Annotated in this window: 47 protein-coding genes and 1 pseudogene (1 of these 48 running past the window's edge); 16 read left to right on the top strand and 32 right to left on the bottom strand. The window is 62.7% G+C overall.

Going from position 1 to position 57,671, the window contains the following annotated elements; all coding sequences use genetic code 11:
* From lepB to QN397_RS17695, 16 genes and pseudogenes are all read right to left on the bottom strand, one after another.
* On the bottom strand, positions 1-295 hold the start of the coding sequence (gene lepB / locus QN397_RS17770; RefSeq protein ID WP_323501542.1) for a signal peptidase I. The gene continues 677 nt to the left of window position 1, outside the view; only the first 295 of its 972 coding nucleotides appear in the window; it begins with the start codon at positions 293-295; its stop codon lies beyond the left edge, outside the window.
* Between the two features lie 5 nt (positions 296-300).
* Positions 301-2,112 (bottom strand): translation elongation factor 4, encoded by a 1,812-nt coding sequence (lepA, locus tag QN397_RS17765; protein ID WP_187052723.1) that lies wholly within the window; start codon positions 2,110-2,112, stop codon positions 301-303.
* Between the two features lie 532 nt (positions 2,113-2,644).
* Positions 2,645-4,174, bottom strand: coding sequence for a DegQ family serine endoprotease (locus QN397_RS17760; RefSeq protein WP_323501544.1), 1,530 nt, complete (start codon positions 4,172-4,174; stop codon positions 2,645-2,647).
* A 121-nt stretch (positions 4,175-4,295) separates the two neighbouring features.
* A complete protein-coding gene (locus QN397_RS17755; protein ID WP_323496673.1) occupies positions 4,296-5,366 on the bottom strand; it encodes a MucB/RseB C-terminal domain-containing protein in 1,071 nt (356 codons plus the stop codon).
* Between the two features lie 21 nt (positions 5,367-5,387).
* Positions 5,388-5,699: a hypothetical protein gene (locus QN397_RS17750; RefSeq protein ID WP_323496717.1), complete on the bottom strand. Its 312-nt coding sequence runs from the start codon at positions 5,697-5,699 to the stop codon at positions 5,388-5,390.
* A 177-nt stretch (positions 5,700-5,876) separates the two neighbouring features.
* Positions 5,877-6,104: pseudogene (locus tag QN397_RS17745) on the bottom strand (sigma-E factor negative regulatory protein); the annotation flags it as partial.
* Positions 6,105-6,117: 13 nt separating this feature from the next.
* The gene (gene rpoE, locus QN397_RS17740; protein ID WP_323496674.1) at positions 6,118-6,810 is read right to left on the bottom strand and encodes an RNA polymerase sigma factor RpoE; all 693 of its coding nucleotides are present in this window, start codon (positions 6,808-6,810) and stop codon (positions 6,118-6,120) included.
* Complete coding sequence (locus tag QN397_RS17735; RefSeq protein WP_323496675.1) at positions 6,807-7,292, bottom strand: hypothetical protein; 486 nt, start codon at positions 7,290-7,292, stop codon at positions 6,807-6,809. Before QN397_RS17735 ends, rpoE begins: the two co-directional genes overlap by 4 nt.
* 13 nt (positions 7,293-7,305) lie before the next feature.
* Entirely contained in the window at positions 7,306-8,550 is a 1,245-nt protein-coding gene (gene fabF, locus QN397_RS17730; RefSeq protein ID WP_323496676.1) for a beta-ketoacyl-ACP synthase II, read from the bottom strand.
* Positions 8,551-8,608: 58 nt separating this feature from the next.
* Positions 8,609-8,848, bottom strand: a complete 240-nt coding sequence (gene acpP / locus QN397_RS17725; protein WP_187052728.1) for an acyl carrier protein — start codon at positions 8,846-8,848, stop codon at positions 8,609-8,611.
* 99 nt (positions 8,849-8,947) lie between these two features.
* On the bottom strand, positions 8,948-9,691 hold the full coding sequence (fabG, locus tag QN397_RS17720) for a 3-oxoacyl-ACP reductase FabG (RefSeq protein WP_323496677.1): 744 nt from the start codon (positions 9,689-9,691) through the stop codon (positions 8,948-8,950).
* A gap of 39 nt (positions 9,692-9,730) precedes the next feature.
* Positions 9,731-10,684, bottom strand: a complete 954-nt coding sequence (gene fabD, locus QN397_RS17715) for an ACP S-malonyltransferase (protein ID WP_323496678.1) — start codon at positions 10,682-10,684, stop codon at positions 9,731-9,733.
* 31 nt (positions 10,685-10,715) lie between these two features.
* Complete coding sequence (locus QN397_RS17710; protein WP_323496715.1) at positions 10,716-11,693, bottom strand: beta-ketoacyl-ACP synthase III; 978 nt, start codon at positions 11,691-11,693, stop codon at positions 10,716-10,718.
* Positions 11,693-12,745, bottom strand: a complete 1,053-nt coding sequence (gene plsX / locus QN397_RS17705) for a phosphate acyltransferase PlsX (RefSeq protein ID WP_323496679.1) — start codon at positions 12,743-12,745, stop codon at positions 11,693-11,695. The genes QN397_RS17710 and plsX overlap by 1 nt, the downstream gene beginning before the upstream one ends.
* A gap of 97 nt (positions 12,746-12,842) precedes the next feature.
* A complete protein-coding gene (gene rpmF, locus QN397_RS17700; protein WP_007830466.1) occupies positions 12,843-13,025 on the bottom strand; it encodes a 50S ribosomal protein L32 in 183 nt (60 codons plus the stop codon).
* 121 nt (positions 13,026-13,146) lie between these two features.
* Entirely contained in the window at positions 13,147-13,695 is a 549-nt protein-coding gene (locus tag QN397_RS17695; protein ID WP_323496681.1) for a YceD family protein, read from the bottom strand.
* A gap of 36 nt (positions 13,696-13,731) precedes the next feature.
* Here QN397_RS17695 and QN397_RS17690 point away from each other — a divergent pair, with 36 nt between their 5' ends.
* From QN397_RS17690 to QN397_RS17680, 3 genes are read left to right on the top strand one after another with little or no spacing between them, the layout of a single operon-like run.
* Positions 13,732-14,313, top strand: a complete 582-nt coding sequence (locus tag QN397_RS17690) for a Maf family nucleotide pyrophosphatase (RefSeq protein ID WP_323496682.1) — start codon at positions 13,732-13,734, stop codon at positions 14,311-14,313.
* Positions 14,310-15,068, top strand: a complete 759-nt coding sequence (locus tag QN397_RS17685; RefSeq protein ID WP_323496683.1) for an SAM-dependent methyltransferase — start codon at positions 14,310-14,312, stop codon at positions 15,066-15,068. Before QN397_RS17690 ends, QN397_RS17685 begins: the two co-directional genes overlap by 4 nt.
* 2 nt (positions 15,069-15,070) lie before the next feature.
* Positions 15,071-16,240, top strand: a complete 1,170-nt coding sequence (locus QN397_RS17680; RefSeq protein WP_323496684.1) for an MFS transporter — start codon at positions 15,071-15,073, stop codon at positions 16,238-16,240.
* 45 nt (positions 16,241-16,285) lie between these two features.
* Here QN397_RS17680 and QN397_RS17675 read toward each other — a convergent pair whose 3' ends face one another.
* Genes QN397_RS17675 through QN397_RS17660 form a run of 4 tightly spaced genes read right to left on the bottom strand, consistent with a single transcriptional unit; the run spans position 16,286 to position 19,460 of the window.
* Complete coding sequence (locus QN397_RS17675) at positions 16,286-17,329, bottom strand: S49 family peptidase (RefSeq protein ID WP_323496685.1); 1,044 nt, start codon at positions 17,327-17,329, stop codon at positions 16,286-16,288.
* 12 nt (positions 17,330-17,341) lie between these two features.
* A complete protein-coding gene (locus QN397_RS17670) occupies positions 17,342-17,707 on the bottom strand; it encodes a Rieske (2Fe-2S) protein (protein ID WP_323496686.1) in 366 nt (121 codons plus the stop codon).
* Positions 17,704-18,390 (bottom strand): HAD-IA family hydrolase, encoded by a 687-nt coding sequence (locus tag QN397_RS17665; protein WP_323496687.1) that lies wholly within the window; start codon positions 18,388-18,390, stop codon positions 17,704-17,706. The genes QN397_RS17670 and QN397_RS17665 overlap by 4 nt, the downstream gene beginning before the upstream one ends.
* Positions 18,387-19,460, bottom strand: a complete 1,074-nt coding sequence (locus QN397_RS17660) for an RluA family pseudouridine synthase (protein WP_416352168.1) — start codon at positions 19,458-19,460, stop codon at positions 18,387-18,389. The genes QN397_RS17665 and QN397_RS17660 overlap by 4 nt, the downstream gene beginning before the upstream one ends.
* A 553-nt stretch (positions 19,461-20,013) precedes the next feature.
* On the opposite strand from QN397_RS17660, the gene QN397_RS17655 reads away from it, so the two are divergent.
* From QN397_RS17655 to QN397_RS17610, 10 genes are all read left to right on the top strand, one after another.
* Positions 20,014-23,121 carry an Rne/Rng family ribonuclease gene (locus QN397_RS17655; RefSeq protein ID WP_323501541.1) on the top strand — a complete coding sequence of 1,036 codons (3,108 nt, stop codon included), beginning with the start codon at positions 20,014-20,016 and terminating at the stop codon, positions 23,119-23,121.
* A 536-nt stretch (positions 23,122-23,657) separates the two neighbouring features.
* Positions 23,658-24,380, top strand: coding sequence for a sugar transferase (locus tag QN397_RS17650; RefSeq protein ID WP_187052740.1), 723 nt, complete (start codon positions 23,658-23,660; stop codon positions 24,378-24,380).
* Complete coding sequence (locus QN397_RS17645) at positions 24,377-25,819, top strand: mannose-1-phosphate guanylyltransferase/mannose-6-phosphate isomerase (RefSeq protein WP_323496690.1); 1,443 nt, start codon at positions 24,377-24,379, stop codon at positions 25,817-25,819. Before QN397_RS17650 ends, QN397_RS17645 begins: the two co-directional genes overlap by 4 nt.
* 20 nt (positions 25,820-25,839) lie before the next feature.
* Positions 25,840-26,826, top strand: coding sequence for a GDP-L-fucose synthase (fcl, locus tag QN397_RS17640; protein ID WP_187052742.1), 987 nt, complete (start codon positions 25,840-25,842; stop codon positions 26,824-26,826).
* On the top strand, positions 26,823-27,947 hold the full coding sequence (gene gmd, locus QN397_RS17635; protein WP_323496691.1) for a GDP-mannose 4,6-dehydratase: 1,125 nt from the start codon (positions 26,823-26,825) through the stop codon (positions 27,945-27,947). Before fcl ends, gmd begins: the two co-directional genes overlap by 4 nt.
* A gap of 10 nt (positions 27,948-27,957) precedes the next feature.
* Positions 27,958-29,469, top strand: a complete 1,512-nt coding sequence (locus tag QN397_RS17630; RefSeq protein WP_323496692.1) for an oligosaccharide flippase family protein — start codon at positions 27,958-27,960, stop codon at positions 29,467-29,469.
* Complete coding sequence (locus QN397_RS17625) at positions 29,466-30,740, top strand: hypothetical protein (protein ID WP_323496693.1); 1,275 nt, start codon at positions 29,466-29,468, stop codon at positions 30,738-30,740. Before QN397_RS17630 ends, QN397_RS17625 begins: the two co-directional genes overlap by 4 nt.
* Complete coding sequence (locus QN397_RS17620) at positions 30,737-31,960, top strand: glycosyltransferase (RefSeq protein ID WP_323496694.1); 1,224 nt, start codon at positions 30,737-30,739, stop codon at positions 31,958-31,960. Before QN397_RS17625 ends, QN397_RS17620 begins: the two co-directional genes overlap by 4 nt.
* A gap of 1 nt (position 31,961) precedes the next feature.
* Positions 31,962-32,912 carry a glycosyltransferase family 2 protein gene (locus QN397_RS17615; RefSeq protein WP_323496695.1) on the top strand — a complete coding sequence of 317 codons (951 nt, stop codon included), beginning with the start codon at positions 31,962-31,964 and terminating at the stop codon, positions 32,910-32,912.
* On the top strand, positions 32,909-34,132 hold the full coding sequence (locus tag QN397_RS17610) for a glycosyltransferase WbuB (RefSeq protein WP_323496696.1): 1,224 nt from the start codon (positions 32,909-32,911) through the stop codon (positions 34,130-34,132). The genes QN397_RS17615 and QN397_RS17610 overlap by 4 nt, the downstream gene beginning before the upstream one ends.
* A gap of 88 nt (positions 34,133-34,220) precedes the next feature.
* Here QN397_RS17610 and QN397_RS17605 read toward each other — a convergent pair whose 3' ends face one another.
* The 7 genes from QN397_RS17605 to hemC form a co-directional block, all read right to left on the bottom strand.
* Positions 34,221-36,485, bottom strand: a complete 2,265-nt coding sequence (locus QN397_RS17605) for a polysaccharide biosynthesis tyrosine autokinase (protein ID WP_323496697.1) — start codon at positions 36,483-36,485, stop codon at positions 34,221-34,223.
* Positions 36,482-36,922, bottom strand: coding sequence for a low molecular weight protein-tyrosine-phosphatase (locus QN397_RS17600; protein ID WP_323496698.1), 441 nt, complete (start codon positions 36,920-36,922; stop codon positions 36,482-36,484). Before QN397_RS17600 ends, QN397_RS17605 begins: the two co-directional genes overlap by 4 nt.
* Positions 36,923-36,950: 28 nt before the next feature.
* Entirely contained in the window at positions 36,951-38,117 is a 1,167-nt protein-coding gene (locus tag QN397_RS17595) for a polysaccharide biosynthesis/export family protein (RefSeq protein ID WP_323501540.1), read from the bottom strand.
* A 229-nt stretch (positions 38,118-38,346) separates the two neighbouring features.
* Entirely contained in the window at positions 38,347-39,630 is a 1,284-nt protein-coding gene (locus QN397_RS17590) for a heme biosynthesis protein HemY (protein WP_323496699.1), read from the bottom strand.
* Between the two features lie 7 nt (positions 39,631-39,637).
* Positions 39,638-40,741 (bottom strand): uroporphyrinogen-III C-methyltransferase, encoded by a 1,104-nt coding sequence (locus QN397_RS17585; protein WP_323496700.1) that lies wholly within the window; start codon positions 40,739-40,741, stop codon positions 39,638-39,640.
* Positions 40,738-41,508, bottom strand: coding sequence for a uroporphyrinogen-III synthase (locus QN397_RS17580; RefSeq protein WP_323496701.1), 771 nt, complete (start codon positions 41,506-41,508; stop codon positions 40,738-40,740). Before QN397_RS17580 ends, QN397_RS17585 begins: the two co-directional genes overlap by 4 nt.
* Before the next feature lie 12 nt (positions 41,509-41,520).
* Entirely contained in the window at positions 41,521-42,426 is a 906-nt protein-coding gene (hemC, locus tag QN397_RS17575) for a hydroxymethylbilane synthase (RefSeq protein ID WP_323496702.1), read from the bottom strand.
* Between the two features lie 41 nt (positions 42,427-42,467).
* Between hemC and ppc the strand changes: the two genes are divergently transcribed.
* The 3 genes from ppc to QN397_RS17560 are packed head-to-tail and all read left to right on the top strand — an operon-like array spanning position 42,468 to position 54,083.
* Positions 42,468-45,419: a phosphoenolpyruvate carboxylase gene (ppc, locus tag QN397_RS17570; protein WP_416352169.1), complete on the top strand. Its 2,952-nt coding sequence runs from the start codon at positions 42,468-42,470 to the stop codon at positions 45,417-45,419.
* Positions 45,420-45,466: 47 nt separating this feature from the next.
* The gene (locus tag QN397_RS17565) at positions 45,467-45,799 is read left to right on the top strand and encodes a hypothetical protein (protein WP_323501539.1); all 333 of its coding nucleotides are present in this window, start codon (positions 45,467-45,469) and stop codon (positions 45,797-45,799) included.
* A 7-nt stretch (positions 45,800-45,806) separates the two neighbouring features.
* Positions 45,807-54,083, top strand: a complete 8,277-nt coding sequence (locus QN397_RS17560; protein ID WP_323496704.1) for a GH36-type glycosyl hydrolase domain-containing protein — start codon at positions 45,807-45,809, stop codon at positions 54,081-54,083.
* A gap of 226 nt (positions 54,084-54,309) precedes the next feature.
* On the opposite strand, the gene QN397_RS17555 is transcribed toward QN397_RS17560, so the two are convergent.
* The 5 genes from QN397_RS17555 to QN397_RS17535 form a co-directional block, all read right to left on the bottom strand.
* Positions 54,310-54,657: a hypothetical protein gene (locus QN397_RS17555; protein WP_323496705.1), complete on the bottom strand. Its 348-nt coding sequence runs from the start codon at positions 54,655-54,657 to the stop codon at positions 54,310-54,312.
* The gene (locus QN397_RS17550; protein WP_323501538.1) at positions 54,654-54,932 is read right to left on the bottom strand and encodes a GIY-YIG nuclease family protein; all 279 of its coding nucleotides are present in this window, start codon (positions 54,930-54,932) and stop codon (positions 54,654-54,656) included. Before QN397_RS17550 ends, QN397_RS17555 begins: the two co-directional genes overlap by 4 nt.
* A gap of 13 nt (positions 54,933-54,945) precedes the next feature.
* Positions 54,946-56,349 carry an MATE family efflux transporter gene (locus QN397_RS17545; RefSeq protein WP_323496707.1) on the bottom strand — a complete coding sequence of 468 codons (1,404 nt, stop codon included), beginning with the start codon at positions 56,347-56,349 and terminating at the stop codon, positions 54,946-54,948.
* Between the two features lie 91 nt (positions 56,350-56,440).
* The gene (locus QN397_RS17540) at positions 56,441-57,001 is read right to left on the bottom strand and encodes a DUF2239 family protein (protein WP_323496708.1); all 561 of its coding nucleotides are present in this window, start codon (positions 56,999-57,001) and stop codon (positions 56,441-56,443) included.
* Positions 57,002-57,245: 244 nt separating this feature from the next.
* On the bottom strand, positions 57,246-57,671 hold a 426-nt coding region (locus QN397_RS17535; RefSeq protein ID WP_323496709.1), incomplete at its 5' end, for an ATP-binding protein.

The raw sequence follows: 57,671 nt of genomic DNA, 5'->3' as shown, positions 1-57,671 counted from the left end.
CGAGCCACCACGGCTGCATGAGCAGCCGCTCGCGCGCCTTTACATCGACCGTGTCGACTTGCGTGATGCCCTTGCCGGCCAGGCGGGCGTTGCGCTCGGCCAATGACGAGTCGATGGCTTCGGCCGCACGTCGACGCTTGGGCAGGAAGTAAAAACGCTCAGCCAACCAGTAGAGACCAGTGACAACGGTTGCTAGGAACAGCAACAACGCGAAGTTGCCTTCGACGGCGCCGGAGTACCAAGCGCCGATGTAGCCTGCAAAGGCCGCGAGGATCAGGGAAGTGAGGAGTGCCATGGTGGTTAGTCTTCGACTTGCAGGATCGCCAGGAAAGCCTCTTGCGGGACCTCGACGGAACCGATCTGCTTCATTCGTTTTTTGCCCGCTTTCTGCTTCTCGAGCAGCTTCTTCTTGCGGGAAATATCACCGCCGTAGCACTTGGCCAGCACGTTCTTGCGGAGCGCTTTGATTGTCTCACGCGCAATGATGGTGACCCCGATGGCAGCCTGGATCGCGACGTCGAACATCTGGCGCGAAATGATCTCTCGCATCTTCGAAACCACCGCTCGGCCACGGTACTGCGACTGGCTGCGATGCACGATGATCGACAACGCATCGACCCGCTCGCCGTTCAACAGGATGTCGACCTTGACGACGTCCGACGCGCGGTATTCCTTGAACTCGTAGTCCATTGAGGCATAGCCGCGACTCACCGATTTCAGTTTGTCGAAGAAGTCGAGCACGATTTCGCCGAGCGGCATTTCGTACGTCAGCATGACCTGCCGACCGTGATACGCCATGTTCATCTGCACGCCGCGCTTCTGGTTGGCGAGCGTCATAACGGCGCCCACATATTCCTGCGGCATATAGAGATGCACCGTAACGATCGGCTCGCGAATTTCCGACATGCGGCCGACGTCGGGCATCTTTGAGGGGTTCTCGACCATGATGACTTCGCCGTCGTTGCGCACCACCTGATAGACCACGCTGGGTGCGGTCGTGATCATGTCCTGGTCGAACTCGCGCTCAAGGCGTTCCTGCACTATCTCCATATGCAGCAAGCCGAGAAAGCCGCAACGAAATCCGAAGCCAAGCGCCTGGCTCACTTCGGGCTCGTAGCGCAGCGACGAATCATTGAGCTTCAATTTTTCGAGCGCGTCGCGCAGCGATTCGTACTCGCTCGCTTCCGTCGGATACAAGCCTGCAAAAACCTGCGGCTGGATTTCCTTGAAGCCCGGCAACGCTTCCGTCGCCGTTGCCGCTGCGCCGCCCGTGCCGGTCTTGATGAGCGTGACAGTGTCTCCGACCTTCGCAGCCTGCAACTCCTTGATGCCAGCAATGATGAAACCGACCTCGCCTGCTTCGAGCGATGGCCGCGCTTCGGTTGCTGGCGTGAACACGCCAAGGCTGTCGGCGTTGTAGCTGGCGCCCGATGCCATCATCTTGATGCGCTCGCCCTTGACCAATCGACCATCGACGACGCGCACCAACATCACGACGCCGACGTAGGCGTCGAACCAACTGTCGACGATCATCGCGCGCAGCGGGCCATCGGGGTTGCCGCGCGGTGCGGGCATCCTCTTCACGACGGCTTCAAGAATTTCATCGATGCCCATGCCGGTTTTGGCAGAGCAAGGAATCGCATCGGTCGCATCGATGCCGATCACGTCTTCGATCTCGGTTCTCGCGTTGTCGGGGTCCGCGTTCGGCAAGTCCATCTTGTTGAGCACGGGCACGACGTCGACGCCGAGGTCGAGCGCGGTATAGCAATTGGCAACGGTCTGAGCTTCGACACCTTGCGATGCGTCGACGACGAGCAGCGCACCTTCGCATGCCGACAACGAACGACTCACTTCATATGAGAAGTCCACATGGCCCGGCGTATCGATCAAATTGAGGTTGTAGACCTGTCCATCTAGCGCCTTGTAATGCAACGCAGCGGTCTGCGCCTTGATGGTTATCCCACGCTCTTTCTCGATGTCCATCGAGTCCAATACCTGCGCCTGCATCTCGCGCTCCGCGAGACCGCCGCAACGTTGAATCAGCCGGTCTGCGAGTGTCGATTTGCCATGGTCGATGTGAGCAATGATCGAAAAATTTCTGATGTGATTCATCAACGGGGACGCTTAAGTACTTGAATTGGCTCGCGCGCAGAAGGCGACAGGCAAGAAAAAAGGGCGCGTCTTCCGGAGACGCGCCCTGAACCAACAAGCAATGGCAACTGCAGTAGTTGGAACTTCATTGTAGGCAAAAAGGAGAGCACGCACATCCAGGAACCCGGTCCGAATAGGTCGTTGCAGGTCAGCAACATGAAAGTTATAAACAGCTTATCAACAATAACTGTGGATCACTCACTGAACAACTTGTGGGCGATCTGTGGACCGCCGGTGGACTGTTCCGTGGAATACCGCATCGTGGAGACGACATGGCTGCTTATGCATCAAGTGGCGTCTACCGAGGTTCCATTCTACCGAAACCGGTTCTTAGCCCTAACTAAAAGTTAGTGATTGCAAACAAACAGGCAGCTGTTTCGATTGAAAAATTTTTGTTACCGACTCTGTTTTCGTTTCAACGGCGCCTCGAAAATGCCGAAAACCCGACTGCCGAGCGGGGCCAATACGTCCCGGCGATGAACATGGGTGCAGATCAGCGCGCCGGCCGAATCAAGGCGTATTGAGCCCATTCGCCGCGGCGCACCAACACCGTGACTGCTTTGCTCTTGTCGGCCTTGCCAATGGCATTCTCGAATTCATGCACATTGCCGACCTCGGCATTTCCGACGGCAAGGATGACATCGCCCTCCTTGAGACCAGCACGCGCTGCGCCCTCGGTCGCCGTGTCGATCTTCACGCCGCCCTTGAGCTTGAGCTCCTTCTTCTGGGCGTCTCCGAGTTCGCTCACTGCGAGTCCAAGCGACTTTGCAGCCGCCGAAGTCGGTGCGACCTTGGGCGCTGGCTCTTCTTTGTCCGACACGCGTTTTGCAGGCTTGTCAGGCTCAATTTCGGCGATTGTCACCGTCAGGTCTTTGGCGCTGCCGCGGCGGAACACCGTCAGCGTGCTCTTGGTGCCGGGCTTGGTGTTGCCCACCAACCGCGGCAAATCACTCGGCTTGTCGATCGCCTTGCCGTCGAACTTGGTGATGATGTCACCCGGTTCGACGCCGGCCTTCTCTCCCGGCGAGCCCGCTTCGACGCTGCGCACCAGTGCGCCTTGCGCTTTGCCCAGCCCGATCGATTCGGCAACATCCTTGCTGACCTGATCGATCTGCACGCCGATGCGCCCGCGGGACACGCGACCCGAGGTCCTGAGCGCGTCGCTCACGCGAATCGCCTCGTCAATGGGGATCGCAAAAGAGATGCCCATGAAACCACCAGAACGCGAATAGATCTGGCTGTTGATGCCCACGACTTCACCGCGCATGTTGATGAGCGGTCCACCCGAGTTGCCAGGGTTGATCGCCACGTCGGTCTGGATGAACGGCAGGTACTCACCGGTGTCGCGCTGCTTGGCGCTGACGATGCCAGCCGTGACCGTGTTCTCGAGACCGAACGGCGAACCGATGGCCATCACCCATTCGCCGACCCGGAGCTTGGAGATATCGCCGACCTTCACCGCCGGTAGGCCGGTCGCTTCGATCTTGACCACCGCCACGTCGGAGCGTTTGTCAGCGCCGATGAGCTTCGCTTTGAACTCGCGCTTGTCGGGCAAGGTGACCATGACCTCAGACGCATCTTCGACCACATGCGCGTTGGTCATCACATAGCCGTCTGCCGTCAAGATGAAGCCCGAGCCCACACCACGTGGTCGCTCTTCTTCAGGGACCGGCTGCTGCGGCCGATTAGGCTTGGGTGCGCCACGCGGCGTGCCCGGTGTGGCACCCGGAGCACCGGGCGCGCCGGGCGCGCCGGGAGGAGGCTGCCCGAAGAAGCGGCGAAAGAACTCCTGCATCTCTTCGTCCATCTCGCCATTACCAGCGCGCTGTGCGACTTTTTCGATCGTCCGGATGTTGACAACTGAAGGCCCGACCTGGTCGACGAGATCGGTGAAATCCGGCAGCGTGCGCGTTTGCGCCTGGACTGACGTGACCGGTAAAAGCGATGCAGTCGCAGCAGCAACCATCAAGGCGCAAACGAACAGGGAGGCGCGAAGTTTTTTGCCCTCGGCATAGAACATCATCATCGAATTTCTTTCAATAGAGGGCAGCGGAACGGTGCTGTGAAATGAACGCTACCAGTTTGGTTCAGCACGGTCGAGTGAGGGGAGATCGAAGAACTCCATGCGGCCGCGCTGATGGCGCTCAACGCGTCCGCACAAGACTCTGAGCAAAGGTATCGAGCGTCTGCGGCGGCACTTCGCCGACCACTGTCAGCCACCAATCTCCGCCCTTGTCGACCAGACGACGGGTCATCGTGTAGGTAGCGCCGAGCATCAATACAACTTCCTGCGGCTGACGCTGCGCGTCGTACGGCTCGATAAAGAGCGAGACCGAAGCAAGACCGTCGGAGAACGTCCACTGCACGGTGCGCTCGCGCGCGCCGGCGCCACCCATGACCCGTCGGTAGCAGCTGGTCGGTTTGAAGCCTGCCACGGGCGTTTTAAGCGCCCAGCCTTCGGCCATCGGCGTGGTGCGCTCGAGTTCGGACTTCTCGACGCGGTAGCCCGCAGTGCTCTGCATCATTTGCGAAAGCGCATGCACCTTGACCGGCGCGTCGAGCTGCAATTCAGAAAAAGCCGACTGCTCCACGACTTTGCCATCGCCGTCGACAGTCTGCAATTTGACGACGAGGCCGGACCGGTGTTCACTCCAGATCCGATAGCCGAAGCGAAGGCTGTCGCGCGGTACCAGACTGATGACGTCGGTGTCGAAACCTGCGACCCGATCGTGTCCCAGCACGCGCACGCCGTAAAAGTCGGCGATGGAAGAATCGGGCGCGCCGAGCAGATTGGGAAACAGCTCCAGGCTCTCGCGCTTTTCGCTCTTCACGACTTTGGTGTCGGGAAGAAAGGTCATTATGTGGTCGTTGCGCCGGAACGTGGACCGCGCGGGCCCGGTCAGTGCCTCAACGCGCTCCAACTGCAGGTCGCCTTCGCACGCGTGCCAGATGCGCGCGCTCGAAAGATTGCCCGCTGAAGCCGACACCACGAATGTGCCCACGTAACTCCGCTCGCGTGATGCCGTGTGCAGGCGTTGCAGCCATTCGACGACACCGAAGCTCGCAAGGTTCGGCGCCTCACCGACAGGTGCTCGGGTCATCGGCTTTTTCGCAGCCGGGTCGCTGCGCAGTTGCGCCACCGCGAACTGCGTCACGCACAGGGCAACGAACACGACTGCGAGCCTGCGCGCAGGAATCGGCATCGAAAGATTCATCGGTTCGATCGACTGCCGATGTCAGCGCGAAGGCGCTTCGAAAGTCGCGTTGCGCAGGAAGCCCGAAGGCATTTGCGATGCGCCGCCGGCCTGGCGATGCGCCTCGAGCAGTTCGTCCAGTCGCGGGTCGCGCAGCATCACCTGAGGATTGCCGTTGCCGACCATCACGCGGGTTGCAGAGAGGGCGGTCAGGCTTGGCGACGGCACAGGTGTCGTGCTGGCCGACGATGTGATGGCCATATTGGCAACCGCCACGACAGGAGCGGTTTGGCCTGGCTGTGGCTGCTGTTGTTGCTGTTGTGCAAGCTGTGGACCGGCTGGCGCGGTGTTCATCGCTACCCAACTCCATCCGATCGCAGCGGCGGCGGCAATCGAAGCCGCACCTGCCACCAATTTCCAGCGGAACACTGGCTCGTTGGCAGCCTCGATCCGATTTGGTAGCTGCGTTTGAATTTGCGGCGGCATAGGCTGCGCAAGCCACACCTGCGCGGGCGCTGCCAGGACAATCGGGTCCTGGGACACCCGCTGCCGGAAACGGGCAAGAAACATCGTGCTGTCGCTGCATGGCGCATGCGTTCCGGCCCGCAGCACGTCACCCACGAGGTGGTAGCTCTGCCAAGTTGCGCGCAAATCTTCTTCCTCGGCGGCTCGGGCGACGACGGCGACAAATTCTTCGCCTTGCAACTGACCATCGGCAAGGGCGGAAATTTGTTCGAGGACTGTTTTTGACTGGTTCATTTCATTCACCTGCTTACCAACGCTTGCCGGACTGGTTGTCCAGCATCGGTTTAACCCGGGCCGATATGGCCTCCCGCGCGCGAAAAATCCGCGACCGCACCGTGCCGATCGGGCAATTCATGACCTCGGCAATCTCTTCGTAGCTCATGCCCTCGATCTCGCGCAGCGTGACCGCTTGGCGCAATTCGGCCGGCAGTGCTTCCATCGCGGCCTCGACGGCGCGGGCGATTTCGGCGGCCGCCAGCACGGTTTCGGGGGTCTCGTCGCTGATTGGTTCGTTTCCGGGCCGGTAAGTTTCATCGTCGTCGTCGGAACCAGGACGCAATGCACTTTCGGAGATGGTCGGATCGCGCTTCATGTCGACCAGAGCCTTCTTGGCGGTGTTGACAGCGATCCGGTAGAGCCAGGTGTAGAACTGCGCATCCCCCCGAAACTGGTGCAGTGCGCGATACGCCCGAATGAATGTTTCCTGGGCAATATCTTCGACCAGGTCGACGTCGCGAACCATGCGGCCGATCAGCCGTTCGATGCGTCGTTGGTACTTGATGACCAGCAGTTCGAAGGCCTTTTGGTCGCCGGCTACCGTCCGCTGGACGAGTTGAAAGTCGACTTCGCCGGGTTTGGGCGCGGCGGCCACGTCCTCTGCGCCATCGGTCGCAGCACCCACATGAGGAACGGGCGCGACGGGGGGAGGCGTTTCGCTCATGGCGCTGCAACCACCGTGCCGGCGGGGTCGACGGCGGTAGCGGGAGTTTTAATGGGTGCGCCGGACAACGCACGCGAGTAAACCGCGCGGCGCAGATCTTGCCAACGCTCAGGCCGGCCCCGGCGTTCAAGCCACAGCCAGCGCACGCGTCGAGTCGGCTCATCGAGTCGCACCAACAACAAGGATTGCAGATCCAGCACAACCACGATTCGCGCCACTTTGCGCGATGCCAATCCAGAAAGAGACCAGTCCTGCCCGTCGAAAACGAGATCGATGGGCTGCACCGGGCCCAACGTCCGTCGCGCAGCCGTCGCAGTCAAGACCACGCTCGCAAGAATCAGCACATGCCGCCAACCGACATGTTCGAACTGAAAAAGCGCAGCGCCCGCGCAGCAAGCGCCAGCAACCCATAGCACCGTCAGGAGCCGCGTCGCGCTGCGCGAACGCCCCACCGGGTAGCTCACCGACGGGGCGCTGTGCATGGGAGAGCGGCGCTCAAGCGCGCTTGAACACCAGCGTGCCGTTGGTGCCGCCGAAGCCAAAGTTGTTTTTGACAGCCACGTCGATCTTCAGGTCGCGCGCTTCGTTGGCACAGTAGTCCAGGTCGCACTCCGGGTCCTGGTTGAAGATGTTGATGGTCGGTGGGCTCTTTTGATGGTGGAGCGCGAGCACCGTGAAGACCGATTCGATGCCTCCGGCGCCGCCCAACAGATGGCCGGTCATCGACTTGGTCGAATTCACGACCAACTTTTTCGCATGCGCGCCGAAAGCATTCTTGATGGCGTTGGTCTCATTCACGTCGCCGATTTGCGTCGAGGTGCCGTGCGCATTCAGATACTGCACTTCATCGGCGTTCACGCCCGCGTTGGTCAGGGCCATGGCCATCGAACGGCGCGGTCCGTCCACGCTCGGCGCGGTCATGTGATAGGCGTCCGCACTCATGCCGAAGCCAGAAATCTCAGCATAGATCTTGGCGCCGCGCGCCTTGGCGTGCTCGTATTCTTCGAGCACCACCACGCCGGCGCCCTCGCCCAATACGAAGCCGTCTCGGTCTTTATCCCAGGGGCGCGATGCCGTCTTCGGATCTTCGTTGCGCGTCGACAGTGCGCGCGCGGCCGCAAAGCCTCCAATGCCAAGTGGCGACACGGTCGCTTCGGAGCCGCCGGCCACCATCACATCGGCGTCGCCGTACTCGATCATTCGAGCCGACAGACCAATGGCATGAAGACCCGTGGTGCAGGCCGTGACGACCGCAATATTCGGGCCCTGAAAGCCGTACTTGATCGACACGTGACCTGAGATCATGTTGATGATCGACGCCGGCACGAAGAAAGGTGAAACGCGGCGGGGGCCACGGTTGACCAGTTCAGCGTGCGTGGCTTCGATCATCGGCAAACCGCCGATGCCCGAACCAATGTTGCAGCCGATGCGGGTGGCTTCTTCGGGCTCCAGCGCATCGCCGGTTTTGAGGCCGCTGTCTTGTACTGCCTGCATGGCTGCCGCCATGCCTAGGTGAATGAAGCGGTCCATATGACGCGCTTCTTTCTCCGAGATGTACTTCGTGATGTCGAAGCCCTTCACTTCGCCGGCAAACTTGCAGGCAAAGGGACTGGCGTCGAAGGATGTGATGGTGTCGATGCCCGAATTGCCGGCCAACAAGTTGGTCCAGGATTCGGCCACCGTGTTTCCGACAGGAGCGATGCAACCGAGTCCGGTCACGACGACGCGGCGTTTGGTCATGCCGGCAACCTTTCTGGGAGCGTCGGGCCGGGAACATGCCCTCGGCCCAACCGGCCGTTCAGGCCTTTTGATTCTTGGATGCGTAGTCGACGGCGTTTTGAACCGTCGTGATTTTTTCTGCGTCTTCGTCAGGGATCTCGATGCCGAATTCGTCTTCGAGTGCCATCACGAGTTCGACCGTGTCGAGCGAGTCAGCACCGAGGTCGGCCACGAAAGACTTTTCGTTGGTGACCTGGGACTCTTCCACGCCGAGTTGTTCGGCAATGATTTTTTTGACACGTGCTTCGATATCGCTCATTTGATTCCCTCTGGGGGTTGTAAGTAATCGGTGGATTTTAGCCGGGCGGATTGTGGCATTTGCCGCACCGCCCTCGCGGGAAAAGATTGCGCCGGACAACTACATGTGCATGCCGCCGTTGACGTGCAGTTCTTGCCCCGTCACGTAGGCTGCCTGGGGTGAAGCAAGGTAGGCGACCGCATGCGCGATGTCTGAAGGCTTGCCCAAGTGTCCCAACGGAATTTGGGACAGCAGCGCTTGCTGCTGCGCCGGCGGCAAACCGGCAGTCATGTCGGTCTCGATGAAGCCGGGTGCAACGCAATTGACTGTGATGTTACGGCTGCCGAGTTCGCGCGCCAATGCGCGCGTCATGCCTGCCACACCCGCTTTGGCGGCCGCGTAGTTGGCTTGGCCCGCGTTACCCGACGCGCCCACCACACTGGTGATGCTGATGATGCGGCCGTAGCGCTGCTTCATCATCGGACGGATGACAGCGCGGGACACGCGAAACACTGCTTTTAGGTTGGTGTCGAGGACGGCATCCCAGTCATCGTCTTTCATGCGTATCGCGAGGTTGTCCCGCGTCACGCCGGCGTTGTTCACCAGGACGTGGATCGCGCCAAAGGCCGTCACGATCTCTTCGATCAGTGCTTCGACGGCCGGGGCATCGTTGACGTCGAGCGAGCGACCACGTCCATCGAAGGCCGCCAGCGTCGAGCTGATTTTGGCCGCGCCGTCGTCGGTGGTTGCGGTGCCGATAACCTTCAGGCCGCGCTGCGCGAGTTCAAGCGCGATGGCGGCACCGAGACCACGCGACGCGCCGGTGACCAGGGCGACCTGTCCTTCGAATTTTGGAGTGCTCATATAAACGGGAGTGCTGCAGGCTGTCTGCTGTCGGGCCGGTCAGCCGGCGAGCGAGTGTTTGGTTTCGGCGAGCGTCGCTGGGTCGTATACGGACCCCGCTATCAACTCGGGAGCGATGCGCTTTGCCATTGCCGCCAGTACCCGGCCCGGCCCGCACTCGATAATGGCGCCGGCGCCGCGTGCTTTCAAGGCCAACACAGTTTCGACCCAGCGAACCGGACCGGCCGCTTGCCGCACCAGCGCGTCGCGAATGCGATCGGCATCGGTTTCAACATTCACATCGATGTTGTTGAGCACAGGCATCTGCGGCGCCGAAAAAGCGACCGTCGCAAGTTTGGCGCGGAGGGCTTCAGCCGCCGGCTTCATCAGACTGGAATGAAAAGGCGCCGACACCGGCAACAGCAGTGCGCGCTTGGCCCCGTTCGCCTTGAGCAGTTCGCACGCCTTGTCGACCGCGGCTTTGCTGCCGGCGATCACCGTCTGCATCGGATCATTGAAATTCACGGCTTCGACGATTTCGAGGCTGCGCGCACCGAAGGTCGCAGTCGCTTCAGCGCAACCTGCGATGACTTTGGCACTTTCCATGCCCAGCACTGCGGCCATTGCGCCGGTGCCGACGGGGACCGCCTTCTGCATCGCTTCGGCGCGAAAACGAACCAACGGCGCGGCCTGCGCCAACGTCAACACGCCGGCGGCCACCAACGCGGAATATTCGCCAAGCGAATGGCCCGCCACTGCGTCAGGCATCGCGCCGCCCTCTGCCCGCCAAGCACGCCATGCGGCCACACCCGCAACCAGCATCACGGGCTGGGTGTTGGTGGTGAGCGCGAGCGCTTCTTTCGGACCGTTCTTGATCAACGCTCCGATGTCTTCGTCCAAGGCATCGGAGGCTTCACGAACAGTTTCGCCGATCGCAGGATGGTCGCCCCAACCGTCGAGCATGGCCACGGCTTGAGAGCCTTGCCCTGGAAAAACAAAAGCGAAAGATGTCATATTTTTATGTCTCCGACGAAGCCGCTGCGCGCTACAAACTCAGTAGCACCGCGCCCCAAGTGAAACCGCCGCCGACGCCTTCTAGCATGACGGTGTCGTTCTTCTTAACTTTGCCGGAGCGCACGGCTTCATCAAGCGCCAGCGGAATAGAAGCGGCCGACGTATTGCCATGCTCGTGCACGGTGACGATGAGTTTCTCAAGTGGCAACTTCAGCTTCTTGGCCGTGCCTTCCATGATCCGGATGTTGGCCTGATGCGGAATCAGCCAATCGATATCGGCTTCTGTCTTACCCGCTTTAGCAAGTGTGGCTCGCGCCGCATCTTCCAGCACGCGCACGGCCAATTTGAAGACAGCCTGGCCATCCATGTGCAGTAGCGGTGTTCCAAGCACCTTGCCGCCAGAAACGTGTCCCGGGACGCACAGAATGCCGACATGCTTGCCGTCGGCATGAAGATCGCTCGCAAGAATGCCGGGCTGGTCGCTGGCCTCGAGGACGACAGCACCGGCACCGTCGCCGAACAGGACGCAGGTCGTCCGATCATTGAAGTCGAGGATGCGGGAGAACACCTCGGCGCCGATGACCAGCGCGCACCTCGCGGTTCCGGTCTTGATCAGGGCGTCGGCCACTGTGAGCGCATAAACGAATCCACTGCAAACCGCTTGAACATCGAAGACCGGGCAACCCGCGATGCCCAGTTTGTGCTGAAGGATCGCGGCGGACGAAGGGAACACCATGTCCGGCGTCGATGTCGCCACGATGATCAGGTCGATGTCGCTGGCCTTGCGACCGGCCGATTCCAGCGCGTGTTTTGCAGCCTCGAGCGCGAGGTCACTGGCACCGATATGTGGCTCTGCAAAATGACGGGCATGGATGCCCGTGCGATCGATGATCCACTGGTCGGAAGTCTCAATACCCCGCAGCGCCAGATCGGCTGCGAGTTCGTCGTTGGTCACCCGGCGCGGTGGCAAAAAGCTGCCAGTACCGGTGATGCGTGAAAAAGGAATCATCAAGCGTGAAGTGCCGCAGGTGCGACCTTCGCCGTCGAATCATGCCGAGCAAGCAGAGGCGCGGCATGGGCGATGCGGGTTCGCACGCGATCTAGCAAGTTGTTGCGAGCGGCATCATAAGCGCGATCCAAAGCGTGCCCGAAGGCCACTGCATCCGCAGAACCATGGCTCTTGAACACCAAGCCACGCAAGCCCAACAGCGCAGCGCCGTTGTACCTACGGTGATCCAAGCGACTTTTAAATGCTTTTAGAACCGGATACGCAACGACGGCCGCGGCTTTGGTGAAGATGTTGCGCGAGAACTCTATTCGAATGAACTCACCAATCATCGACGCTACGCCTTCGCTCGCCTTCAACGCGACGTTGCCAACAAAACCGTCGCACACCACGATGTCGGTCGTTCCCTTGAATATATCGTTGCCTTCGACGTTGCCGTAGAAGTTCAAATCCTGCGAATTAGCAGCCGTTCGAAGCAATTGACTGGCTTTTTTTATCGTGTCGCTTCCTTTTATCGCTTCTTCACCGACGTTTAAGAGTCCCACCGTCGGGGATTCGTTGCCGGTAAGCGCCGACACGAGCGCGGAGCCGAGCACCGCGAACTGGAGCAGGTCCTCTGCATCGCAATCGATATTGGCACCCAGATCAAGCACGGTGGTGGCACCACCTTTGATGTTCGGCAACTGCGGCGCAATGGCAGGCCGGTCGATGCCATCCATTGTCTTAAGCAAATAGCGGGCGATTGCCATCAAAGCACCCGTGTTACCTGCCGAGATTGCGGCTTGCGCGGATCCATCCTTCACTTGTTGGATGGCGACCCGCATAGACGAGTCCTTCTTGCGCCGCAAGGCGACTTCGATCGGGTCGTCCATTGCCACCACTTCGCTTGCTTGGATAAGCGTCGCCCGCGGGTGTGAGAAACCGGTCAATGCAGCCGGTGCGCCCACCATCAGCAGAGCGGCTCCGGTATGCCGATCGAGAAAGGCACGACAAGCTGCAAGCGTGACGCTGGGACCGTGGTCGCCGCCCATGCAATCCACGGCAAGCGTGATCACAGGCGACACAACGGATGAGGCAGAAGACGTAGCCATCAAAACAAAGGCCCGACGCTACGGAAAAAGTAGCATCGGGCCTTGGCCTTGGCGTGCGAAATCAGGCTTCGGACTTGTTCTTGAGCACCTGACGGCCACGGTAGAAACCGTTGGGGCTGATGTGGTGGCGCAAGTGCGTTTCGCCCGTGGTCGGCTCGACGGCGATGCCGGGAACCACGAGTGCGTTGTGCGAACGATGCATGCCGCGCTTTGAGGGCGACTTTTTGTTTTGCTGGACGGCCATGATGGCTCCTGGGCTGATAAGGGGGTGAGTGGATGCGCTTCAGGGCTGCAGGCCCCGAGACCGAAAGTGGCGCACGCGAAGCCCATGATTATAGCCCAGGCATTGAGGTTTCGCCAGTCGGCTACTCGCCCTTGCGTGGTCGCAAGGCGCCGAGCACGGCAAACGGATTGGGCTTTGCGGCCTCGGACTCATCGAAATCCGCGTCGACCACAGACAGTTTGACGGGCACAGGACAAACGTCGTGCACCGGGGTAATAGGGATTTCCATCAGCAACTCGTCTTCGACAAGCTCCTGCACGTTGAAATCGCGGCTGGTCACGAGGAGGTCTTCTTCGGAGCCATCGTCCTCGGCTTCAGCGGTGGCCTCGTCCGCCACGAAGCGGAACCAGCGGTCGACCTCCAGTTCGGTGTCGACCGGCGTCAAGCATCGCTGGCAAACCAGTGGCACGGCGGAGCTGGCGACGAGATGAAGCCAAGACGCCGTACCGCCGGTCGCGCCGGGGCGCTGTGCGCCGTGCGCTTCCCATCGGACAACAATGTCGTCGGCCGGGTCGGCAAGTTCGGACACTAGGCGCGGGTATGTTGCAATCAGGTCGACTGCCGCGAGCGTGCCTTCTTCAGCAGCAAAGCCAGCCACATCCAGCCGCGTGGGGGCGAATTCTCTGTTCATTAGCGCCAGTCTAGCGCTCCCGCACAATCGCGGTTCATGCAACGCACTCTCATTCTGGCTTCCACATCCCGATACCGTCGCGAACTGCTCGACCGCCTGCGACTGCCCTTCGAAGTTCACGCACCCGATGTTGACGAAACGCCACATTCGCAAGAGACGCCAAGAGCGCTTGCCGAGCGCCTCGCGCTTGAAAAGGCGAACGCCGTCGCCACCCGATTTCCCGAAGCCATAGTGATCGGTTCCGATCAGGTCGCCGACCTTGCCGGCGAAGCGCTAGGCAAGCCCGGCGACCATGCGCGCGCCACGGTCCAACTGCGGCGCATGCGCGGCCAGACACTGATATTCCAGACAGCAGTGGCGGTCGTGTGCCACGCCACCGGCTTCGCTCAGCGCGATATCGCTCCGGTGCGCGTCGTCTTTCGCGAACTCGACGACGACGCCATCGAAAACTATTTGCAGGCAGAACAACCGTACGACTGCGCCGGCAGCGCCAAAAGCGAGGGCCTAGGTATCGCGTTGCTCGACGCCATCGACAGCGACGACCCGACGGCTCTCGTCGGCCTGCCGTTGATTCGGACCTGCCGCATGTTGCGCGCCGCCGGGATCGAACTGCTTTGACGCCCGGCAAGCTCTATCTGGTCCCGGCGCCGCTCGACTTCGGTTGCGACGTCCAAGCGCCGCTGCAGGACGCGCTTCCGCTCGGCACGCTGCAGACGGCTGCGGGCATTACCCACTGGATCTGCGAAAACGCGAAATCTGCGCGGGCTTACCTGAAACGCATCGACACCGTGGCACCACTGGCTGCACCGTTGCAGGCGCAGCAGATCCAAGAACTACCACGGGAAGTTCACAAGAAGGGCGACCACGCCGGCCAATTCGATGCCAAGCCGCTATTGAAAGCTGCACTGGAGGGGCATGACATCGGTCTGCTCAGCGAAGCCGGCATGCCCGCTGTGGCCGACCCCGGCTCGTCGGTCACACGCGCTGCGCACGAGTTGGGGATTACCGTCGTGCCGCTGACAGGCCCGGTATCGCTGTTGCTGGCGCTCGCAGCCAGCGGGTTGAACGGCCAGAACTTTGCCTTCGTCGGCTACCTCCCGCAGGATGCAGATGCCCGCAACCAACGCATTCGCGAGCTCGAAACGCTGGCGTTGCGCACTGGGCAAACGCAGCTCTTCATCGAGACACCGTATCGCAACACTGCGATGCTCCAGGCGTTGACGCAAACGCTGCAGCACAACACACGGCTCTCAGTGGCCCGCGGCTTGACCTTGCCGACGGCGAGCGTTCGAAGCGACACGGTTAAAGCCTGGCGCGCCAAGACGATCGCCGTGGATGAACGTTTACCCGCGGTCTTTGCGATCGGACGCTAGCGTTGGGTGCTGCATCAACCATCGTTCGGGCAGTCGAAGGCGTCACCGCCATCACCCGTTGGGCGATCCGCTCGCAGTTCTTTTTCTCCGGGTTCATCTTCGCGACTTGGGGCGTCCATGTGCCGACCGTAAAGGCGCACTACGCCATCGACGAGGCGCAGTTGGGCTTTGCCATGCTCGCCGCCGGTTTCGGCGCGCTGGCCGGCTTGTCGCAGGCAGGCCGCCTGATCGGCCGGTACGGCGGGGGGATCGTTGGCGCGCTGTGCGGATGCGTCTATGCGCTGCTGCTGGCCGGCCTGCTCTCGATGCCCGGCTACGCGTCGCTGCTGCTGTTGCTGGCCGGCTTCGGCCTCGTGACGAGCGTGTTCGATGTGGCAATCAACACCGAAGCCGCGCAACTCGAATTGCGCAGCGGCAAGACATTGATGAGCGGCATGCACGGCATGTTCAGTCTCGGCGGCATGGCAGGCGCCGTCAGCGGCAGCGCAGTGCTCGCTGCGGGTTTGTCGCCTCGCTGGCACCTGATCTTGGTAGCGGCCGTGATGGCGCTCGGCATCGGTTTGTCCGCAGCTTGGATGTCTCCGAAGGCGCCCGCGACGAGCGCGCCGCCTGAGTCGGGCTCTCGGCTGCCGCACGGCGCACTCATGATCCTGGGTGTGCTGGCCGCGCTCGGATTGATTGCCGAAGGCGCCATATACGACTGGAGCGTGCTCTATCTGCAGCAGGAGCTCGGCAGCCCGCAGCAGCAGGCGGCGCTCGCGTATGCGAGCTTTTCGGGAGCGATGGCGGCGGCGCGTTTTGCTGGAGATGCCATGCGCGCTCGTTTTGCGCCGGCCGTTCTGCTGCGCTGGAGTGCGCTGCTGGCAGCGGCATCGATGTCCGTCGTATTGATCACCGAGATGCCGTGGCTCGCTCTGGTCGGTTTTGCTGGCGTAGGCGTGGGCTTTGCCAACGTCGTGCCGATCCTGTTTTCCGCTTCGGCACGCGTGCCTGGCGTCGAACCTGCGCGCGGCATCGCAGTCGTATCGGCTGCAGCCTATCTGGGATTCATGGCCGGGCCACCGGTGATCGGCCTGCTTGCCCGACTCGGCTCCCTCACTGCGGCTTTGTATGTCGTCGTCGTGTTCGCCGTGGCGCTGGCGGCTTCAGCCCGCTACGCCGACGGCCGCTGAATTTGCCAGCGACCGAACTTGGCCTGACGCGGCTTTCAGCGCAACTTATCGCAGAGCAGGCACTGTGTGCAGCGCACGAATCGAGGCATCGCCCATCGCAGCGCCGAATTTCTTGGCGAGCTTCTCGGCCACGTTGTCGCGGCGCGTGTAGTCGATGACTTCTTCGGCCTTCACGATTTCGCGCGCCACGTAATCGACATTGCCCAGCTGGTCGGCCAGGCCAAGATCGATGGCTTGCTGACCGCTCCAGAACAAGCCACTGAACAGGCCCGGCGTGTTCAGCTTGAGCCGATCACCGCGGCCGGTCTTCACCACGTTGATGAACTGATCGTGGATCTGGTCGATAAGTTGTTGCGCATGCGCGCGTTGCGCGTCGTTGACCGGGCTGAACGGATCGAGAAAGCCCTTGTTTTCGCCGGAAATGATCAAACGTCGCTCGACACCGAACTTCTCCATGGTGCCGGTGAAACCAAAACCGTCCATCAACACGCCGATGCTGCCGACGATACTTGCCTTGTCGACGAAGATCTTGTCGGTTGCCGCAGCGATGTAGTACGCAGCCGAGGCACAAGTTTCTTCAACTACGGCGTACACAGGCTTGTTGTACTTGGCCTTCAGCCGCTTGATCTCGTCGCTGATGATGCCGGCCTGCACCGGGCTACCGCCGGGCGAGTTGATCAGCAGCACCACCGCCTTCGCTCCATCGTCCTCAAACGCGGTCTTCATCGCAGCGACCACGAATTCGGCGCTCGCATCGGCGCCGTTGGCGATCTCGCCCTTGATCTCTACGACTGCCGTGTGCGACGTGGTCTTGGCGGTCGTCGGCGTGGCGCGCGACACTCCGAACCACACCAGGAAGATGAAAAAGAGCAACCAGCTCAGCCGCACGAACGTCTTCCAGCGGCGCGTCGCCTTTTGCTCTTTCAACGATGCGAAGGCAAGCTTCTCGAGTGTCGCGCGCTCCCAACCGATCGTCTGTGTCGGATCACCTCTGCCTGTGTTCTTCGGAGCGCTGTGGGGAGGTGGAACGGGCGCTGCGGGATCAAAAGGCTCAAAACCTTCAGGTTCCGTGCGGTTCGGGTCGGTCATGTGGAAAACGGCTTAAAAGGCCAGAGGTTGGAGGTTCCAATCAGTATGCCAGTGCACCACGCCGCCACTCTCGCCGAGGGTGATCTTGACGAGGCCACCGCGGCACGGTCCACCGGCGCATTCCCCAGTGTGCGGCGCATAAACGGCACCATGCGTTGCGCACATCAGCCACTGACCGCTGTCGTCGAAAAATCGGTTGGGCTGGAAGTCCATTTCCATCGCGACATGGCTGCACCGATTCAAGTAGGCATGCGGCACACCATCAAAGCGGACCGCGAAGCCACGGCAGGTCTCGCCGGCATAGACGACATCGAACGGCACGGCACGGTCGCCTTCCACGAGGTCGGACGAGTTGCACAAGGGAATCGCCTGGGTCATGCGTTGGCTGCAAGCCACCCCTGCAGGTCCGCAACCGAATGCGCAGTGTGGAGAGGCTTGAACGCATCGAACGCCGCCGGTTCATGGGCGCCATAACTCACGCCGACGCTGGGACAGCCCGCGTTGATCGCCAACTGAAGGTCGTGCGTCGTGTCACCGATCATCAAGGTGCGCTCAGGCGCAACGTCGAGTTCTTCCATGAGTTCGAGCAACATGCGGGGATGCGGCTTGCCCGCAGTCTCGTCGGCCGTGCGCGAGGCGTCGAAGCGATCGCGCAGCGCTACCGTTGCCAGCGCATCGTTCAATCCGCGACGCGACTTGCCGGTGGCGACCGCGAGCTTGTGGCCGCGCGTGCGCAGCGCGTCGATCATCTCCAGCACGCCATCGAAGAGCACCAGATCGTCCTGGTGCTGCAGATAGTGATATCGGTAGCGGGCACCCAATTCGACGTACTTTTCTTTCGGAACGTCGGGAGCGGCGCGCGCCAGCGCTTCCGCAAGCCCCAGGCCGATGACCCAGGCCGCGTCGTCCTCGCTCGGCTTGGCGCCGCCGACGTCGATCACCGCCGCCTGGATGCAGCGCGCGATGAGACGCGTGGAGTCGTAGAGCGTGCCGTCCCAATCGAAGGCGATCAGGTCGAAGCGGAGGGGTCTGGAGGCGCGCGAATTGATGGAATCGGTCATGCGTGGGATGTCGGGGGCGGATGTTGAGCGAGTGCGTCGAGTGCCGATGGCGGCATCAGCGCGTGAAGTTCGGGGGGAAGATCGGTCTGCAGTGAAACGCGCTCGCCGCTTGCCGGATGTGTGAACTGAAGACGCCAGGCATGCAGAAACATTCGCTTCAGCCCGAGTTTCGCCAAAGCGCGCTGTCGGTCGGATTCGCCGTACTTGTCGTCGCCCGTGATCGCATGGCCAGCCGAAGCCAGATGAACCCTGATCTGATGGGTGCGTCCGGTCTTGATGGTCACGGCGAGCAGCGACACCGGTGCCGCATCTCCAGGCAACGTGAGCCGCGCGAGCACTCGCACCAGCGTAACGGCGCGCATTGCATCCGGGTGGTCCTTGGCAACCACCCGCACGCGGCGCTCTCCAGCCTCCGGCGCGCCGTCTTTGCCGGGCAGCAGGTATTTGGCGAGTGGCGAGTCCAGCACCTTCTTATTCGCAGGCCAGGCTCCTTCGACGAGCGCCAGATAGGTCTTGCCAGTTTCACGTTCGCGAAATTGTTCTTGCAACGCGGTCAGCGCGCTCCGCTTTTTGGCGACCAGCAGAATTCCGGACGTATCGCGATCCAACCGATGCACGAGTTCCAGAAACTTCGCCGTCGGACGCGCGCTGCGCAATTGTTCGATGACGCCAAAGCTAACGCCGCTGCCGCCATGCACCGCCACGCCGGCAGGCTTGTCGATCCCGAGCAAGGCGTCGTCTTCCAGCAGCACCGGAAACTGCCTTCCCGGTGCGGGCCTGGCTGCGTTTTCTTCCACGTGTGCAGAAATGCGCACCGGCGGTAGCCGCAGCACATCGCGGAATGCGATCCGGGTCTCGGCTTGCGCCCTGCCCTTGTTGATACGCACTTCGCCGGAGCGGATGATCCGGTAGACGTGGGTCTTGGGCACGCCCTTCAAATGGCGGAACAGAAAGTTGTCGAGTCGCTGCCCGGCCGACTCTTCATCGACTGTCAAAAATTTGACAACCGAATCCGGCGAGCCCGTTTCAGTGGCCTCGGAGGCCGGCTTCACGCCTATAATGTTTTTCACCAGCGCGGTCATGTAAGTGCTTGATTAGACAGAAGTTTAGAGCACCCAAACCCGCGTTGTGAGGTCGATGCCGCTTTGGTGTTGAGTTCGCAAGCCAAGCGCAACGGCGCACGGCGGCGGGCAAAACATCCAAGTCAAGCCGACGCCCACGAAACACCGATACGGAATACCCAGCAAATAGCCTTCCAGCTTTTTGCGGATCGAAGCGAGTCCCTTGTGTTGATGCTGCTGATTCAGATCTGCCTGCGCTGCCCCACCTGGCTAATGCCCGGTTGGCCAGTGGCCTCGGGCATTGAATCGCCTGCAGCGCGCGCCACCCTTGCGCACCCCGCCGTCGAACCGATGGCAAGTCAACACCGAATCTGGCTCGCACCCATCCACGCGCCCCCACCCCGCTTGTCGTTGAGCTGACGCTCAAACGGCCGACCGCGCTCGTCGTGGAAGGCTGGGACATTCGGGGCCAAGCGGCAATTCCTTCGTTTCGCAGGCGTCGTCCGTGCATCGTTGGCTCGTCATGAGCCGGTCAGAACGATACGAACAAGGACAACCCAATATGAAGCGGATGTTGATCAATGCCACGCAGCCTGAAGAGCGCCGCCTGGCCATCGTCGATGGGCAAAAGCTCCTCGACTACGAGATCGAAATCGAAGGACGCGAGCAGCGTAAAGGCAACATATACAAAGCCGTCGTGACGCGGGTCGAGCCGTCGCTCGAAGCCTGCTTCGTCGACTACGGCGAAGACCGCCATGGCTTTCTGCCGTTCAAGGAAATCTCCAAGCAATACTTCGCCGAAGGCGTGTCGGCCAGCCAGGCCCGCATCCAGGACGCTATCCGTGAAAGCCAGGAACTGGTCGTTCAGGTTGAAAAGGAAGAACGCGGCAACAAGGGCGCTGCCCTGACCACCTTCATTTCGCTGGCCGGCCGCTATGTCGTGCTGATGCCGAACAACCCGCGTGGCGGTGGCGTTTCGCGTCGCATCGAGGGCGAAGATCGGGCTGAGCTCAAGGAAAACATGGACCAGCTGGAGTACCCGAAGGGTGCCAGCATCATCGCCCGCACCGCCGGCATCGGCCGCTCCGCACCTGAACTGCAGTGGGACTTGAATTACCTGCTCAAGCTGTGGACGGCCATCGACGGCGCATCGAAGGGCGCGAAGGGCGCCTTCCTGATCTATCAAGAGTCGAGCCTTGTCATCCGCGCTATTCGTGACTACTTCAATCACGACATCGGCGACATCCTGATCGACACCGACGACATCTACGAGCAGGCGCAGCAGTTCATGGCGCACGTCATGCCCGAGCACGCAGCCCGCGTGAAGCGCTACCGCGACGACGCGGCGCTGTTCAGCCGCTTCCAGATCGAGCACCAGATCGAATCGGCCTACGCGCGCACAGTGCAATTGCCGAGTGGCGGCGCCATCGTGATCGACCACACCGAAGCACTGGTGTCGGTCGACGTCAACTCGGCCCGAGCCATCAAGGGCGGCGACATCGAAGAAACCGCCACCCGCACCAACCTCGAAGCCGCCGATGAAGTGGCTCGACAGATGCGCCTGCGCGATTTGGGCGGGCTGATCGTCATCGACTTCATCGACATGGACGAGTCGAAGAACCGCCGCGAAGTCGAAAGCCGCCTGCGCGATGCGCTGCGCCAAGACCGTGCACGTGTTCAGTTCGGCTCGATCAGCAAGTTCGGCCTGATGGAAATGAGCCGTCAGCGCCTGAAGCCGGCACTGAGCGAAGGTTCGTCGATTCCTTGCCCTCGCTGCGGCGGCTCTGGCCACATCCGCGATACGGAATCCAGCGCGCTGCAGATCCTGCGGATCATTCAGGAAGAATGTCTGAAGGACAACACGGCCGCGGTGCACGTTCAAGTGCCGGTCGAAGTCGCTTCGTTCCTTCTGAACGAAAAGCGCCCCGAAATCGCCAAGATCGAACTCAAGCAGCGCGTGACCGTGCTGATGGTGCCGAACAAAACGCTCGAAACGCCGAACTACCGTCTCGAGCGCCTGAAGCACGACGACCCGCGCCTCGACCACATCGAAGCCAGTTACAAGATGGCCGAAGAAATCGAAGACCCGACCTCGGTCACGCGTCGCTCTCAAGAGCCGACCAACAAGCAAACGCCGATCATCAAGGGCGTGCTGCCCGATGCGCCGGCTCCGGTTGCAGTGCCCAAACCTGAAGTCGTGCGCGCAGCACCCGTCGCGGCTCCGGTGGCGGCGGCGCCAGCCCCGGTCGCGCCTGTTGTGATTGCCAAGGCGCCTGCAGAAACCGGCTTCTTCGCCAAGCTTAAGAGCTGGTTTGCCGCACCAGCAGCACCCGTGCCGGTACCAGAACCTGCCGTCAGTCCGGTGGAAGCGGCCAAGCCGGCGCGTCGCGACGGAGAGCGTCAAGGCGGAGAACGCCGCGAGCCGCGCGAAGGTCAAGCCGAAGTACGCAGCGAAGCGCAAATCCGGGAGCCTCGCGAAGCGCGTGAGGGACGCGAACCACGGGAACCGCGCGAAGGCCGCGCCCCGCGCGATGGCGAGCGCCGTGGTCGCGGCGGACGTCGCGATTCGGAAGTGCGCACGGACGCCCCTGAAACCATGGAAGGCACTGCGCTGGAGAGTGTGGCCGCAACGCCGCAAGCACTGGCTGGTGAGCCTGGCGCAGCGCCATCCGAACGCGCGCCGCGCGGACGCGGTGAGCGCCGCGATCGCTCGGACCGCAACGACCGTGGCGATCGAAACGATCGCAATGCAGATGCGCCGCGTGATCGAGGCACCGATGCGCCGAACGACGCCGTCGCCGATGGCAGCGTCGAGGGCGCTCCGAGCGGCGAGCGCAGCACGCGTGGCGGACGTGGCGACGAGCGGTCGTCCCGTGGTGAACGCGGTGAGCGGGGTGAGGGCCGCCGTGAACGGCGACCGGAAGACGGCGCTCGCCCTAGCGAGGACCCGGCTCAAGGAGCAAACCCTGAACTGATGGGCGAGCCCTCCGACGCCAATCAACAGGGCGACGCGATCGGCACCGAAGCGCCACGGCGCGAAGGCGACGACCGTCGCGGCCGCTCGCGCGACCGGTTCGGTCGTGACCGCCGCGAAAGGGCGCCACGCGAAGGCGCGGAAGAGGCTGGCGTTACTGCGCTTGCTCCGGAGTCGCTCGTGCACGCTGAGTCGTCTGACGAGCGAGCCGAGCCGCTCGCACCGACGTCGTACTTTGCTCCCTTCCGGGCAGCGGCAGCCCAGGCATCAGCCCCTGTCGCACTTGCTGCTGAGACGCCGCAATCGGCGGGCGGTGTTGCTGAAACAACCGCAATCGCTACGGCGCCGGTACCAGCGCCAGCAGCAATCCCGGCGCCTACACCCGTGAAGGCATCGACCGCTCCTCAAACTTCACGCGCTCTGCCGAAGGTTCAACCGTTCGAACTACCTCTTGCGGAATTGGCGCAGGTCGCCGAAGGCTCCGGACTGCATTGGGTGAACTCCGATGCCGCACGGATCGCCCAGGCACAGGCAGCCATGGCTGCGGAGCCGCGGCCGGCGCACGTGCCGCGTCCTCGCCCACCCACTGTTGTGCTGGAAGAAGGCTCTCTGGTGCTGGTCGAGACGCGTCGCGACCTTGCCGGCATGACGCTTCCGTTCGAGCAAGCCGCTCAGCAAATCGACTCGGCGCGCTAAGAAAGCGCTTTCCGTTTCACCGAAAGGGCGGCACTTGCCGCCCTTTTTTTGTTTGAGGCCAGCCATGAACACCGGCCGCGCTGGTCGGGCACTGGTGCTGCAAAGGCAATCTGTCGCTCAATGGCTTAGCACTCGCTTAGCTCCACAACCGGTAAAGACGCCGGCTGCATCCCGCTGCCGAGCCATACAACCAGTGGAGAGTCGTTTCGGCCCGATTTGTTCCCTCACAGGTTTTTGAGTCGATACGGGTAATCCACGAGAACTAATTGGCATAACGGCGCGCCAAAGCAACATTTTTTGTCCGGCCCCATTAACATCTTGTCATACAAAAGGACTACACTAAATCCATCGAATGTTGCGGCGCATCAACCCGTTGCGACATCGTGGGCAGAGGGTAACTCTCCGATGTTGGTCGGAAGATGTACGGCATTTGCTGACAACACAAGCCCAAGCGGATGTGTTCGAATTCTTTCGTATAGTAGTAAAGCGTTACACTGCCGCGCTGGTGGGCAGAAACCCTTTTTAGGGGGACTTTCATGTTTCGTACCGACTCGAACGCAGATGGCAATGTCGTGCGGCGCCCGACGCCAGGAGGTGGCGGTTCGCCAGCCTTCCCGGCCCCGGTCCAGCCCAAGCGGCTTAGCACTGCTCAGCGTGTCACCAAGCGCGCTGTGGATGTCCTTGGCGCGCTCGTTTTCTTCGCATTGTTCGGTCCGCTCTACCTCCTGGTGGCACTTTGCGTAGCGGTCAGCATGGGAAGACCCGTGCATTTCTGGCAAAACCGGCTTGGCGAAAGAGGCCAGCGGTTCCGCTTCTACAAGTTTCGCTCCATGGTGCACAACTCGGAAGAAGTGCTCGACGATTACCTGAGTCGCAACGACATGGCCCGCACAGAATGGGACACGTTTCAAAAGCTCGAGAAAGATCCACGCATCACGCCACTGGGGCAATTCATTCGCAAACTGAGCCTCGACGAAATTCCGCAATTCTGGAACGTGTTGAAGGGTGACATGAGCCTCGTCGGCCCGCGCCCTTGCATGGAACGTCAGCGTTCGTTGTATGGCAAGCATTGGCCACATTACTGCTCGATGCGCCCTGGAATCACAGGTCTGTGGCAAGTGAGCGGGCGCAACAAGCTGTCTTACGCCAAGCGCGTAGAACTCGATGCGCAATATGTCAACAACTGGTCCTTAATGTTCGACGTCCAGATTCTGGTTCGGACAGTCAAGACTGTGATTACGGGAGACGGATCGCGATGAATCCAATCAAGCCGGTCATCTTGTGTGGCGGCGCAGGGACCCGGCTTTGGCCCTTGTCGCGCAAGGCGCTTCCCAAGCAGTTCGCACCCTTGCTCAATGGCAAGAGTCTGTTGCAGCTGACGTTGGAACGACTGCGTGTACTCAACGCCGAAGTGATGTGCGTCGCTGCAGAAGAGCATCGCTTCCTTGTCCAGGAAGCGATCGATGCAGCCGCAGTGCACGGCACCCAATTGCTCGAACCAGTCGCACGCAACACAGCTGCTGCTATGGCTATCGCTGCCCTGCTGTGTGAGCCGGATCAGTTGATGTTGTTTGCACCGGCCGACCACCACATCCCCGATGCGGAAGGCTTCGCCGCTACGGTGCGCAGCGGCATCGAAGCTGCGATGGCCGGCAACATCGTCACGTTCGGAGTGGCGCCTACTTTCCCAAGTACAGGCTATGGCTACATCCGCCAAGGCGACGCGCTCGGTTTGGACGGCGACATGGCGATCGCGCGCCGTGTCGATGCCTTCATCGAAAAACCGGTGGCTGCGGACGCCGTTCAGTTGGTATTGGCCGGCGGTAATTTTTGGAATGCGGGCATCGTGCTGGTTAGGGCCAACGTCCTGGTAGATGCCCTGCGCGCACACGCGCCCGACATCCTGGAAGCCTGCAAATTGGCCACCGCTGCGCCTGAGCAGGATGGCAGCTTCCTGCGAATGAACCGAAGCGCATTCGAGAGTTGCCGCAGCCAGAGCATCGACTATGCGGTGCTGGAACAGTGCGACCACGTCGCGGTCGTCCCGTTCGCAGGGGTCTGGAGCGATGTGGGCAGCTGGAACGCAGTTGCAGAGCTCTATCCGGAAGATGCTGACGGAAACCGGGTACATGGTCACGGCTTTTCAGTCGACTCGCGTAACACGTTCATCCATGCACCGAACCGTCCAGTCGTTGCGCTGGGCACCGACGATCTCATCATCGTCGACACACCGGACGCAGTGCTTGTTGCCCACGCGAGCAACGCAGAGCAAGTGAAGAATGTCGTGAACCTGCTTGTTTCCAATGGGCAGGTTCAGGCCACCGAACACAGACGCGTCGCGAGACCCTGGGGGGCGTACGACAGCGTCGACAACGGCGAGCGTTTCGAAGTCAAGCGGCTGAGTGTCAAACCCGGTGCAAAGCTCTCACTGCGCATGCATCACCACCGCGCCGAGCATTGGGTGGTCGTCAAAGGCACCGCTCGCGTGACACGCGACAACGAAACGATCCTGCTGCGCGAGAACGAATCGATCTTTATCCCGCTTGGTAGCGTCTATCGACTCGAAAATCCGGGAAAGATCCCGCTCGAAGTGATCGAAATCCAGTCCGGGAGCTATCTCGGCAAAGACGACATCGTGCGCTTCGACGACAACTACGGTGTCGTCATTCCTGTCACCGTGCCGCGTAAGCACGCATAACCGACCGCCTGGAGCACCTCATGAGCCTGCCATCCGACACATCGAAGCGAATTTACGTTGCCGGCCATCGCGGCATGGTGGGTAGCGCGATCGTTCGCGAACTGCACCTTCGCGGATTCATGAACATCGTGACGCGTACACGCAGCCAACTCGATCTGACCAACCAGAGCGAGGTCAAAGCCTTCTTCAAGAGCGAGGCCGTCGACGAGGTCTACATGGCAGCGGCCAAGGTCGGCGGCATCCACGCCAACAATACCTACCCTGCCGAGTTCATCTATTCCAACCTGATGGTGGAAGCCAATGTCGTGCATGAAGCTTGGCGTGCAGGCGTCAACAAACTTTTGTTTCTTGGGTCGAGCTGCATCTATCCGCGACTTGCGCCGCAGCCGATGGCAGAGAACGCGTTGCTGTCGGGTTCGCTCGAACCTACCAATGAGCCATATGCCGTCGCCAAGATTGCCGGCATCAAGCTGTGCGAAAGCTACAACCGTCAATACGGCACCGACTATCGAAGCGTCATGCCGACCAACCTGTATGGTCCCGGCGACAACTACCATCCGGAAAACAGCCACGTGCTGCCGGCGATGATCCGTCGATTCCACGAAGCGAAACTGGCTGAAACGCCGCAAGTCGTCATCTGGGGCACAGGCTCTGCCAAGCGCGAGTTCCTGTACGTCGACGACATGGCCAAGGCCTGCATTCACGTGATGGATCTGTCCGCGCACACGTACAAGGCAAACACCGAGGTCATGCACAGCCACATCAATGTCGGCACAGGTGAAGATCTTTCGATCGCCGACCTTGCGCGCCTGGTCGCCAAGGTCGTCGGTTATGAGGGCGAGATCGTTCAGGATGTGAGCAAGCCCGACGGCGCGCCGCGCAAATTGCTGAACGTCGACAGGCTGAACAATCTTGGCTGGCAAGCCAGTACCGAACTCGGAGCCGGCATCGCACTGGCTTACGAAGACTTTATCGAAACCACGCAATCTGTAGAGCACGCCCAATGACTTTGAAGAAAGCCCTGATCACCGGGATCACCGGCCAGGACGGCTCGTACCTTGCGGAACTGCTGCTTGAAAAGGGATATGAAGTGCATGGCATCAAGCGCCGCGCTTCCTCGTTCAATACCGAGCGCATCGATCATTTGCTTGAAGACGCACCGAACCACGATCGCCGTTTGCATATGCACTACGGTGACCTGACGGACACCAGCAATCTCACCAGCATCATCCAACAGGTCCAACCCGACGAGGTTTACAACCTCGGCGCGCAAAGCCATGTTGCAGTGAGCTTCGACTCGCCTGAGTACACCGCCAATGTGGACGCGATGGGCACGCTTCGTTTGCTCGAAGCGATTCGAATTCTCGGACTGCAGCACAAGACCCGCTTCTACCAGGCGAGTACCAGCGAACTGTATGGTCTCGTTCAGGAGATTCCGCAGCGCGAAAGTACGCCGTTCTATCCACGCAGCCCGTACGGCGTGGCCAAGCTCTACGCTTACTGGATCACCAAGAACTACCGAGAGGCCTACGGCATGTATGCCTGCAACGGCGTACTCTTCAACCACGAGAGCCCGCGCCGTGGAGAAACGTTCGTTACCCGCAAGATCACGCGCGGACTGGCCAACATCGCTCAAGGCCTAGAGCAGTGCATACACATGGGCAACCTGGATGCGCTGCGCGACTGGGGCCATGCGCAAGACTACGTCCGCATGCAGTGGATGATGCTGCAGCAAGAGGAGGCACGCGATTACGTCATCGCGACCGGCGTGCAATACAGCGTGCGCGAGTTCATCGCAAAGGCAGCCGAACAGTTGGGCATCACGCTCGACTTCGTCGGCAAAGGCGTGGAAGAGAAAGCGATCGTTCGCAAGATTACCGGGGATAAGGCGCCTGCCGTCCAGGTCGGCCAGGTTCTAGTACAGGTCGAAGCTCGTTACTTTCGTCCCGCCGAAGTCGAAACACTGCTGGGTGATCCTTCGCTGGCAAAATTGGATCTCGGATGGGTGCCCCAAATCACCCTCGACGTCATGGTTGCCGAGATGGTGGCAAACGATCTCGACCGCGCCAAACGATATGCCTTGCTGAAGACACACGGCTACTCGATATCCGTCAGCAAGGAAGATTGAGCGCATTCCCATGGTGATTTCTCTACGCCGTTTTGCGAGCAACGCCGCACTTTCCGTGCTTCAGGTGCTTGTCTCCGGCGTTATCCTTTTCCTGTTGTATCGCTATCTGCTCAAGCACCTCGGTGCCGAGCAGTTGGGCCTGTGGTCGGTGCTGCTGGCCAGCACGTCGTTCGCGCGACTGAGTGATTTCGGATTGACCGGCGGCGTCGTCAAGTTCGTCGCTCGTTATCGCGGCAAGGACGACCCGGTCGGTGCCTCGGAAGTCGTTCAGACCACCGTGTTGACCATCGCCGTGGTGATGGGCGTGGTGCTGTTGGCACTCTATCCATTGCTCATCCACATCCTGAACTGGACGCTTCCCGCAGCCTCTATTCACGAAGCACGCAGCATCCTGCCGTGGGCTGTGTTGAGTGTTTGGGTCGGGGCCATTGCCGGTGTGTTTCAGGCAGGAATCGACGGCTGCCAACGCGCGGGCTTGCGGCACATCATCTCCATTGGCGGAAACGTCTTCCTGATCGTTTGCGTCATCTGGTTCGTGCCCAAGTACGGTCTGGAAGCTTTGGCTCGCGTGCAAGTCGCGCAATGGGTTGTGGTCGGCATCGCCAACTGGGTTTTGTTGCGTTTCCTGATGAAGGAACTCCCATTGCTCCCATGGCGCTGGTCGAAGCCGCGTTTCAAGGAAATGCTTGGCTACGGCCTCAACTTCCAGTTCGTGATGATCGCCGTCATGCTGTGCGACCCGGTCACCAAACTCTTGATGAGCCGGTTTGGTGGATTGAGTTCGGCAGCGTATTACGAGATGGCTAGCCAGCTCGTCATCCGTGTTCGGACGCTTCTCGTTTCGGCCAACGCAGTCATCGTTCCTGTCATCGCTGAACTCCAGGAGAAGTCGCCGGAGAAGTTGCGTGACGTTTACGTCCGTGCCTATGAAACGGTGTTCTTTCTGGCACTGCCGGTCTATGCGGGCATGTTCTTGCTTTTACCGTTGGTGTCGGACGTCTGGATCGGCCACGTCGAACCGCAGTTCATCGTCTTCGCCGCCATCCTGATCGGCACCTACTTCCTGAACAATCTGGAAGTACCCGCGTATTTCGACAACCTCGGGACGGGCGAACTGGGCTGGAACAGCGTGGCGCACTTCACTATGGCCGGGCTGAACGCCGCCTTGGGTGCGTTGTTCGGCTACCTGTGGGGCGCCGTTGGCGTCGCAGCAGGCGCATCGATTGCATTGCTGGTGTCGAGCGCCATGGTGCTGTGGTTTGTCAACCGCAAATACAAGGTGCCTATGCGGCAATTGATCCCGCGCGATCACCGTCTGATCGCCGTGGTGATCGGCTGCGTCACGATCGCCGGCATCGCCTGGCTGGCGTGGATCCAGACCCAGGGCCTCAGCATCCTCACGAACACGGGCATGGCGGTTGCGGCATTCGTCGTCGCGTACGTCGCGGTCGGCTGGAGGCATCCGTACCGCCATCAACTCGAGCGCTCCTGGCGCGACCATTTCTCGGGGACCGCCAAATGAGTACAGCCGTCGCATCGCCCATCTCGATCTCGCTCTCTTCGCTCCGCGTGATGTGGATCGCTATGGGAATGATCGCGGCCGTCAAGATCAATGTGATCGGCGAGATTTATATCGGCGAGGTGCTGGCACTTGTCGCGCTGCCATTCCTGTTATTGAAGCGCAGAGTCGACAGGAACGTCGCTTTTGTTATCGGCCTCGCGGTGTTCTGGAGTGCGGGGCAGTTCATCTCCGACCTGATCAACCAGACCGATCGCAACCTGTCTGTGAAGGGTGTATTGGCACCCATCGTGTTCGCGGCCACCATCGGCTCGACGATGATCCTTTTCGATCGCTACCCAAAGCGCATGCCATCACTGTTGCTGGGCGTTGCCCTCACGCTTTTCGTCGATGTGATCTTCACGCCTACGCCTGAGCAAATCTTCGAGCCCTGGAAATGGGGATACGGCGTCGCCACACTCGGCATAGGCTTGGTCTGGCTTTCGTTCTTCCGTGCGCGAAGCCTGTTGCTCATGAGCCTCGCGGTGCTTGCCTTCTTTGTCGCATGCATTCTTGCCAGCGCGCGGTCACTCGCCATGATCCCCCTCGCAGGTTTCGCGGCTTACGTCTTCTGGCACACCGACATTGCACGCGGTTTCAAGCGCTGGCTCACCGGCCGCTTCGGGCCTCTCAAGATCGCGGCGCTCGTCATCGCTGTAACTTGGGCACTGAACACCGGGTTGACAGCGTTTTTCTCATCCGGCGTGCTGGATCCGTTCCTTGAACCGACAGTGTCGGCCAAATACAAGCAGCAGGCTTCCGCCGACGTGGGGCTGCTTCTTGCCGGGCGTTCTGAATCACTCATTTCGATCCAGGCCTACCTCGACGCACCGATAGTCGGCCACGGTTCGTGGGCACAAGACAAATCCGGCTACATCTCGCGCTACACGGCGCTGTTGTACAAGCTGGGCATCAGCGACAACCTGAATAACGACGACGCGACCGACCTTGCGCTCATTCCTGCGCACTCGTATCTTTTCGGTGCCCTGGTGTGGAGTGGCTTGGCAGGCGGCATCTTCTGGATTGCCTTCACGTTCCGCGTCATAAAGCGATATTTGAAGTTCGCTACGCGCCTTCCGCTCTACTTTCATGTGGGCTTGGTCAACTTGCTCTGGAACCTATTTTTCTCCCCCTTTGGTGCCGACGCACGCTGGGCCGTCGCGGTGTTTATCGCGGCGCTGTTTGCGTGTTGCAACCAGTTGGGCAGAACCACCACTCAGTCGCCAGCCGCGTGAAACTCCTGCATCTCGTTTCCTCGATCGATCCCCGTGGCGGCGGCATTTCCGAAGGTGTCGTCCGCCTACAAAGCGCCTTGTCGCGGGCCGGCCATGAAGGCGAAATCCTTACGCTCGATGCGCCGGACGAGCCGTTCGTCAAAGCGTTTCCCGGGAAGATTCACGCGCTCGGCCCTTCGCGCGCCACTTATGCCTACACCCCTGGGCTCACCCCTTGGCTACGCCAGCATGCGAGCGAATACGACGCCGTCATCGTGAATGGCCTCTGGCAGTACACCGGCCTGGGTGCTCTGCGGGCGCTGGGTGCGCTGGGCGATGCCGCACCGCCTTATTTCGTTTTTCCGCATGGCATGCTGGACCCTTGGTTCAAGCGACGCTATCCACTCAAGCACCTGAAGAAATCGCTGTACTGGGCACTGGCGGAGTACCGGGTCTTGCACAACGCGGCCGCCGTGCTCTTTACGTGCGAAGAAGAAAGATTGCTCGCACGCGAATCGTTCTGGCCCTACCGCTGTGAAGAGGCAGTCGTGTCCTACGGCACTTCAGAGCCACCCGCTGAATCGAGCCACCTCACCGAAAGCTTTCTTCAAACCTTTCCGGCGTTGCGGGAAAAGCGACTCGTGCTTTTCCTGGGTCGTATCCACGAGAAGAAAGGTTGCGATCTTTTGATCGACGCCTTCGCGCAGGCAGCAGCCCGTTCGCCCGATGTTCATCTCGTCATGGCCGGACCTGACCAGGAAGGCTGGGTCGACGCTTTGCAGGCGCGTGCCCAGGAACTCGGGATCGCCAATCGCATCACTTGGGCCGGAATGCTCTCGGGTGACGTCAAGTGGGGTGCCTTCTATGCCTGCGAAGTGTTTTGCCTGCCGTCGCACCAGGAGAATTTCGGGATCGCCGTGGCCGAGGCACTTGCCTGCGGTCGACCCGTGCTGATCTCCGACAAGGTCAACATCTGGCGCGAAGTGGCTGACGATGCCGCCGGCCTCGTCGATACCGACACGCTGCCAGGCACTCAACAGCTGCTGCAACGCTGGCTCGATGCGACGCCGGCAGAAATGGCCGCGATGAGATCAGCCGCACGGCGCTGTTTCGAGCAGCGGTTTCGCATCGAGCAAGTCGCACAGAATCTGGTCCAGGCGATTCGCCAGTACGCGCCCAGCCTGTCGGTTGCGGCGACTGCTCAGAGTCCTGCGCAGGATGTGCAGGACATAGGCGTTTGAAATGACAGCGCCTTTGGGGTTGTGCGTGGTCGTGCTCACGCACAACGAAGAGCAGCACATCGAGCGCGCCCTGAAAAGCGTGGCGGGTATTGCGAGCGAGGTGTTCGTCATCGATTCCGGATCAACCGATCGCACAACTGAAATCGCAGGACAGCACGGCGCCACTGTGCTGTTTCATCCGTTCGTCAATCAGGCGCGCCAGTTTCAATGGGCGCTCGACCACGCGCCAATCACCGCCGACTGGATCATGCGGCTCGACGCCGACGAAGTGATCGAGGCAGATCTCTCGGCCGAGATCGCGAGGAAGCTTCCACACCTGCCCAAAGAAGTCGTCGGCATCAACCTGAAGCGAAAGCACATCTTCATGGGCCGCTGGGTGCGACACGGCGGCCGCTATCCGCTCGTGCTGCTTCGCATATGGCGTCGTGGTCTGGGCCGCGTCGAAGATCGCTGGATGGACGAACACGTGCTCGTTCGCGGTGGCCGCACCGAAACATTCGATGGCAGTTTTGCGGACGACAACCTGAATGACCTGAGTTTCTTCACGCAGAAGCACAATAAGTACGCGACGCGCGAAGCCATCGAAGTCCTCAATCAGCGGCATAACCTGTTCCCGCACGACGACGGCATGAGCAAAGACAGTGCATCGACGCAGGCGTCGGCCAAGCGCTGGATCAAGGAGCGTGTGTACAACCGCATCCCCTTCACGGTCAGCGCCCCTGCTTATTTCATCTGGCGTTATGTTTTTCAGCTCGGGTTTCTCGACGGCCGTTCCGGCTTGGTTTATCACGCACTTCAAGGGTTTTGGTATCGGTTTCTGGTTGGTGCGAAGGTGATGGAACTTGAGCGTGCCACCGCCCACCTTAACGACAAGAATTCAATGATTGCCGAGTTATCGCGCCTCACGGGCCACACTCTGGCGCGTCCGCCCGCTGAAGGCGCTTCTCGGTGAAGATCCTGGTTTATGGAATCAACTTCGCACCTGAATTAACCGGCATCGGCAAGTATTCAGCGGAGATGGCCGCCTGGTTGGCGGCTGCGGGCCACGAGGTGCGGGTTGTCACCGCACCTCCCTATTATCCAAAATGGGCGGTATGGCCCGGCTATCACGCTGGCCGGTACAGCAGTGAGATATGGCAAGGCGTGACCGTGTTCCGTGCGCCGGTTTGGGTTCCACGCAAGCCGACCGGGCTGACGCGCGTAATTCATCTCGCCAGCTTCGCGCTGGCCAGCATTCCGTCGTTGCTGGCGCAATGGCGCTGGCGACCCGACGTGGTCTGGCTGGCCGAACCCCCCCTTTTTTGCGCACCGGCCGCCGTCGCCTTCGCACGACTCGTTTCAGCCAAAGCATGGCTGCACATCCAGGACTATGAAGTCGACGCCGCGTTCGACCTTGGTCTTCTCAAAGGCCAGTGGGTGCGGCGTATGGTCATGGGCGGTGAGCGCTGGCTGATGCGTCGCTTCGATCGTGTGTCGACCATTTCCGAGCGGATGCTCCAGCGCGCAAGCGACAAGGGCGTCGATTCATCACGGCTTGTCTCGCTGCCGAACTGGGTCGATGTTTCGGCGATTCGACCGTTGACCCACTCTAGCCCGTACCGCGCGGAGCTCGGCATTCCCGACGACGCGATAGTGGCGCTCTACTCGGGAAACATGGGCGGCAAGCAAGGCCTGGAAGTGCTGTCCGAAGCAGCCAGCCATTTGAAAGCCGTGCCCGGTATCGTGTTCGTGCTGTGCGGCAACGGCTCGGGGCGCGCTGACCTGATGCAACGCTGCAGCGGACTTCCGAATGTCAAGTTCATCGAACTGCAGCCGCTCGAGCGGCTCGGCGATCTGTTGGGCCTTGCCGACATTCACCTGTTGCCGCAACGCGCCGACGCTGCCGATCTCGTGATGCCTTCCAAGCTCACCGGCATGTTGAGCAGCGGTCGCGCGGTCATCGCCACCGCGCATGCCGAGACCGAACTGGGGAAGGTCGTCATGCAATGTGGCGCGCTCGTACCACCGGACGACGCCAAGGCGTTGGCCGACCGCATCGAGTGGCTGGCGGGGCAGCCCGAGCTGCGACGCGAGATGGGCGTGAAGGCGCGGCACTACGCTGAAACGTGCATCGCCAAAGACGCGGTGCTTGCGAAGTTCGATCGCGACCTGCGCACCTGTCGGGCGAGCTGATCGACCAGGCGACCTGGTCAACGCCGACGATTGCACCGCAATATCGACAAAGACACCAGACAATGAAAAAGGGCCTTGCGGCCCTTTTTTATTGCTCCTCTGGAAGGATGCTCTCGTAGTTGTAGTTGGTGTACCGGTAGCGTCCGTACTTGTAGGCCCCATAACCTTGCCGGCTCGGTTCGATCGCATTCAGCAAAACGCCGTTGGCCGCCTTGCCGCCCAGCGCCAGCCGGCGCGTGGCCTCCTTCAACTCGCCCATTGTCGAGGTGTGCGCACGGGCCACCAGCAGCACCGTGCCTGCATGCGTCGCCACTGCGGCGGTATCGGCTGCCACCAGCACCGGCGGCGTATCGATGATCACCAGGTCGTACTGCTCGGAGAGCTTTTCAAGAATCGTGTTGAACGAGTCGGACAGCAGCAGTTCACCCGGGTTAGGCGGCAGTTGCCCGGTCGCCAGCAAGTCGAGATTTGGAATGACCTGCTTGTGAACAGTCTGCTGAATCGTCAAGCTGCCGGCGATGAGTTCAGAGAGGCCGCCGTGGCGCTGCAGACCCATGTACTGATGGATGTGTCCACGGCGCAGATCGGCGTCGATCAGCAGCGTGCGTTTACCCGCTGCGGCCATCAGCGCCGCGAAGTTTGCGGTGACGAAGCTCTTGCCGACGCCAGGTGTCGCGCCGGTAATCATCACCCGGTTGTTGGGCGACTCGAGCATCGCGAACTGCATGGCGGTGCGGAGACTGCGCAGGCTTTCGATCGCCAGATCGTCCGGCCGCTCGATGGCGAGCAACCTGACGCCGGTCGCACCGGTCAGTCGACGTTGCGCGATGCCCTTTTGTGCCGGGCTCAAAGGAATGCTCGAGAAAACCGGCAGTCCGATGTTCATTTCCAATTCATGCGGGTCACGAATGCGTTGCTCGACCAATGCATTTCGGATGAAGGCAGCCAGGATGCCGAGGAACAGGCCCAGCACCAGAGCGATGAGCACGATCATGCTGCGCTGTGGCTTGACTGGCGAATCCGGCACGGTCGCACTGTCGAGCAGTCGCACGTTGCCGACCTTGCCTTCTTTGACCAAACGCAGTTGCAGCGCCTGATTGAGCAGGGATTGATAGAGCGTCGTGTTGACGGTCACGTCGCGTTGCATGCGAACGGCATCTTGCTGAATGCCCGGCAACGCCTTGATGCGTCCCTGGACATCGTTGATGTCGCGGCTGAGCGCTGCCACCTGCGCATCGAGAGTCTGGACCAGCGGGTGATTGGACGTGAAGCGCGCTTCGAGTTCACGACGACGTTGCTGCGCCTCGAGCAGCTTGGTCTGACGGTCGACGGCGGTTGCCAGCACCAGCTTGGCTTCTTCGTCGAATGCGACGGTGCCCTTCTGGTTGCGATAGCTGTTGTAGAGCTGCTCGGACTCCTCGAGCTGGCGCTTGTACTGCGGCAGTTGAACATCCAGGAATGCCAGCGTCTTTTGCGCTTCGGCCGCTTTGCGCTCGATATTCTGGCGAACGTACTGGCTGCCGATCGCGTTCAGGATTTGCGTGACCTTGATGGGATCAGGATCTTGCAGCGTCGCGCTGATCACGCTCGTTTGCTTGCCCTTTTCGGCCAGCACCAGTCGAGACTGTAATGTCTCGATGGTGGCTTGCTTAGACAAACGAATCACGCGGAACTGCGCGCCGGCTTTGCCCAGCAACTCCGCGACGGTGAACTCGATCGGGCCTTGTGGCGTGTCGGCCTTCAGCAGTGCTCCGACCTTGCCGGTCAGCACTTCGCTCCAGCCCTTGTGTTCCAGCGTGTAGGCGCCGTCGCCCTTGGCCGTCAGGATGAACTCGCTTGGCTCCAGAGAAGGCGGCACCTCGAAGCGTGAGACAACGATCTTTTCGGTTCCCGACACGTAGCCGCCAAAACCGAGGAAGCCCGGGTTAGAAAGTTGCGTCGCGTGACGCGACAGCCATCCACCAATCAGCGGCGCATAGCGCGGATAGGCGTCGACATACAGCTTGGTCGCCTCCACCGCCTGGCCGACGATCATTCGTGAGCGCAAGATTTCGATCTCGGCGCTGGCCGGAGTTTTCACGTCGAACTGCGCATTGGCCTCGCCCAGGAAGCTCTTGTTGGCGTTGTTGTTCTCTTCTTCGACCTGGATCAGCAGGTTCGACTCGTAGATAGGCTGACTCAACAAGGCGTACGCGACGCCGATGGCAAGCACCACCGCAGTGATGGCTGCCACCAGCCACTTGTTGGCAAGCAGAATGTCCAGGTAGTGACCAAGATCGACGTCGTCGTCATCGCCACGGCTGGAGGTGCTGGACGGAGTCAGCGTCGAATGGGAGGTGAGTGTGGAGTTCATCGGCTGGATGCTTTTGTAATGCGTTGGACCCAATGCCGGGCACCGGCTTCTATTTGCGCGAGAGATGCTTGAAACACTTCGCGTGGTCGGCGGTACGGATCAGGCACGTCCTGCCCGTTCTGTCCGGCCATCTGAAAAACTTTTCCGTTGGTGAACGGATAGCGCTCGTGCATGGCACGCCGCTGGTTGCGCTCCATGACAAGAATCACGTCGGCACGCTGGCACATGTCGAGGCTGATTTGGCGCGCCCTGTGCGCGTCGATGTCGATGCCCTTCTCGCGCATCAACTCTTTAGCTACCGGGTCCGCCGGATAGCCGACCAACGCACCCAGGCCGGCCGAACTCACGTCGCGCCCGGGCAAGGCAGCAGCCATCAGGCCTTCGGCCATGGGACTGCGACAGATGTTTCCGGTGCACACGATGAGGATGTTCCACATGGGGTTGTTGTTGCGCGACCTGAACCTGTTACTTGTAGGTTCCGCGAACCAGATTCGCGCCCTGCGCCGACGGCAGGATCAAATTGACGATGCGACTCCAGCGCACCAACTCGACCGGGTCGACAAAGACGACGTCCTTGGGTTGCAAGGCGAAGCCATCGGCCATCGCCAACGCCAATGCGTTGCGTGCATCGAGATGGAAGATCGCCTGTCCGCCTTTTGGAAGGTTGCGGACCACGTAGATCTGACGCGGATTGGCCGTACCCAAGTCGACGCCTCCGACTTCGCTCAGTGCGTCGTTCAGGCTCAAACGACCATTTCGCATCAGCACGGCGGCTGGGCGCAACACCTCGCCCATCACGGAAATCTTGCTGTCTTCACGGTTGCGCACGGTCACCATGTCGCCGCTGCGCAGCGGAATTCGCGTGGGGTCAACACCCACCTCAGCCATACCCATCAAGTCGATCGACGTTGTTACACCATCGCGGGTCAGTGTCACGAAAGACCGGTCTCCTGTCGGCGTAATGCCACCAGCACGGCTGATGGCTTCAGGCAAAGTCATCGGAATGTCGGTAAAAACTTGCAGGCCCGGAACACGCACTTCGCCTTCGACATAGGCGCGCTTGCTACGAAACGCTTGAACGCGAACGTTGACTTGCGGCTCCTTGAACACGCGCTGCAGTCGTTTGGTGACAACGTCTTCGAGTTCCTGCACCGTCATCCCCGCCACCTTGAGGGTGCCGGCGTACGGAAAGCTCAGTTGCCCGGTGTTGGACACGATAAAACCCGGTGCCGGCGAGACGCTGGCGGGGTCAGCCACGGTCGTTGCAGGAATCGCACTCGAAATGATTTCTGGATGGTCGAAAACGGTGATGCCAACGACATCGCCGGGACCGAGGCGGTAGACCTCGGGTTCGCCGAGCAGTTTTGCGACGTCCTGAGGAAGCGTTGTACGGCGCGATGAAGTCAGCGTACGCAGAAGCTCAGGATTGATCTCCGAGACAGAGCCTTCGGGTGGCAGATCAGGATTGACCACTCCACCACTTGCCGCATTGGCCTTGGCTGCATTGTCTTTGACCTCACGCACGGCGCTGCTGGTCGATTCATAGCCAGGTCCAATCGCGGCGCAACCCGACACCGTAAGGAGTACCAGGCCAGACGCCGCCAACGCGACAGATGTGTAAATTCGTTTCAATCCGGACCCCCGAAATCGCAGTAAAAATGAATACTTTTGCAAACAGTTACGACTGTACATCACGTAACGCCAAAACCTCAAGTTGTTTCGGGGTGTACATCGTTTGATGGAGAAACGTGAACTTTTGCACTAATTGCAAAAATCCACAAAATCTCGCTTTTGCCCTTTTCCAGTCACGTTTTCTAGCTATCGAATAAATAGCAACGCGCTCTGAAAAAGTCTGGTGCGATCAGGGCGTTTCTGTCTGCGCAGCGCGTTTCCACGCCACGGTTGCCTGATCGGTGTCGTCACGCGCCTCAGCGAGGGTTGCGAGTGCCTGCCAGGAGCGCCTGTAAAGGCCTGCGTCCTGCAGGCCATTGCCGGCTTGCGTCAGCAATTGTTGGGCCTTGCCCCAAAGCTGCCGCTTCATGCAGGCCATGCCCGCGAGGTACTGCAGGTTCGGGTCGCGCGGGTTGTTGCGCTGCGCCAATTCGATGCGCGCGAGCCATTCCGCGTCAACAGAGTCCAGCCCCGCTTCCAGAGCGCGAGCCAGCTTCACGCGCAGACTGTCGCCCACGCTCTGCGGCTGTTCGACCATTCGGGTCCAGGCCGGCAACAACCAGCCTCGGGCAATGGCGAGGTCGCCGCGCAACAGCGCCATGCGCTGAGCACCATGGATCGCAACCTCGGGCATTTCTCGCTCGGAGGGCTCCAGTTGCCCCCAGGCGCTAATGAGCTGCGCCGGATCGTGCGCACTGGAGAGCAACTCGGTCGCCAGGCCGCGCACGATGCTCTCCGCCGCTGCATTTGAAAACGCCCGGTGCTTGGCCAATAGCCGCGCTGTCTCGAGAGCCTCGAGCGTGCGCCGGTCGAGGCGCGCCGCCTTGAGCCGCAAGCGCAGCGCCAGGGTGCGCCGCTGCGCGCCTTGGGGCAACTCCTCGAGCCGCGCCAGCGCCGCCGGCGCGTCGCGGTCTTCAAGTGCCCACCGCGCGGCGCGCAACTGGACACCTTCGCGCGTCTCGGGTGCCGGCAACGCATTGCGATCGACACTTTCGTTCAACGCCTGCTGCAAATGTGCGTCGCGGGCGGGCCGGTCTTGCAGGGCTTGGGCGCTCTCTGCCGCCAGAAGATGCGACAGCACCCTCACTTGCTGCGCCTGAGGTAGCCGGGCGTCGAGCGCGGCAAGTGTCTTTTCCTGCATCAATGCTGCTTGCGCCGCCTTGCGGGCGCGCGAGAACCGACCGGCAATCAACTGCGCCAGAGCGTCGAGCAGGGCGCCATAAAGGGCTCGCTCTTTTTGCTGCATCCGCCATTGCCGCGCCTGCACCGGCAACGAGAACAAAGCCGACAGGCCGCGCAACGCGAGGTGCAGCAGCATGAAGGCGGCCACCAGAAGCAGCAGCACAAGGTTCAGCGACAGGTCGACTCGCCATGGCGGCCAGAAGACGGTGATCGTGCCCTGGTTGTTGCCCGCGAACAGCGCCACGGCCGCCGCAATGCCGAAAAGCGCCAGAAGCCAAAGAGCAGCACGCATCGGCAGTTCAGCGTCCTGCTGCGGCGGTCGCGATGGCCGCCAGCGTGTCGTCGATGCGCGGCGGCTCGGTCGACTTGACCTGCGCCTGCAGCTGCTGCACCAGCGTTGCCGCGGCCTGCGTACGGCGCGACGCGGGGTCGAAGTACCGGTTCAGCGTGGCCGATACCGTGCCCAGCTCGGTGCGGGCGTTGTCGACCTGGCGCGACATCAACGCCAACCTGACATTGAGCAACTTGAGCTTCAGGTTTTCGCGCAAGAAAAAGGTCTGGTCGGGTGCGAGCAGCACGGACTCCGGTCGCTCGATGCGCCCGACGCGCAGCAACGACCGCGCCTCGCTTCGCGCGATCAGCAGCGCGCGTTGCCACCAGGGCGCGTCCGTCGGCACAGGTTCGGCCTCCCATGGATTGGCGCCCGCCCCACGCATCGCGACCGCGTTGACCGTCGGCAGATCGTCGACGCCGCGCGTCAGGTCGTCGAGCTTGCGCAGGGCCTCGCCGCTGTCGGTACTCGCAGTGCTGCGAATGCGGTCGGCATCGCGCTGCATCGCGCGTTGCAACGGCGCGAGCCGCGGTTGCGCAGCGCGCGTGATGCGCAGATCGCCGGCCTTCAACGCGGCGAGCAAAGGCTCGGTATTGCCCGTGACTTCCGCCTGCTGCAGTGCCAGCCGCACGGCGGATTCGATGTCGACGACCAGGTTCTCGTCGCGCGAGCGCGACAGGCTCTGCATCAGGTCTTCGAGTTGCGAGCGCTGCAGAGCAACTTCGCCGACACGCGTTTCTGTGAGCGCGAGGCGAGCGGCCGTGTCGCGCACCGTCTCTTGCGCTTGCCGGGCCAGCGCGCGCGCTTCGGCCGCTTGCATCAAGGCATCGGCGCTTTGACGCGCCAGTTGCTCCTGCATGCCGCTGACTTTTTGCCACAGCACGATACAGAGCACGAGCGCGAGAAGCGCCACGATGGCGAGCAAGCCAACGACGATGCGGGACAGCATCGCAGCCGCGATAGAAGGTGAGACACCGAGCGGGGCACGAACCGTTGCCGGCGCAGATGCAGGTTGGGCGATAGGCGCTATCGGCTCTGGCGAAAGATCGTCCGACGGGAGGGCAGCGCTCATGCCAACGATTCTATCGAGGCGACCAGCGCTTCTTTGAGCGGTTGAGAGAGCACGACCGTGCCAAAACCCGTTGCCCTCGCCGCCTCAGCGATGCGCGCGTGCGTCGCGACCGCAAGCGCCTTGCCCCATAAAGTATTCGGCAACGCGCGTCGCAGATTGCCGATCGCTTCCGAGCTGCTGAAGAGCCAGATCGCGCCGCCCTCCGCGCCGTCGGCAGCGATGGCCAGCGCAGCGCTGTCGAATGCTGGTGGCAAGCGACGGTAGGCCACCACGGTGTCGTAAGACGCCTGCGCCATTTCGATCTCGTGCGCCAACCAATCGCGTCCTGCGGCATTACCGGCCGCATCGCCGCCGCGAACGATCAGCAAGCGCGCGCCCGGCGTTACCTGTGGGCGCACCAGAGCCCAAAGCGCTTCAGAATCAAAATTGCTGGTGGCCGCATCCGGCGCATCGATGGCACCTGACGCTACCCCTGCGTTACGCAGCGCGCGTGCGGTGCCGGGGCCGGTCGCCCAGCAGCGCAGCGTCACCGGCACCTCGCCCGGTCGCAGACGGAAGAACTCTTCCACCGCGTTGGCACTGACGAACATCACCGCGGCGTAGCCCGCGGCCCGCGCCCATGCTGCGCGCAAGGGCTCGAAGTCGGCCACCGGCGCGATGTCTATCAGCGGCAACGCCACGGCATCGAGCCCCGCGTTGCGCAGGTCATCGACCCATCGAGTGGCTTCCCGCGCCGGCCGCGTGACGATGACGCGCGTCGCACTCATGGCGGTGTGCCTTCAGTGCGCGCCGGCCGCACGCAGCAGCACAGCGGCCCGGTTGCCCAACGCCGCCGCAGCGTCGAGGTCGCCGGCCTCGGCTTCCGCATGGACCGCGACCAGCGAGGCGCTGCCCTCCGGATCGCCCCAGGCCGCATCGATGCGCAAGCCCCCGCCCCGCTGCCAGCGGGCATGCGCCGCGAGTGGCATCGAGCAGCTGCCGCCCATCGAGCGGCTGACGGCGCGTTCGGCCGCCGTGGCGAGCCAGTCGGAGCGGTGCCCCAAGGGCGCCAGTGCCGTGATCAGGTCTTCACGGTCTGCGCGAATCTCGATGCCGAGCGCACCCTGCCCGGCGGCCGGCAGCATGACGTCGGGCTCGAAGGCAATGCGAATCCGGTCTTGGAGCCCCAGCCGTATCAATCCCGCCGCAGCCAGGATGATCGCGTCGTACTGACCCTCGTCGAGCTTGCGCAACCGGGTGTCGAGGTTGCCGCGCAGCGGTTCGATGCGAATGTCGGGCCGCAGCGCGCGCAACAACACGACGCGGCGCAAGCTCGATGTGCCGACCACGGCGCCGTGCGGCAGGGCTTCCAGCGATGCGTAGCGCGGCGAGACCAGCGCATCGCGTGGGTCTTCGCGTTCCAGCACGCAGGCCAGCGCGAAGCCGAGCGGCAGGTCCATCGGCACATCCTTGAGCGAGTGCACGGCGATGTCGGCTGTGCCCTCTTCCAGCGCGGTTTCGAGTTCCTTCACGAACAAACCCTTGCCGCCGATCTTGCTCAACGAACGGTCGAGGATCTGGTCGCCACGGGTGGTCATGCCGAACAGGCTGACCGTGTGGCCTCTTTCTTGCAGCAGTGCCTTGACGTGTTCGGCTTGCCAGAGTGCCAGACGGCTTTCGCGCGTGGCGATCACGATGTTGCTCACAGGCGTTTTCCACTGGTGAATATGACCCGCGGAATGCTAGCATGTTGCGCTGCAGCAACGCCGATGGCCATGTCTTTCGGCGCGTTGAAAGCGCTTACGGCAATCCCGCCAAGACGAGGAAAGACCAGGAGAAGAGACCGTTGAAAACAACAAGCAAGACGACAAGCAAATCAGCAGCGCCCGTTGCAGTGACAAAGCGCAGGCCGAGCGAAGACCAGCCACTGGTCGATGACATCCGCTTGCTCGGCCGCATCCTCGGCGACGTGATCCGCGAGCAGGAAGGCGAAGAAACCTACGCGCTGGTCGAAAAGATCCGCACGCTTTCGGTCGCCTTCCGGCGCGACGCCGATCACCAGGCCGACCGCGCGTTGAAGAACCTGCTCAAGGGCTTGAGCGCGTCCGAAACAGTGCGTGTGATTCGCGCCTTCACCTACTTCAGTCACCTTGCCAACCTCGCCGAAGACCGGCATCAGATTCGCCGTCGCACCGAGGCCGATCGCGCCGGCGAAAGCGCGTCCGGCACGCTGCCGATGGCGCTAGCCCGCATCCGAAAAGCCGGCATCTCGCCCGCAGCCATTGTCGAAACGCTGGCCCACAGCTACGTGTCGCCAGTGCTCACCGCGCACCCGACCGAAGTGCAGCGCAAGAGCATCCTGGACGCCGAACGCGCCATCGCTCTGCTCTTGACCGCACGCGACGAGATCCAGCAGCGCCACTACGCGTTCATCGGCAAGAAAGACGCGCTCACACCGATCGAGTACGCCGAGAACGAGGAACAGATGCGCACCCGCGTGACGCAGCTCTGGCAGACGCGACTGCTGCGATTTTCGAAGCTGACGGTGGCCGATGAAATCGAAAACGCGCTGAGTTATTACGAAGCGACATTCCTGCGCGAAATTCCCCGTGTCTACGCCGACCTCGAACGCGCCCTGGGCCAGCGCGGCATTGCGCCGTTCCTGCGCATGGGCCAATGGATCGGTGGCGACCGCGACGGCAACCCGAACGTCACCGCCGACACGCTCGAATACGCGCTGAAACGCCAGTCCGAACTGGCACTGCGCCACTACCTGACCGAGGTGCATTTTCTCGGCGGCGAGCTGTCTTTGTCGGCCACGCTGATCGATGTGTCGGTCGAGATGCAGGCCTTGGCCGAGCGCTCGCCCGATGCCAACGAGCATCGGCACGACGAGCCCTATCGCCGTGCGTTGACGGGCGTGTACTCGCGCCTCGCCGCCACCTTGCGTGACCTGACCGGAGGCGAGGCCGCACGCCATGCCGTGGCGCCGCAAAACCCGTACACGCATGCTGAACAGTTTCTGGCCGACCTGCGCACCATCGAGGATTCGCTCATCGAAAAGCATGGCGCGGTGCTCGCCGCTCAGCGCCTGAGCCCGCTGATTCGCGCGGTCGAGGTGTTCGGCTTTCACCTGGCAACGGTCGACTTGCGCCAGAGTTCCGACAAGCACGAAGCCGTGGTCGCCGAACTGCTCGCCACCGCGCGCATGGAACCGGCCTACGCCGCGCTGGCCGAAGACGCCAAGCAAACGCTGCTGCTGAAACTGCTCGACGACGCACGCCCGTTGCGCGTGCCAGATGCGGCGTATTCGCCGCTGGCCCAAAGCGAACTCGCGATCTTTGCAGCGGCGCGTACTTCACGCGCGCGCTACGGCAATGCCGCTATTCGCCACTACATCGTGAGCCACACCGAAACGGTCAGCGACCTGCTCGAAGCGCTGCTGCTGCAAAAAGAAGTCGGCCTGCTGCGCGGCGCCATGGACAAGGACGCCACCAACGACCTCATCGTCGTGCCGCTGTTCGAAACCATCGAGGACCTGCGCAACGCCGCGCCGATCATGCGGGCCTTCTATGCGCTGCCGGGCATTGCCGCGCTGGTGCAGCGGTCAGGTGCGGAGCAGGACGTGATGCTGGGCTACAGCGACAGCAACAAGGACGGCGGCATCTTCACCAGCAACTGGGAGCTGTACCGCGCCGGCCTGGCACTGGTAGCCCTGTTCGACGAGTTGAACAAGGGCAAGACGGAGCCGATCCGGCTGCGCATGTTCCACGGCCGCGGCGGCACCGTCGGACGCGGCGGCGGTCCGAGCTACGACGCCATCCTGGCGCAGCCACCAGGCACGGTGCGCGGCCAGATTCGCCTCACGGAACAAGGCGAAGTGATCGGCTCCAAATACGCCAACCGCGAGATCGGCCGACGCAACCTGGAGACGCTGGTCGCCGCCACACTGGAAGCCACGATGTTGCCTGTCGCCAAGGCAGCGCCAGCGCCCTTCGTTGCAGCCGCCGAGGCGCTGTCGGTCGCGAGCATGGCCGCTTATCGCAAGCTGGTTTATGAAACTCCAGGTTTCGGCGACTATTTCTTCGGCGCCACGCCCATTCGCGAGATCGCAGAACTCAACATCGGATCGAGGCCAGCGTCGCGCAACCCGAGCCACAAGATAGAAGACCTGCGCGCAGTACCGTGGAGTTTCAGCTGGGGCCAGTGCCGGCTCACACTGCCGGGCTGGTATGGCTTCGGCTCGGCGATCGAGCAGTTCCTGGGTGACGGCAAACCTGCCGAGCGCAAGGAGCGGCAAGCGCTGCTGCAGCGCATGTACGCGCAGTGGCCGTTCTTCAGGACGCTGCTGTCGAACATGGACATGGTGCTGGCCAAGAGCGACCTCGCGCTGGCGTCGCGCTACGCCGAGCTGGTGGCCGATCGCAAGCTGCGGCAGAAGGTGTTTTCGATGATCGAGACCGAGTGGCATCGCACCTCGGACGCGCTCACGCTCATCACCGGCGCCAAGCAGCGACTCGAAGGCAACGCCGACATGCAGCGCTCGGTGCGCCACCGCTTTCCGTACATCGACCCGCTGCACCATCTGCAGGTCGAACTGATGCGGCGTTACCGTGCCGGCGAAGGCGGTGAGCGGCTCCAGCGTGGCATTCACATCTCGATCAACGGCGTGGCGGCCGGCCTTCGCAACACCGGCTGATCACGTTGTGCGCGCCCTCCTACGCAATCATTCGCCGATCGGGGGGCATGGAGCGTCAGGTTCAGGATCAAACTGAAATTTGGTCACACGGCAGCCGGATTGCAATGTTGCAAACCGCGTCGGCGCTCTGGTCGTTCACAGGAAACCTTGCTATGTCTTCGCCTCGATCTTCTGCCGTTTCGCATGCAAGCCAAGGCGACTTCGTGAGCAGCGATTTCGATGCGCTGGCACTTCACATGCGGGACTGCGCAAGAGCGCGCGGCCCCATGTTCACGTTGCGGAGCGGCTTGCAGCGGTTTCACGCCATGGCTGCCGGCCGGATCGTGACCGTTGCTTTTCTGGCCTTCGTCATTGCGCTCGGACTGCTGGCCCTCGCCTGACATGTGAGTGAGCGCCGCGCCCGTCTTTTACCGCTTCGATTCGCTCAGCGAATACGCTCTTGAGCTTCTGTCGAGACCGCCCGAGCCGGTCGAGCTGCCGGTGCGTGCGGAACTGTTCGGCACGCAACGTCTGGAGCAACACGGACGCAGTCTTGCCCGCGCACAGGTCATCGACGACGAGACCAACGCTGCAGGCACCGCACCGTTCTTCCCAAGGGTCGACCGCAACCTCGAATCGCTGCGTCAGGCCTTCGACTACATCGCGCTGACCTCCCGCAGCGGCCGCTACGTGTCGCCGGCGGCCGAGTGGCTACTCGACAACTTTCATCTGGTCGAGGCGCAGCTCCAGCAAATTCGCGAAGGCGTTCCGCGCAGCTACTACGCGCGGCTGCCCAAGCTGGCGGCGCAACCGCTGGCCGGTCTGCCGCGTGTCTATGGCATTGCCTGGGCCTACGTGGCGCACACCGACAGCGTGCTCAACAACGAGCTTTTCACCGCGTTTCTCAACGCGTACCAGGAGGTCGACGAACTCACGCTGGGCGAGCTGTGGGCGTTACCGACGACGCTGCGCGTGGTGTTGCTCGAAAACCTGCGCCGCGTCGCCGAGACCATCGCCGCAGCCAAGGTGGGGCGCGAAGTTGCGCACGCCGCGTGGGATGCCGCGCCGTCGCTCTCCGAGCAAGACCTCGATGCCATCCACGCGGCGTTGCTGAGCCGAGGCCTGGCCGCCAGCTACCTCACGCAGCTGTGGCAACGGCTGCCGGTCGAGCAGGGCGAGACGCCGCCGGCGCTGGTCCGCTGGACCGCGCACCACTGCACCAACGGCCCCGCGTTGATCGGCGATGCCCATGCAGAACAGGCCGCGGCCAATCTGACGGTCGGCAACATCATCACGACGCTGCGCATGATCGGGCAGGTCGAATGGGCAGACCTGATCGAGCCGGTGAGCCGATCGCTTCGCGTGCTGCGCGAGTTGCCGAGCTATGGCCGTGAAAGCGAACTCACGCGACAGCAAATCACGCATGCGATGGAGCAGGTCGCGCGCACCACGGCGCGCCCCGAGCGCGAAGTGGCGCTGGCCGTGGTGCAGCTCGCGAGCGCGCCGGCCAATCCGCTGATCGAGGAATCCGACGATGCGCACTGGGCGCACGCGGAGCGCACCGCCGGCTACTTCCTGTTCGGCCGCGGCCGCCCGGCTTTGATCGCTGCACTGCGGCCTGCGAACCAGGGTGCAACTGCGGAGACAAACGCGCCACCCGCGGCCGGCTTGAAGTTTTCCGGCGGCTGGAAGTTGCCGCTGTACATCGGCGTCGTGGCAGTCGGAACGGCGCTTTTTCTGGCGCTTGTGGTGCGCGCATTGCACGGCGCCGACGGGCCCGATGCGGGCTGGACGACGACCGTCGCTCTCGTGCTCATGCTGTGGCCGCTTTCCGAAGTGGTGATCGCGTTGATGCACCGCATCGTGTCGGAATCCGCGCGCGTGCAGCCCTTGCCGCGGCTCGATTTCACGGGCGGTATCCCGGCAGCGCATCGCGTGCTGGTCGTGGTGCCTGCGATGCTGACCTCGAGCCGCAACAACGCGCGGCTCGCACATCGGCTCGAGCTTCACTGGCTGGCCAATCGAGAAGCGCAGGCGCAGTTCGCACTCCTGACCGACTGGGCAGATGCTTCGCAACAAAGCCTGCCGGAAGACGCAGCCTTGCTCGACGACGCACTGCACTGCATCGCATCGCTGAATGCCCGGTATCCCGTGCCTCCGGCGGCATCACCCGACGCAGCGCCACGCTTCGTGCTGCTACATCGCCCGCGCAGCTGGAGCGAAACCGAGCGCCGCTGGATCGGCTGGGAGCGCAAGCGCGGCAAGCTCGAGATGCTGATGCGCTGGCTCGCTGCGGGCGACAGCAGCGGCTTTGTCCCGCTGGCGCCCGGCCTTCAGTTGATGCGCGACATCCCTTACGTCGTCACGCTCGACAGCGACACCGGCCTGCCTTCGGGCGCACTGTGCGAGCTGGTGTCGATCGCAGCGCACCCGCTGAACGCGCCGCAAATCGATGCGGCCACGCGACGCGTCGTCGCGGGCTTTGGCATCCTGCAACCGCGCATCGTCACGCCATTTCCGGAGCGCAACGAGCGCTCGGCTTTCCATTGGTTGTTCGCGGGCCAGTGCGGTATCGATCCTTACAGCAGTGGCGCGTCGGACGTCTATCAGGACTTGTTCGGCACCGGCTCCTTCACGGGCAAGGGGCTGCTGCATGTCCGCGCGCTACACGACACGCTCGACCGCCGGCTGCCCGAAGGCGCGGTGCTAAGCCACGACCTGCTCGAAGGAACGGTGGCGCGTTGCGCGGTGGTCAGCGACCTGGTGCTCGTCGAAGACCATCCACACCACGCCGGCGTCGCGGCTTCGCGCATCCATCGATGGACTCGCGGCGACTGGCAACTGCTGCCGCTCATGCTGCGTCCGCGCCGCTTTGGCATCGACCTGCTGGGCCAGTGGAAGATGTGCGACAACCTGCGCCGCGCCATGGTCGTGCCCATGTCCGCAGCGCTGCTCGCCTGGGTCATCTTCACCGGCGCGTTGCCGCTCAACCTGGCATTGAGCGTGGTGCTGCTCGCCATCACGCTGGGGCCCTTGCTCGGCGCGCTCGCAGGTCTGGTGCCGACGCGGCGCTCCATCGAGCTCCAGCATTTCTTCGACGTCGGCTCGACCGAACTGCTTCGCGCCATCGCGGGCGCGGCATGGCAGTTCACACAGCTCTTTGCGCAGACCAAGCTGCTGGCCGACGCCACGCTGCGCGCGCTCTGGCGGCTCGCCGTCAGCCGCCGGCATCTGCTGCAGTGGACGACGGCCGACCAGTTGCAGGCTCAGGCGCGTTACAGCCCCGGGCCGTTCTTGCGCGCCGGCACCTTTGCCAGCTTGCTGTGCCTGGCGCTGGCTGTCGCGTCGCACTGGAGCGCCGACCCGCTGCTCGCGCCGGTGCTGTTTTTGATCTGGGCCTGCGCGCCGCTGGTCGCATGGCTGAGCAGCCGCGTGCCGCATGCGAACGAAGCGGCGCACCCCGTCACCGACGACCAGCGCGACTACCTCGCCACGCTGGCGCGCGACACATGGCGCTTCTTCGAGCGCGTGGTCGGCCCCGAAGACAACCACTTGCCGCCGGACAACCTGCAACTCGAACCGCAGCCGACCATCGCCCACCGCACCTCGCCGACCAACATCGGCATGTACCTGCTCGCGACCTGCTGCGCACGCGAGTTCGGCTGGATCGATTCGCAGGCATTGGTCGGGCGGCTGGGCGCCACGCTCGACGCCATCGACAAGCTCGACAAACATCAGGGCCACCTCTACAACTGGTACGACACGCAGACGTTGCGATCGATGCCTCCGACCTATGTGTCGAGCGTAGACAGCGGCAACATGGCGGGGCACTTGTTGGCTGTGGCACAAGCCTGCCGCACCTTTGCAAACGAGGATGCCGGCGGAGCTGCCGGCAGCGCTGCATCGGCGCACTCGCTGGAAGCGATCGCCCAGCGCTGCGAGGCGCTGTGCGCCGCCATGAATTTTCAAGGCCTGTACGACGCCAAGCGCCACCTGTTCCACATCGGCTTGCGGGTCGACGACAACGCGCTCGACAAGAGCTACTACGACCTGCTGGCTTCGGAGTCGCGCTTGCTCAGCTTCCTGGCCATCGCCAAGGGCGACGTGCCGCGCCGCCACTGGATGGCACTCGGACGCCCCTTCCTGTCGGTCGGTGCGCGCGCCAGCCTCAAGTCGTGGTCGGGCTCGATGTTCGAGTACCTGATGCCGGCGCTCGTCATGCCCGAGCCCGACGACGGTCTGCTGCAGGTCGCCAACGCTGCAGCTGTGACGGAGCAACAGGCTTACGGCAAGGCGCAGAAGCTGCCCTGGGGCGTGTCCGAGTCGGCCTACTTCGCGCAGGACCACTCGCTGGCCTACCAATACTCGCCCTTTGGTGTGCCGCGCCTGGCCTTGCGCCGCACGCCACCGACCGACCGCGTGGTCGCGCCCTATGCGAGCGCGATGGCGGCGTTGATGGCGCCGGCCGATGCGGTGGCTAACCTGCGCTTGCTCGAATCGCTCGGTGCGCGCGGCGACTGCGGCTTCTTCGACGCGGTCGATTTCACCGTGTCGCGGCAGCCTGAAGGCGAGCCGCTCAGCGTCGTGCGCAACTTCATGGCGCACCACCAGGGCATGTCTTTGGTGGCGTTGTGCAACGTGCTGCGCAACGACGCGCCGCGGCGCTGGTTTGCCAGCGCGCCGCTGGTCGAAGCCCATGTGTCGCTGCTGCACGAGCGCACGCCACGGCAGATCATCGGCAGCGCCGATCCGCGCACACCGCCGGAACCTGCCGAAGGCGAAGCGCTGCCGGTGTTCCAGCCACGCGTCGTCGATCCGTCGGCGCCCGGTTTCCAGCCGACGCACCTGCTGTCGAACGGCCGCTACACCGTCGCGCTGCGCGCCAATGGCGCCGGAGTGAGCCGCTGGCGATCGTTCAACGTGACGCGCTGGCGCGACGACCCGCTGCGCGACAGCTACGGCACGTTCTTCTACCTGCGCGACGTCGGCGACCGGGTACTCACGTCTGTCACCGCCCTTCCCGCGCCCGGCGAAGGCTGGAACTACCGCGCCCGCTTCCTGGCCGATCAGGTGCAGTTCGACGCCCGCACCAAAGACCTGCACGTGCGAACCACGGTGCTCATCAGCCCCGAAGACGACACCGAGCTGCGCACCGTCGCCATCCATAACACCGGCACAGAGAGCCGCACGCTCGAACTGATCTCGTACTTCGAGCCGGTACTGTCGAACCCGAAGGCCGACGAGACCCATCCTGCCTTCACCAACCTCTTCGTCGAGACGCGTTGGGAGCCGACCTGGCGCGCCGTGCTGCTGTCGCGCAAGCCGCGTCTTCACGGCGACGCCGTGGTGGCAGCGGCGCACTTCGTGGCATCGGTCGACGCGCATGTCCTGTCGGTGGATTGCATGGTCGATCGCCGCGCCTTCATCGGCCGCAACCGCACGCTAGCGACGCCCGCGCTCGACCCGCAACCGATGACGGCCGATGGCAAGCCGATCAACGGGCTCGACGCCATCGCCTGCCTGCGCGTCAAGCTCGAGATCGCCGCCGGTGCGACGGCCCGCGTGACCTTTGCGACCGCGGCCGACGAGAACGTCGAAGCGCTTCTCCCGAGCATCGACCGCTACCTGCAACCGATGCATGTGGAGCGTGCCACGCGCATGGCCGCAACGCTGGCGCAGGTGCGACTGCGCGACCTCAGCATCGACCCCGCACAGAACCTGGCGCTGCAGGACCTCACCACCATCCTTACCTACACAACGCCGCGCGTGATGAGCGACCGCGGGCTGATCGACTTGCATCAGATCTGGCGCTTCGGCATCTCGGGCGACAAGCCGATCGTGCTGGTGCACATCCATTCGGTGACGGGGATGCGGCTGGTGAACACCCTGCTGCGGGCGCAACCCTGGTGGGGATTCGGGGGCGTGGCCTGCGACCTGGTCGTGCTCAACAGCGAGCCCAATTCGTACCTGATGCCGCTGCAGCGCGAGATGGAAGCCTTGCGCGACCGGGTGGCGCAACAGACGCAGAACAGCTTTCCGCGCAACGATGCGGCCGGCTTCTATCTGCTGCGCGACCATGAAGTGGCGCCTTCGGAAAAGGCGGCGCTGTCGAGCCTGGCGCGCGTGGTCTTCACCGCCGATGGCCGCTCTCTCGAAGTGCAGGTGGCCGCGTTGCGCGACGCGGCGGTATCGGTGTCGATCGTCGCGCCGCCCGCGCGCGTGGCGCTGTCGGCACTGCCCTCTGCCGCGCAATTGGCCGAATCGGTGACGGTGCCGCAGGGTGCGTTCGATGCCGCCACCGGCGAGTTTTGCTTCGAGGTCGACTTGAACCGGCGCACGCCTCGGCCGTGGATCAACGTGATCGCCAACGCGTCGTTCGGCTTCCAAGTGTCGGAGTCGGGCATCGGCTACACGTGGGCGGTCAACAGCAGCATGAACCAGGTCACGCCGTGGTCGAACGACCCGGTGCAAGATCCGGCCTTCGAGCACTACCTGCTGCAGGACGTCGACACGCGCGAGCTGATCCCACTGACACCCGCCGGCCGCGGCGCCGGTGCTTCGCGGCATCGCGTGCGACACGGCCAGGGCTACACCGTGTTCGAGTGCCTGCATCACAACCTGGTACTGGAGACGACCTTCTTCGCGGACCGCGACGACGCCGTCAAAGTCGTGCATGTGAGCGTGCGGCATGAGGGCATCGGGCAGCGCCGCCTGCGCGCTCTGGCGATGGTCGAGTGGCAGCTCGGAGCCGCACGCGGCGCGCGCCGTACCGTTCACACATGGAAGCCGGAGGACCAGGCCGCGGTATTCGGGCTGCAGCGCGAGTCGAGCGCAGGCTTCGGCGGCAGTGCGGGATTCGTGCAACTCACCGGACTCGACGGCTTGTCGGCGCCGCTGCAATGGACCTGCGACCGCAGCGAATTCTTCGCCGGCCGCGGCATGGTCGAACTGCCAGACATGCTCGGCCAGCGAGCCGGCAGCGGGCTCGACGCCTGTGCCGCCATCGCTGGCGAGTTCACGCTCGCGCCAGGGCAGACCGCGCGCTTCAGCTTCGTGCTCGGTCATGCGGAGAGCGCGGACGCCGCACAGCAACTGGCAAGGCGCTGGCAAGCACGCGACGCGTTGCAGGCACTGGCGCAAGTGCGCGCTTTCTGGGACGACCTGCTCGGCCGCCTGCAGGTGCGCACGCCCGACCCGTTGCTCGATGCGCTGGTCAATCGTTGGCTGCCGTACCAGACGCTGGGATGCCGCCTGTGGTCGAAGGCCGGTTTCTACCAGGCCGGAGGCGCCTTCGGCTTCCGGGATCAGCTGCAGGATGCGATGGCCTTCGCCGTGACCGATCCGGCGCGACTGCGCGAGCAGATCCTCGTCAACGCAGCACGGCAATTCCCCGAAGGCGACGTGCAGCATTGGTGGCACATGCCCGGCGGTGCCGGCGTGCGCACGCATTTCTCCGACGACCTGCTGTGGCTGCCTTACGCCGCAGCGCACTACGCCGAAGTCACCGGCGACCTGACGCTGCTCGACGAGCGAGTCCCCTTCATCGACGGTCCGGCGATTCCGCCTGGCGCCGAAGACGCCTACTACGCACCGCAAATCTCCAGCCAGACGGCCAGCCTGTTCGAGCACGGCGCGCGCGCCATCGACCACAGCCTGGCGGTCGGCGCGCACGGCCTGCCGCTCATGGGCACCGGCGACTGGAACGACGGCATGAACCGCGTCGGCAATGAAGGGCGCGGCGAATCGGTCTGGCTCGGCTGGTTTCTCTGCAGTGTGGTCGCAGCCTTCTCGCCGTTGGCTGAAGCGCGCGGCGAGCACGAGCGCGTGGCGCGCTGGGCAGAAGCACGGCGCGGCTGGATCGCCGCCCTGCACGATGCCGGCTGGGACGGCGCCTGGTTCCGCCGTGCCTACTTCGACAACGGCGCTGCACTGGGTTCATCGGCCAACGACGAGTGCCGCATCGACCTGATCGCGCAGGCGTGGTCGGTGATTTCCGGTGCGTCGAGCGAGCGCTTCACGGCGCCGGCAATGGCCTCCGTGAAGGAACATCTGTTCGATGCGCCGGCCGGCCTGTTGCGCCTGCTGGCGCCGCCGTTCGCCAAGTCGGAGAACAACCCCGGCTACATCCAGGCCTATCCGCCGGGCGTTCGCGAAAACGGCGGCCAGTACTCGCACGGCGCGGTGTGGGGTCTGATGGCGCAGGCGCTGAGCGGCGACCACGAAGCAGCGTGGCGCAGCTTCGAAGGCCTGAGCCCCGCCCATCGATCAAAACATGCCGAGCGCGGGCGGGTCTATGAACTCGAACCCTACGTGATGCCCGGCGACACCTACGGCGCAGCGCCCTACGTCGGCCGCGGCGGATGGAGCTGGTACACCGGCTCGGCGGCCTGGCTGCACCGTGCGGCGGTCGAGACCTTGCTCGGCCTCGATGTGCGTGGCGACCGGCTCTCGGTGACACCGCGGATTCCGGCGCATTGGCCGGGTTTCGAAATGACGGTGAAGCTGGGTGGCCGGACTGTCGAGATCCGGTGCGCGCGCGCCGGGACTGATCGCAATGCCGATGCAGAGGGCGGCCCGGTCCAACAGGTTGCGCCTGGCGAATGGGTCGACTGGAGAGCGCTGCCGGAAGGGACTGTCTTGCAAGTCGAAATGGGGACTGCGCAAGGCGGTGCTGCGGGACTTTGAGATGGGTGAGCTGTCGAGAATGCGCCTGCGGTGTTTGCTTGAACGGCCAGAGTCGGGCCAGGAGCGGTCATACAGCGCATCAAGTCGAAAGACCGCTTCAGACGGGTTGCGGTTTCGCCAGCGCGTTGATTGGCCAAAGTCTGACATCCGTCGGATGGTCGTTGGCATCTACTTCAGTAGGTCTCAGCTCGGGCCCGCCCCACGATGCCTACGTGCCACGGTGACATCAGGTTCCACATGCGTTCGCGGCCGTTTCCCGTGCCTCGTGCAGCCGTCGCCAGCCTTGCGGGCGCAACGTGATGCGGCGCTTGCAGTCGCCATCGGCAGCGCGCTCCACCAGCCCGATCTTTTCCAGGGGCAGCAGTCGCTGGAGCAAGCGCGAGGCCGGCGTGCGCAAGGTGCGGGCGAGTTCCGTCGCGAGCACCGCGCCGCCGGCGGCATCCAGCATTGTCAGCAGCACGAAGTCGACCCACGACAGGCCGTGGTGGGTGCCAAGTTTGTCGTCGAGCATGAACACCATCGCCGCGTGCTCCAAGTGCCGGTCCACGCAGGCCTGCAAGGCTTCTTCGCTCATGGCGCCAGCCCTTGCAGTTCGCGATGGCGCTGCTCCAGCGCTTTCAGTTCGCCCGCGTAGTCGAAGCCCGAATCGCCACGTTCCTTTACGAGCTCCAGCACTTGGAAGTCGAGTCCTTCGACGCCGCTGCGATACCACTCGGCCTGCAGCACGCGGTCTGCATGTTTACCCATGCGCAATTCAAAGCGAGCACGATTCAGCGCCGCGTGCACGTTGCGGCTCGCGCCGAGCAGCAGGTGACCGCTCGCGTGGTCGCGGATGGCATAGATGCCCATGGGCGGGAAGGCGTCACGCGCCTGGCGCGCGATCGCCCGCCGCGCCGATCGCGACGCTTGATTGGCGGAAGAGTCCATCTTTTTTCTCCTTGTGACGGTAGTAGAGGCCGTGCAGCACCAGCATGGCCAGGAACGCGACAGGACAGGCCCAGAACATGCCTGCCAGTCCGAAGCGCGCTTCCAGCGCCACGGCAACGGGCAATTCGATGCCAACGATCGCAGCCATGCTCAGCAGCGCCGGCACCAATGCGATGCCGCTCGCGCGCATGGCACTCACCAAGACGTTGCCCGACCCAAGCAACACCACACCCCATGCCACGGTGCGCACGACGGCGACTGCCTGCTCCAGGACAGGGCCTGGCTCCAGGAACACGCGCAACGCGAATGGCGCCAGTAGGTGCCCCGCGACGACGAACAGCGTGGTCACCAGTGCGTTCAAGCGCAACCCCGTGCTCACGATCGCCGGCAGCCGATCGCGTCGTCCTGCCCCAACTGCGTGCGCGCTCAAGATCGCCGCGGCAATGCCCAGGCTCATTGCCGGGAACTGCACCCAGCTGAGGACCTGCATCGCTGCGCCATAGGCGGCAGTCGAGCTCGACCCGTGGCGGTTCACCAGGCTCAGCAGCACGATCTCCGCAAGCGCCATCGCCAGCATCTGCAAGGAGGCCGGCAGGCCGATGCGCAACATGCGTCTGGCGATGGTCGCACTCGGTTTCCAATCCTGCCAATCCGCGCCAGGGGCGAGCGGATGGTCATGCAGACGCCAGTGCCGTATCAACACGGTTAGCGCGGCCAACTGTGCGACGAGGGCTGAGACTGCCACGCCAGCCGCGCCCATGGGCGTGCCTGCAACGAGCAGCGGTGTGCAAACCGCGCCAACCAGCGTCGCGGCCAGCAAGGCCCACATAGGTGAGAGCGCGTCGCCGGTGCCACGACTCAGGGACAGGCCCGCCCACACAACGAATACAAAGGGCATCACCAGAAACATGGCGCGCGCATAGCCGATCGCCGTCGGCAAGATTTCTGGCGGTGTGCCGAGTGCTCGCATCAACCACGGCGAAGACCATGCACCGGCCACCGAGACCGCAAGCCCCATACCAAGGGAAGTCAGAAAGGCCGTCGCACCGACCCGGCGCACCTGCGCAACATCGCGTGCCCCCCATGCTTGTCCCGCAAGGATGGTCGAGCCGGCCCCCAGTCCGATGATCAGCGAGAGCAGCAAGAAGAACACGGGAAAGAACGACGCAGCTGTCGCGATACCACGCACGCCCAGCAGATGCCCGAGCCAGAAGCCATCGAGCAGTCCGCCCGTGCTTTGCAGCATGTGCGTCAGGATCAAAGGCTTCAGCAGAGTGAGGTAGTGCGCGCGCAGAGCGGGCGCCGGTCCGTCGGGGGTTGTCGTGTCTCGCGTGTTCATGAGGGCTCTGGTGGATTGCGGGCGTGCGTATGCCCGCAGCGCAGCGGCCAGGAGCCGCGCGTTGATTGCAAAAATGGGAAAGAGGCCCGGCTTAGCCGGGTGCAGGTTCGGCGAGTTCCAGCACGTACGCCTGCACGTCGTCTGGCCATGAGGCCATCTGCGTCACCAGCCGCTCGTGGTCACCGGCAAACAATGCCCGCGATGCTTCCTCGAAGCCGGCCAGGCTGCCGGCCAGTGTGGACATGGCGTGATACGCGCGGTCGCGCGCTTGGCGCGTCCGGTCCCGTTCGCCGCCGTTGCGCCGCGCTTCGTGCACGAGCTTACGCAAGGCCACTGAGGCGCCGCTCGGTTGCGCGGCAAGCCAGTCCCAGTGTTCTGGCAGCAGCGTCACTTCCCGCGCGACCACGCCAAGCTTGGGGCGACCGCGACCCTTGGGCGCTTGGACCGGCGCAGCCACGGTGTAACGCGCCGCAACGGCTTGCTCGCCACCGCGCAGGTCAAGGTCGGCCGACTGACCGCTGGCATTGCTGAAGATCAACGGATGCCCCTCGGGCTGCGCCTGCTGCGCGCGCAGCACTGCCACGGCGACTTCGTGCAGGGGACCGGCAGCGAGGCGGCGCCCGTCCAGGAAAGCGGTGTGGGTGAGTGGCATGACAAGGTCCATGCCGTGAATTCTATCCGGGTTAAATTCAAGAGTAAATAACATCCGGGTAAATTCACTTGGCAACATGGGCCGCCCATCGCCTGGCCAAGGGGATGCGAGCGGCAGGGTCACGGCGCCCTCCAATTAAATCGATCTTGAGTGGCGTCAACGTACCAGCGGCTCAAAAGCGTTGGCACTCGGCCTTCGAAGTTTGTCCAACTTCTGGGGGTCAGTTCAGGACGAGGTGCCCCAATCACTCAACATTCTTTTGAGCGCGCACCACTGGGAAGCCGATTGCGAAAGTCGTACCTTCTCCAACAGTGCTGCTGCCAGTAATCCAGCCTCCATGCGCGGCCACAACTTGTCTGACCATCGCGAATCCGAAGCCGTGCGTCCTGGCGTCGCGTGACGTCATGTTGTGAGCCGCTTGAATGTCTCGTTCAGACGCTGAGAGCTTCGCACCTTCGGTTAGGCCCTGCGGCTCGCGGTCGAGCAACGCGTCCAGCACGCCCGGCGCCATGCCGGTACCTTCGTCCTGAATGATCACCACAGCCTCCACTCCTTCCTCGAAGTTGCAGCTCGCCCGAATGGTGTCCCCGGGCGCACTGTGCCGAATCGCGTTTTCCAAGAGATTGGCGAACACTCGCAGCAGCATTCCTCCGTCCGCGCGCACGAGGTC

This window comes from Variovorax sp. RTB1 (genome assembly GCF_035018765.1).
In the GTDB taxonomy this organism is placed as follows: domain Bacteria; phylum Pseudomonadota; class Gammaproteobacteria; order Burkholderiales; family Burkholderiaceae_C; genus Variovorax.
Note: the sequence above shows the minus strand (reverse complement) of the source record. Positions and strands in the feature narration are given on the sequence as shown.

Excerpts from the sequence above, each read along its gene's own strand:
- QN397_RS17580 (WP_323496701.1), bottom strand. The coding sequence starts at position 41,508 with ATGAGTGCGACGCGCGTCATCGTCACGCGGCCGGCGCGGGAAGCCACT.
- gmd (WP_323496691.1), top strand. The coding sequence starts at position 26,823 with ATGACTTTGAAGAAAGCCCTGATCACCGGGATCACCGGCCAGGACGGC.
- rpmF (WP_007830466.1), bottom strand. The coding sequence starts at position 13,025 with ATGGCCGTCCAGCAAAACAAAAAGTCGCCCTCAAAGCGCGGCATGCAT.
- QN397_RS17625 (WP_323496693.1), top strand. The coding sequence starts at position 29,466 with ATGAGTACAGCCGTCGCATCGCCCATCTCGATCTCGCTCTCTTCGCTC.
- QN397_RS17675 (WP_323496685.1), bottom strand. The coding sequence starts at position 17,329 with ATGACCGACCCGAACCGCACGGAACCTGAAGGTTTTGAGCCTTTTGAT.
- QN397_RS17665 (WP_323496687.1), bottom strand. The coding sequence starts at position 18,390 with ATGACCGATTCCATCAATTCGCGCGCCTCCAGACCCCTCCGCTTCGAC.
- QN397_RS17585 (WP_323496700.1), bottom strand. The coding sequence starts at position 40,741 with ATGAGCGCTGCCCTCCCGTCGGACGATCTTTCGCCAGAGCCGATAGCG.
- fabF (WP_323496676.1), bottom strand. The coding sequence starts at position 8,550 with ATGACCAAACGCCGCGTCGTCGTGACCGGACTCGGTTGCATCGCTCCT.
- QN397_RS17615 (WP_323496695.1), top strand. The coding sequence starts at position 31,962 with ATGACAGCGCCTTTGGGGTTGTGCGTGGTCGTGCTCACGCACAACGAA.
- ppc (WP_416352169.1), top strand. The coding sequence starts at position 42,468 with ATGTTGCGCTGCAGCAACGCCGATGGCCATGTCTTTCGGCGCGTTGAA.
- QN397_RS17670 (WP_323496686.1), bottom strand. The coding sequence starts at position 17,707 with ATGACCCAGGCGATTCCCTTGTGCAACTCGTCCGACCTCGTGGAAGGC.
- fabD (WP_323496678.1), bottom strand. The coding sequence starts at position 10,684 with ATGACATCTTTCGCTTTTGTTTTTCCAGGGCAAGGCTCTCAAGCCGTG.
- QN397_RS17650 (WP_187052740.1), top strand. The coding sequence starts at position 23,658 with ATGTTTCGTACCGACTCGAACGCAGATGGCAATGTCGTGCGGCGCCCG.
- QN397_RS17605 (WP_323496697.1), bottom strand. The coding sequence starts at position 36,485 with ATGAACTCCACACTCACCTCCCATTCGACGCTGACTCCGTCCAGCACC.
- QN397_RS17545 (WP_323496707.1), bottom strand. The coding sequence starts at position 56,349 with ATGAACACGCGAGACACGACAACCCCCGACGGACCGGCGCCCGCTCTG.
- QN397_RS17750 (WP_323496717.1), bottom strand. The coding sequence starts at position 5,699 with ATGAACACCGCGCCAGCCGGTCCACAGCTTGCACAACAGCAACAACAG.
- rpoE (WP_323496674.1), bottom strand. The coding sequence starts at position 6,810 with ATGAGCGAAACGCCTCCCCCCGTCGCGCCCGTTCCTCATGTGGGTGCT.
- QN397_RS17690 (WP_323496682.1), top strand. The coding sequence starts at position 13,732 with ATGCAACGCACTCTCATTCTGGCTTCCACATCCCGATACCGTCGCGAA.
- QN397_RS17645 (WP_323496690.1), top strand. The coding sequence starts at position 24,377 with ATGAATCCAATCAAGCCGGTCATCTTGTGTGGCGGCGCAGGGACCCGG.
- QN397_RS17655 (WP_323501541.1), top strand. The coding sequence starts at position 20,014 with ATGAAGCGGATGTTGATCAATGCCACGCAGCCTGAAGAGCGCCGCCTG.
- fcl (WP_187052742.1), top strand. The coding sequence starts at position 25,840 with ATGAGCCTGCCATCCGACACATCGAAGCGAATTTACGTTGCCGGCCAT.
- QN397_RS17565 (WP_323501539.1), top strand. The coding sequence starts at position 45,467 with ATGGAGCGTCAGGTTCAGGATCAAACTGAAATTTGGTCACACGGCAGC.
- QN397_RS17540 (WP_323496708.1), bottom strand. The coding sequence starts at position 57,001 with ATGCCACTCACCCACACCGCTTTCCTGGACGGGCGCCGCCTCGCTGCC.
- lepA (WP_187052723.1), bottom strand. The coding sequence starts at position 2,112 with ATGAATCACATCAGAAATTTTTCGATCATTGCTCACATCGACCATGGC.
- QN397_RS17695 (WP_323496681.1), bottom strand. The coding sequence starts at position 13,695 with ATGAACAGAGAATTCGCCCCCACGCGGCTGGATGTGGCTGGCTTTGCT.
- QN397_RS17755 (WP_323496673.1), bottom strand. The coding sequence starts at position 5,366 with ATGAATCTTTCGATGCCGATTCCTGCGCGCAGGCTCGCAGTCGTGTTC.
- QN397_RS17590 (WP_323496699.1), bottom strand. The coding sequence starts at position 39,630 with ATGCGTGCTGCTCTTTGGCTTCTGGCGCTTTTCGGCATTGCGGCGGCC.
- QN397_RS17735 (WP_323496675.1), bottom strand. The coding sequence starts at position 7,292 with ATGCACAGCGCCCCGTCGGTGAGCTACCCGGTGGGGCGTTCGCGCAGC.
- QN397_RS17600 (WP_323496698.1), bottom strand. The coding sequence starts at position 36,922 with ATGTGGAACATCCTCATCGTGTGCACCGGAAACATCTGTCGCAGTCCC.
- QN397_RS17630 (WP_323496692.1), top strand. The coding sequence starts at position 27,958 with ATGGTGATTTCTCTACGCCGTTTTGCGAGCAACGCCGCACTTTCCGTG.
- QN397_RS17760 (WP_323501544.1), bottom strand. The coding sequence starts at position 4,174 with ATGATGTTCTATGCCGAGGGCAAAAAACTTCGCGCCTCCCTGTTCGTT.
- QN397_RS17710 (WP_323496715.1), bottom strand. The coding sequence starts at position 11,693 with ATGATTCCTTTTTCACGCATCACCGGTACTGGCAGCTTTTTGCCACCG.
- QN397_RS17555 (WP_323496705.1), bottom strand. The coding sequence starts at position 54,657 with ATGAGCGAAGAAGCCTTGCAGGCCTGCGTGGACCGGCACTTGGAGCAC.
- QN397_RS17550 (WP_323501538.1), bottom strand. The coding sequence starts at position 54,932 with ATGGGCATCTATGCCATCCGCGACCACGCGAGCGGTCACCTGCTGCTC.
- fabG (WP_323496677.1), bottom strand. The coding sequence starts at position 9,691 with ATGAGCACTCCAAAATTCGAAGGACAGGTCGCCCTGGTCACCGGCGCG.
- acpP (WP_187052728.1), bottom strand. The coding sequence starts at position 8,848 with ATGAGCGATATCGAAGCACGTGTCAAAAAAATCATTGCCGAACAACTC.